Origin of the sequence: Enterobacter cloacae complex sp. P1B, assembly GCF_014982345.1 — a bacterium.
Taxonomy (GTDB): Bacteria; Pseudomonadota; Gammaproteobacteria; order Enterobacterales; family Enterobacteriaceae; genus Enterobacter; species Enterobacter bugandensis.
Map to the genome: position 1 here is coordinate 115,343 of NZ_JADCLF010000014.1, position 57,393 is coordinate 172,735.

The 57,393-nt window shown below is 56.5% G+C and carries 57 protein-coding genes (2 of these 57 only partly in view); 18 read left to right on the plus strand and 39 right to left on the minus strand.

What is annotated here, in order from left to right; genetic code table 11:
* A protein-coding gene (gene znuB, locus INF77_RS17700) for a zinc ABC transporter permease subunit ZnuB (RefSeq protein ID WP_041909449.1) crosses the window boundary here: on the plus strand, positions 1-85 show its end. Its footprint begins 701 nt before the window's first position; 85 of the gene's 786 nt are visible here — the last part of the coding sequence; its start codon lies beyond the left edge, outside the window; the stop codon is at positions 83-85.
* Positions 86-137: 52 nt separating this feature from the next.
* Here the strand turns inward: znuB and ruvB are convergent, their stop codons facing one another.
* The 6 genes from ruvB to aspS form a co-directional block, all read right to left on the minus strand.
* On the minus strand, positions 138-1,148 hold the full coding sequence (gene ruvB, locus INF77_RS17705; protein WP_193532507.1) for a Holliday junction branch migration DNA helicase RuvB: 1,011 nt from the start codon (positions 1,146-1,148) through the stop codon (positions 138-140).
* A gap of 8 nt (positions 1,149-1,156) precedes the next feature.
* On the minus strand, positions 1,157-1,771 hold the full coding sequence (ruvA, locus tag INF77_RS17710) for a Holliday junction branch migration protein RuvA (protein ID WP_028013624.1): 615 nt from the start codon (positions 1,769-1,771) through the stop codon (positions 1,157-1,159).
* An 80-nt stretch (positions 1,772-1,851) separates the two neighbouring features.
* Positions 1,852-2,373 carry a crossover junction endodeoxyribonuclease RuvC gene (gene ruvC / locus INF77_RS17715; protein ID WP_003859749.1) on the minus strand — a complete coding sequence of 174 codons (522 nt, stop codon included), beginning with the start codon at positions 2,371-2,373 and terminating at the stop codon, positions 1,852-1,854.
* 34 nt (positions 2,374-2,407) lie between these two features.
* A complete protein-coding gene (locus tag INF77_RS17720; RefSeq protein WP_003859747.1) occupies positions 2,408-3,148 on the minus strand; it encodes a YebC/PmpR family DNA-binding transcriptional regulator in 741 nt (246 codons plus the stop codon).
* Between the two features lie 27 nt (positions 3,149-3,175).
* Positions 3,176-3,619, minus strand: coding sequence for a dihydroneopterin triphosphate diphosphatase (gene nudB / locus INF77_RS17725; RefSeq protein WP_059353978.1), 444 nt, complete (start codon positions 3,617-3,619; stop codon positions 3,176-3,178).
* Between the two features lies 1 nt (position 3,620).
* Positions 3,621-5,393 (minus strand): aspartate--tRNA ligase, encoded by a 1,773-nt coding sequence (aspS, locus tag INF77_RS17730; RefSeq protein WP_028013627.1) that lies wholly within the window; start codon positions 5,391-5,393, stop codon positions 3,621-3,623.
* Positions 5,394-5,657: 264 nt separating this feature from the next.
* Here aspS and INF77_RS17735 point away from each other — a divergent pair, with 264 nt between their 5' ends.
* The 5 genes from INF77_RS17735 to cmoB are packed head-to-tail and all read left to right on the plus strand — an operon-like array spanning position 5,658 to position 9,239.
* Positions 5,658-6,224 carry a hydrolase gene (locus tag INF77_RS17735; protein WP_047367817.1) on the plus strand — a complete coding sequence of 189 codons (567 nt, stop codon included), beginning with the start codon at positions 5,658-5,660 and terminating at the stop codon, positions 6,222-6,224.
* The gene (locus INF77_RS17740; RefSeq protein WP_048956525.1) at positions 6,221-7,039 is read left to right on the plus strand and encodes a DUF72 domain-containing protein; all 819 of its coding nucleotides are present in this window, start codon (positions 6,221-6,223) and stop codon (positions 7,037-7,039) included. The genes INF77_RS17735 and INF77_RS17740 overlap by 4 nt, the downstream gene beginning before the upstream one ends.
* 52 nt (positions 7,040-7,091) lie before the next feature.
* A complete protein-coding gene (locus INF77_RS17745) occupies positions 7,092-7,487 on the plus strand; it encodes an MAPEG family protein (RefSeq protein ID WP_063942293.1) in 396 nt (131 codons plus the stop codon).
* A gap of 40 nt (positions 7,488-7,527) precedes the next feature.
* The gene (gene cmoA, locus INF77_RS17750; protein ID WP_045260318.1) at positions 7,528-8,271 is read left to right on the plus strand and encodes a carboxy-S-adenosyl-L-methionine synthase CmoA; all 744 of its coding nucleotides are present in this window, start codon (positions 7,528-7,530) and stop codon (positions 8,269-8,271) included.
* A complete protein-coding gene (gene cmoB, locus INF77_RS17755) occupies positions 8,268-9,239 on the plus strand; it encodes a tRNA 5-methoxyuridine(34)/uridine 5-oxyacetic acid(34) synthase CmoB (protein ID WP_193532508.1) in 972 nt (323 codons plus the stop codon). Before cmoA ends, cmoB begins: the two co-directional genes overlap by 4 nt.
* Positions 9,240-9,359: 120 nt before the next feature.
* Here the strand turns inward: cmoB and cutC are convergent, their stop codons facing one another.
* Both cutC and INF77_RS17765 read right to left on the minus strand, forming a co-directional pair.
* Positions 9,360-10,103: a copper homeostasis protein CutC gene (gene cutC / locus INF77_RS17760; protein WP_100170079.1), complete on the minus strand. Its 744-nt coding sequence runs from the start codon at positions 10,101-10,103 to the stop codon at positions 9,360-9,362.
* Between the two features lie 78 nt (positions 10,104-10,181).
* On the minus strand, positions 10,182-10,742 hold the full coding sequence (locus INF77_RS17765; protein WP_045631220.1) for a VOC family protein: 561 nt from the start codon (positions 10,740-10,742) through the stop codon (positions 10,182-10,184).
* A gap of 239 nt (positions 10,743-10,981) precedes the next feature.
* On the opposite strand from INF77_RS17765, the gene argS reads away from it, so the two are divergent.
* Entirely contained in the window at positions 10,982-12,715 is a 1,734-nt protein-coding gene (gene argS, locus INF77_RS17770; protein ID WP_028013635.1) for an arginine--tRNA ligase, read from the plus strand.
* Between the two features lie 34 nt (positions 12,716-12,749).
* Here argS and INF77_RS17775 read toward each other — a convergent pair whose 3' ends face one another.
* The 16 genes from INF77_RS17775 to INF77_RS17850 form a co-directional block, all read right to left on the minus strand.
* Entirely contained in the window at positions 12,750-13,889 is a 1,140-nt protein-coding gene (locus INF77_RS17775) for a glycoside hydrolase family 105 protein (protein WP_041911995.1), read from the minus strand.
* A gap of 4 nt (positions 13,890-13,893) precedes the next feature.
* A complete protein-coding gene (locus INF77_RS17780) occupies positions 13,894-15,477 on the minus strand; it encodes an MFS transporter (RefSeq protein ID WP_063437713.1) in 1,584 nt (527 codons plus the stop codon).
* Between the two features lie 263 nt (positions 15,478-15,740).
* On the minus strand, positions 15,741-16,133 hold the full coding sequence (locus tag INF77_RS17785) for a flagellar protein FlhE (protein WP_028013640.1): 393 nt from the start codon (positions 16,131-16,133) through the stop codon (positions 15,741-15,743).
* Positions 16,130-18,208 carry a flagellar biosynthesis protein FlhA gene (gene flhA / locus INF77_RS17790; protein ID WP_193532509.1) on the minus strand — a complete coding sequence of 693 codons (2,079 nt, stop codon included), beginning with the start codon at positions 18,206-18,208 and terminating at the stop codon, positions 16,130-16,132. The genes INF77_RS17785 and flhA overlap by 4 nt, the downstream gene beginning before the upstream one ends.
* Positions 18,201-19,349 (minus strand): flagellar biosynthesis protein FlhB, encoded by a 1,149-nt coding sequence (gene flhB / locus INF77_RS17795; RefSeq protein WP_193532510.1) that lies wholly within the window; start codon positions 19,347-19,349, stop codon positions 18,201-18,203. The genes flhA and flhB overlap by 8 nt, the downstream gene beginning before the upstream one ends.
* Positions 19,350-19,497: 148 nt before the next feature.
* Positions 19,498-20,142 carry a protein phosphatase CheZ gene (cheZ, locus tag INF77_RS17800; protein WP_028013643.1) on the minus strand — a complete coding sequence of 215 codons (645 nt, stop codon included), beginning with the start codon at positions 20,140-20,142 and terminating at the stop codon, positions 19,498-19,500.
* Between the two features lie 10 nt (positions 20,143-20,152).
* Positions 20,153-20,542 (minus strand): chemotaxis response regulator CheY, encoded by a 390-nt coding sequence (cheY, locus tag INF77_RS17805; RefSeq protein ID WP_008500431.1) that lies wholly within the window; start codon positions 20,540-20,542, stop codon positions 20,153-20,155.
* 17 nt (positions 20,543-20,559) lie between these two features.
* Positions 20,560-21,609 carry a chemotaxis response regulator protein-glutamate methylesterase gene (locus INF77_RS17810; RefSeq protein WP_014884341.1) on the minus strand — a complete coding sequence of 350 codons (1,050 nt, stop codon included), beginning with the start codon at positions 21,607-21,609 and terminating at the stop codon, positions 20,560-20,562.
* Positions 21,606-22,472, minus strand: a complete 867-nt coding sequence (cheR, locus tag INF77_RS17815; RefSeq protein ID WP_014884342.1) for a protein-glutamate O-methyltransferase CheR — start codon at positions 22,470-22,472, stop codon at positions 21,606-21,608. The genes INF77_RS17810 and cheR overlap by 4 nt, the downstream gene beginning before the upstream one ends.
* Before the next feature lie 19 nt (positions 22,473-22,491).
* Complete coding sequence (gene tap, locus INF77_RS17820) at positions 22,492-24,093, minus strand: methyl-accepting chemotaxis protein IV (protein ID WP_193532511.1); 1,602 nt, start codon at positions 24,091-24,093, stop codon at positions 22,492-22,494.
* A gap of 44 nt (positions 24,094-24,137) precedes the next feature.
* Positions 24,138-25,805, minus strand: coding sequence for a methyl-accepting chemotaxis protein II (gene tar, locus INF77_RS17825; RefSeq protein WP_193532512.1), 1,668 nt, complete (start codon positions 25,803-25,805; stop codon positions 24,138-24,140).
* An 84-nt stretch (positions 25,806-25,889) separates the two neighbouring features.
* Positions 25,890-26,852, minus strand: coding sequence for a spore coat U domain-containing protein (locus INF77_RS17830; protein WP_045260325.1), 963 nt, complete (start codon positions 26,850-26,852; stop codon positions 25,890-25,892).
* Positions 26,849-29,233 carry a fimbria/pilus outer membrane usher protein gene (locus INF77_RS17835; RefSeq protein ID WP_045260326.1) on the minus strand — a complete coding sequence of 795 codons (2,385 nt, stop codon included), beginning with the start codon at positions 29,231-29,233 and terminating at the stop codon, positions 26,849-26,851. Before INF77_RS17835 ends, INF77_RS17830 begins: the two co-directional genes overlap by 4 nt.
* Entirely contained in the window at positions 29,209-29,970 is a 762-nt protein-coding gene (locus INF77_RS17840; RefSeq protein ID WP_045260435.1) for a molecular chaperone, read from the minus strand. The genes INF77_RS17835 and INF77_RS17840 overlap by 25 nt, the downstream gene beginning before the upstream one ends.
* A 17-nt stretch (positions 29,971-29,987) precedes the next feature.
* Entirely contained in the window at positions 29,988-30,536 is a 549-nt protein-coding gene (locus tag INF77_RS17845; protein ID WP_028013649.1) for a spore coat U domain-containing protein, read from the minus strand.
* A gap of 8 nt (positions 30,537-30,544) precedes the next feature.
* On the minus strand, positions 30,545-31,117 hold the full coding sequence (locus tag INF77_RS17850; protein ID WP_028013650.1) for a spore coat protein U domain-containing protein: 573 nt from the start codon (positions 31,115-31,117) through the stop codon (positions 30,545-30,547).
* Between the two features lie 431 nt (positions 31,118-31,548).
* Here INF77_RS17850 and INF77_RS17855 point away from each other — a divergent pair, with 431 nt between their 5' ends.
* Positions 31,549-32,808, plus strand: a complete 1,260-nt coding sequence (locus INF77_RS17855; RefSeq protein WP_028013651.1) for a dicarboxylate/amino acid:cation symporter — start codon at positions 31,549-31,551, stop codon at positions 32,806-32,808.
* Between the two features lie 105 nt (positions 32,809-32,913).
* Here INF77_RS17855 and cheW read toward each other — a convergent pair whose 3' ends face one another.
* The 6 genes from cheW to flhD form a co-directional block, all read right to left on the minus strand.
* The gene (cheW, locus tag INF77_RS17860) at positions 32,914-33,417 is read right to left on the minus strand and encodes a chemotaxis protein CheW (RefSeq protein WP_014884351.1); all 504 of its coding nucleotides are present in this window, start codon (positions 33,415-33,417) and stop codon (positions 32,914-32,916) included.
* Between the two features lie 19 nt (positions 33,418-33,436).
* Complete coding sequence (gene cheA / locus INF77_RS17865; RefSeq protein WP_028013652.1) at positions 33,437-35,473, minus strand: chemotaxis protein CheA; 2,037 nt, start codon at positions 35,471-35,473, stop codon at positions 33,437-33,439.
* 4 nt (positions 35,474-35,477) lie between these two features.
* Positions 35,478-36,407 (minus strand): flagellar motor protein MotB, encoded by a 930-nt coding sequence (gene motB, locus INF77_RS17870; protein WP_028013653.1) that lies wholly within the window; start codon positions 36,405-36,407, stop codon positions 35,478-35,480.
* Complete coding sequence (gene motA, locus INF77_RS17875; RefSeq protein WP_008500417.1) at positions 36,404-37,291, minus strand: flagellar motor stator protein MotA; 888 nt, start codon at positions 37,289-37,291, stop codon at positions 36,404-36,406. Before motA ends, motB begins: the two co-directional genes overlap by 4 nt.
* 123 nt (positions 37,292-37,414) lie before the next feature.
* Positions 37,415-37,993, minus strand: a complete 579-nt coding sequence (flhC, locus tag INF77_RS17880) for a flagellar transcriptional regulator FlhC (RefSeq protein WP_013096051.1) — start codon at positions 37,991-37,993, stop codon at positions 37,415-37,417.
* A gap of 2 nt (positions 37,994-37,995) precedes the next feature.
* On the minus strand, positions 37,996-38,346 hold the full coding sequence (gene flhD / locus INF77_RS17885; RefSeq protein ID WP_028013654.1) for a flagellar transcriptional regulator FlhD: 351 nt from the start codon (positions 38,344-38,346) through the stop codon (positions 37,996-37,998).
* Positions 38,347-39,141: 795 nt separating this feature from the next.
* Here flhD and uspC point away from each other — a divergent pair.
* Entirely contained in the window at positions 39,142-39,570 is a 429-nt protein-coding gene (gene uspC, locus INF77_RS17890; protein ID WP_150144178.1) for a universal stress protein UspC, read from the plus strand.
* 16 nt (positions 39,571-39,586) lie between these two features.
* On the opposite strand, the gene otsA is transcribed toward uspC, so the two are convergent.
* The 5 genes from otsA to araF all read right to left on the minus strand — a co-directional run bounded on the left by otsA (position 39,587) and on the right by araF (position 45,536).
* Positions 39,587-41,011: an alpha,alpha-trehalose-phosphate synthase gene (otsA, locus tag INF77_RS17895; protein WP_028013656.1), complete on the minus strand. Its 1,425-nt coding sequence runs from the start codon at positions 41,009-41,011 to the stop codon at positions 39,587-39,589.
* Positions 40,986-41,789 carry a trehalose-phosphatase gene (gene otsB, locus INF77_RS17900; protein WP_028013657.1) on the minus strand — a complete coding sequence of 268 codons (804 nt, stop codon included), beginning with the start codon at positions 41,787-41,789 and terminating at the stop codon, positions 40,986-40,988. The genes otsA and otsB overlap by 26 nt, the downstream gene beginning before the upstream one ends.
* A 176-nt stretch (positions 41,790-41,965) precedes the next feature.
* Entirely contained in the window at positions 41,966-42,946 is a 981-nt protein-coding gene (gene araH, locus INF77_RS17905; RefSeq protein ID WP_032644894.1) for an arabinose ABC transporter permease AraH, read from the minus strand.
* Positions 42,947-42,960: 14 nt separating this feature from the next.
* Entirely contained in the window at positions 42,961-44,475 is a 1,515-nt protein-coding gene (gene araG / locus INF77_RS17910; protein ID WP_028013659.1) for an L-arabinose ABC transporter ATP-binding protein AraG, read from the minus strand.
* A 71-nt stretch (positions 44,476-44,546) separates the two neighbouring features.
* The gene (gene araF / locus INF77_RS17915; protein ID WP_008500409.1) at positions 44,547-45,536 is read right to left on the minus strand and encodes an arabinose ABC transporter substrate-binding protein AraF; all 990 of its coding nucleotides are present in this window, start codon (positions 45,534-45,536) and stop codon (positions 44,547-44,549) included.
* 787 nt (positions 45,537-46,323) lie between these two features.
* Between araF and INF77_RS17920 the strand changes: the two genes are divergently transcribed.
* Positions 46,324-46,827: a non-heme ferritin-like protein gene (locus INF77_RS17920; RefSeq protein WP_028013660.1), complete on the plus strand. Its 504-nt coding sequence runs from the start codon at positions 46,324-46,326 to the stop codon at positions 46,825-46,827.
* Between the two features lie 163 nt (positions 46,828-46,990).
* Positions 46,991-48,334 (plus strand): anaerobic C4-dicarboxylate transporter, encoded by a 1,344-nt coding sequence (locus INF77_RS17925; RefSeq protein ID WP_047367826.1) that lies wholly within the window; start codon positions 46,991-46,993, stop codon positions 48,332-48,334.
* 40 nt (positions 48,335-48,374) lie between these two features.
* Here INF77_RS17925 and INF77_RS17930 read toward each other — a convergent pair whose 3' ends face one another.
* The 3 genes from INF77_RS17930 to INF77_RS17940 all read right to left on the minus strand — a co-directional run bounded on the left by INF77_RS17930 (position 48,375) and on the right by INF77_RS17940 (position 49,576).
* Positions 48,375-48,626, minus strand: coding sequence for a DUF2766 family protein (locus INF77_RS17930; RefSeq protein ID WP_008500405.1), 252 nt, complete (start codon positions 48,624-48,626; stop codon positions 48,375-48,377).
* 109 nt (positions 48,627-48,735) lie between these two features.
* On the minus strand, positions 48,736-48,819 hold the full coding sequence (gene azuC, locus INF77_RS17935; protein ID WP_014884364.1) for a stress response protein AzuC: 84 nt from the start codon (positions 48,817-48,819) through the stop codon (positions 48,736-48,738).
* Positions 48,820-48,937: 118 nt separating this feature from the next.
* The gene (locus INF77_RS17940) at positions 48,938-49,576 is read right to left on the minus strand and encodes an RpiB/LacA/LacB family sugar-phosphate isomerase (RefSeq protein ID WP_028013662.1); all 639 of its coding nucleotides are present in this window, start codon (positions 49,574-49,576) and stop codon (positions 48,938-48,940) included.
* Between the two features lie 254 nt (positions 49,577-49,830).
* Here INF77_RS17940 and yecR point away from each other — a divergent pair, with 254 nt between their 5' ends.
* The 3 genes from yecR to tyrP all read left to right on the plus strand — a co-directional run bounded on the left by yecR (position 49,831) and on the right by tyrP (position 52,326).
* Entirely contained in the window at positions 49,831-50,169 is a 339-nt protein-coding gene (gene yecR, locus INF77_RS17945) for a YecR family lipoprotein (protein WP_041909409.1), read from the plus strand.
* Positions 50,170-50,372: 203 nt separating this feature from the next.
* Positions 50,373-50,870, plus strand: a complete 498-nt coding sequence (gene ftnA, locus INF77_RS17950; protein ID WP_069733036.1) for a non-heme ferritin — start codon at positions 50,373-50,375, stop codon at positions 50,868-50,870.
* A gap of 244 nt (positions 50,871-51,114) precedes the next feature.
* Positions 51,115-52,326 (plus strand): tyrosine transporter TyrP, encoded by a 1,212-nt coding sequence (gene tyrP, locus INF77_RS17955; RefSeq protein WP_193532513.1) that lies wholly within the window; start codon positions 51,115-51,117, stop codon positions 52,324-52,326.
* A gap of 34 nt (positions 52,327-52,360) precedes the next feature.
* Here tyrP and INF77_RS17960 read toward each other — a convergent pair whose 3' ends face one another.
* On the minus strand, positions 52,361-53,029 hold the full coding sequence (locus tag INF77_RS17960; protein WP_028013666.1) for a YecA family protein: 669 nt from the start codon (positions 53,027-53,029) through the stop codon (positions 52,361-52,363).
* A 415-nt stretch (positions 53,030-53,444) separates the two neighbouring features.
* On the opposite strand from INF77_RS17960, the gene INF77_RS17965 reads away from it, so the two are divergent.
* From INF77_RS17965 to INF77_RS17980, 4 genes are all read left to right on the plus strand, one after another.
* Positions 53,445-54,566, plus strand: a complete 1,122-nt coding sequence (locus tag INF77_RS17965) for a branched-chain amino acid ABC transporter substrate-binding protein (protein WP_193532514.1) — start codon at positions 53,445-53,447, stop codon at positions 54,564-54,566.
* 99 nt (positions 54,567-54,665) lie between these two features.
* Complete coding sequence (locus INF77_RS17970; RefSeq protein WP_028013668.1) at positions 54,666-55,580, plus strand: branched-chain amino acid ABC transporter permease; 915 nt, start codon at positions 54,666-54,668, stop codon at positions 55,578-55,580.
* An 11-nt stretch (positions 55,581-55,591) separates the two neighbouring features.
* The gene (gene livM, locus INF77_RS17975; RefSeq protein WP_193532533.1) at positions 55,592-56,866 is read left to right on the plus strand and encodes a high-affinity branched-chain amino acid ABC transporter permease LivM; all 1,275 of its coding nucleotides are present in this window, start codon (positions 55,592-55,594) and stop codon (positions 56,864-56,866) included.
* On the plus strand, positions 56,863-57,393 hold the 5' portion of the coding sequence (locus tag INF77_RS17980; RefSeq protein WP_193532515.1) for an ATP-binding cassette domain-containing protein. It continues 345 nt past the right edge of the window; 531 of the gene's 876 nt are visible here — the first part of the coding sequence; it begins with the start codon at positions 56,863-56,865; its stop codon lies beyond the right edge, outside the window. Before livM ends, INF77_RS17980 begins: the two co-directional genes overlap by 4 nt.

Genomic DNA, 57,393 nt, shown 5'->3' on the forward strand with positions numbered 1-57,393 from the left:
TTATGACACGCCAGCCGGACCGTCGGTGGTCTTGAGCGCGGCGGTGTTGTTTGTTTTCAGTATGATGAAAAAGACCGCGCAGTAGTGAGCATGTCCCCGGTGGCGCTTCGCTTACCGGGGCTACAATTTATCGCTACTTACGGCATCGCGGGCGGCGTAATACCGAAATGATTCCACGCCCGCACCGTCGCCATACGACCACGTGGGGTACGCTGTAAGAAGCCCTGCTGGATCAGATACGGCTCCAGCACATCTTCAATCGTCTCACGCTCTTCGCCAATTGCCGCCGCCAGGTTATCCAGCCCAACCGGGCCACCAAAGAACTTGTCCAGCACCGCCAGCAGCAGTTTACGGTCCATATAGTCAAAGCCTTCAGCATCGACGTTCAGCATATCCAGCGCCTGAGCGGCGATCTCGGCGGAAATCGAACCATCGTGCTTCACTTCAGCAAAGTCACGCACGCGGCGCAGCAGGCGGTTGGCAATACGCGGCGTACCGCGAGAACGTTTCGCCACTTCATATGCCCCCTCTTCGCTCATATCCAGCCCCATGTAGCGCGCGCTGCGCCCCACAATGTGCTGAAGATCGGGCACCTGATAAAATTCCAGACGCTGAACGATGCCAAAGCGGTCGCGCAGCGGAGAGGTCAACGACCCGGCGCGCGTCGTGGCGCCAATCAGGGTAAACGGCGGCAGCTCGATTTTGATGGAGCGCGCGGCCGGGCCTTCGCCGATCATGATATCCAGCTGGTAATCTTCCATCGCCGGATAGAGCACTTCCTCCACCACCGGTGACAGGCGGTGGATCTCATCGATAAACAGCACGTCATGCGGTTCAAGGTTGGTCAGCATCGCCGCCAGATCGCCCGCTTTCTCCAGCACCGGGCCGGAGGTGGTACGCAGGTTGACGCCCATTTCATTGGCGACGATATTCGCCAGGGTAGTTTTCCCTAACCCCGGCGGGCCAAAAATCAGCAGGTGATCGAGCGCATCGCCGCGCAGCTTTGCCGCCTGGATGAAAATCTCCATCTGGGAACGTACCTGCGGCTGGCCGATGTACTCATCAAGCAGCTTCGGGCGGATCGCACGATCCACCACGTCTTCTGCCTGAAGGGTGCCTGCCGATACCAGGCGGTCTGCTTCAATCATCCTTTACCTCACAATGCAGCGCGCAGCGCTTCACGAATCAGAGTTTCACTGCTGGCGTCCGGTTTGGCAATTTTGCTCACCATCCGGCTGGCCTCCTGAGGTTTATAGCCCAGCGCCACCAGCGCGGCAACCGCTTCCTGCTCGGCGTCATCATCAGAGGCAGGCGCACCCGGAGCAGTCAGAACCAAATCGGCAGCCGGAGTGAACAGATCGCCGTGCAGACCTTTAAAGCGGTCTTTCATCTCAACTATCAGACGCTCTGCGGTTTTCTTACCAATGCCCGGAAGCTTAACCAGCGCCGCGGGATCTTCGCGCTCAACGGCATTCACAAACTGCGGAGCGGACATGCCGGACAAAATCGCCAGCGCCAGCTTAGGCCCCACACCGTTGGTTTTAATCAGCTCGCGAAACAGGGTGCGTTCCTGCTTGTTGTTAAAGCCGTACAGCAGCTGAGCGTCTTCACGCACCACAAACTGGGTAAAGACAATCGCCTCTTTGCCCGCGTCCGGCAGCTCGTAGAAGCAGGTCATCGGCATATGGACTTCATAGCCCACGCCACCCACTTCCAGCAGCACTAACGGGGGTTGTTTTTCAATGATGATGCCTCTGAGTCTGCCTATCACGTGACGCTCCTGCGTTCTGGGAGAAATTAACTGCCGACATAATAAAAAAAGGCTGGATGTTTATCCAGCCTGATTTCTGATTATCGTAACCTGCCTCGCGCCAGATTGAGCCGCGACTCGCTCATTTGCATCGCGTTCTGGCTGACGTGGCAGTGGGTAATTGCAATCGCCAGCGCATCGGCGGCGTCGGCCTGCGGGTTCGCGGGAAGCTTCAGCAGGGTGCGCACCATGTGCTGCACCTGGCTCTTCTCCGCGCTACCGATGCCCACCACCGTCTGCTTGACCTGCCTTGCCGCGTATTCGAATACCGGCAAATCCTGGTTCACCGCAGCCACGATGGCCACCCCACGCGCCTGACCGAGCTTCAGCGCCGAATCCGCGTTCTTCGCCATAAAGACCTGCTCAATGGCGAAATAGTCTGGCTGAAACTGGGTGATGATCTCCGATACGCCCGCATAAATAAGCTTGAGGCGCGACGGCAGATCGTCCACTTTGGTGCGAATGCATCCACTGCCGAGGTAGGTTAGCTGGCGTCCCACCTGACGGATAACGCCATACCCGGTGACGCGTGAGCCGGGGTCAATCCCGAGGATAATCGACATCACGCGTCTCCCGTAAACGGTTTACAGGCTCTCATCAGAGAGTCGCTGCAACCTCATCAGAGATTTCACCGTTGTGGTACACTTCCTGCACGTCGTCGCAGTCTTCGAGCATGTCGATCAGACGCAGCAGTTTCGGTGCGGTTTCTGCATCCATATCCGCTTTGGTGGACGGGATCATGGAGACTTCTGCGTTGTCCGCTTTCAGGCCCGCCGCTTCCAGCGCATCGCGCACGGCACCCATCTCTTCCCACGCGGTGTAGACGTCAATGGCACCATCATCGTAGGTCACCACGTCTTCCGCACCCGCTTCTAACGCCGCTTCCATGATCGCATCTTCGTCGCCTTTCTCGAAAGAGATGACGCCTTTTTTGCTGAACAGGTAAGCTACGGAGCCGTCAGTGCCCAGGTTGCCGCCGGTTTTGGTGAACGCGTGGCGCACTTCCGCAACGGTACGGTTACGGTTGTCAGACAGGCATTCAACCATCACCGCAGTACCGCCAGGGCCGTAACCTTCATAAATGATGGTTTCCATGTTCGCGTCTTCATCACCGCCCACGCCGCGTGCGATAGCACGGTTCAGGGTGTCACGCGTCATGTTGTTAGACAGCGCTTTATCTACCGCCGCGCGCAGGCGTGGGTTAGAAGCCGGATCGCCGCCGCCCAGACGCGCTGCTGTCACCAGCTCGCGAATGATTTTGGTAAAGATCTTACCGCGCTTGGCATCCTGTGCCGCTTTACGGTGTTTGGTGTTGGCCCACTTACTATGACCTGCCATAAAAAGTTCTCCAAAAATCGCGCCTTCTCAGGCCGCGTTAATTACAAATTCTTCAATCGCCTGCCGGTTGCTCCACGACTTGGTCAGTGCGGCGGCATCCGCCGCGTTCACCCAGCGGTAGTTCAGGTGTTCGGTAAACACGATCTCCCGCTCATGGGGGAGCGCGAGACAGAACCACGACTCTGTGTTGCGCTCAATGCCCGGCGCATAGCGATGACGTAAATGGCTAAAAATTTCAAACTCCACCGTGCGCTGACAGTCCTTCAGGGTCAGTTGCTCATGAGCAACGTCAATGGTGACCTCTTCCTTTACTTCACGCGCGGCGGCCTGCGGCGCGGTCTCCCCCTCTTCCAGGCTGCCGGTAACCGACTGCCAGAAATCAGGATCGTCGCGCCGCTGCAACATCAGCACCCGCTTCGTGTCTTCTGCATAAATGACCACCAGGACAGAAACGGGAAGCTTATATGCCATATCAGTTTTTCTCTTCCTTCTTCACCACTTCAATGCCCAGCTCGGCCAGCGCTGCCGGGTTGGCAAAGCTTGGCGCTTCGGTCATCAGACACGCTGCGGCAGTGGTTTTCGGGAAGGCGATAACGTCACGAATGTTATCGGTGCCGGTCAGCAGCATGGTCAGACGGTCGAGACCGAAGGCCAGACCCGCATGCGGCGGCGTGCCGTACTTCAGGGCGTCCAGCAGGAAGCCAAACTTCTCGCGCTGTTCCTGCTCGTTAATACCCAGAATGCCGAACACGGTCTGCTGCATTTCACCGCTGTGAATACGCACCGAGCCGCCGCCCACTTCATAGCCGTTGATAACCATGTCATAAGCGTTTGCCACTGCCTCTTCCGGCGCCGCTTTCAGCTCTGCCGCCGTCATCTCTTTTGGCGAGGTGAACGGGTGGTGCATCGCGGTCAGGCCGCCTTCACCGTCGTCTTCAAACATCGGGAAGTCGATAACCCACAGCGGCGCCCATTTGCTTTCGTCGGTCAGGTTCAGGTCTTTGCCGAGCTTCAGACGCAGCGCGCCCATCGCATCCGCAACGACTTTCTTGTTGTCTGCGCCGAAGAAGATCATGTCGCCGTCCTGCGCACCGGTGCGCTCAAGGATCGCTTCCACGATGTCCGCGTTCAGGAACTTCGCCACCGGGCTGGTGATCCCTTCCAGACCTTTCGCACGCTCGGTCACTTTAATATAGGCCAGACCTTTCGCGCCGTAGATCTTAATAAAGTTGCCGTAGTCATCAATCTGCTTACGGCTCAGCGCCGCGCCGCCCGGTACGCGCAGGGCAGCCACGCGGCCTTTCGGATCGTTAGCCGGTCCCGCGAATACCGCGAACTCAACGGATTTCACCAGGTCTGCTACGTCCACCAGCTCCATCGGGTTACGCAGGTCTGGTTTGTCGGAGCCGTAGCGACGTTCCGCTTCGGCGAAGGTCATGATCGGGAAATCGCCAAGCTCAACGCCCTTCACGTCGTTCCACAGGCTACGCACCAGCGCTTCCATCACTTCACGCACCTGTTCGGCGGTCATGAAGGAAGTTTCCACATCGATCTGGGTAAATTCTGGCTGACGGTCAGCGCGCAGGTCTTCGTCGCGGAAGCACTTAACGATTTGATAATAGCGGTCGAAGCCGGACATCATCAGCAGCTGTTTGAACAGCTGCGGTGACTGCGGCAGCGCGTAGAATTTGCCTTTATGAACGCGGGATGGCACCAGGTAATCGCGCGCGCCTTCCGGCGTCGCTTTGGTCAGCATCGGGGTTTCAATATCGAGGAAACCGTGGTCATCCATAAAGCGACGGACCAGGCTGGTGATTTTCGCACGGGTTTTCAGGCGCTGAGCCATTTCCGGACGACGCAGATCCAAGTAGCGGTATTTCAGACGCGCTTCTTCAGTGTTGACGTGGTTGGAGTCCAGCGGCAGCGCTTCGGCACGGTTGATGATAACCAGATCGGACGCCAGCACTTCGATAGCGCCCGTCGCCATGTCTGCGTTAACGTTTTTCTCGTCACGCGCACGCACGGTGCCGGTGACCTGAATGCAGAACTCATTACGCAGCTCAGAGGCCAGCTTCAGCGCATCTGCGCGATCCGGGTCGAAGAACACCTGAACGATACCTTCACGGTCGCGCATATCGATGAAGATAAGGCTACCAAGATCACGACGACGGTTGACCCAACCACACAGGGTGACCTGCTGTCCGACGTGGGACTGACGCAGCTGCCCGCAATATTCTGTACGCATGAGATATCCCTTAATTAGCCGCAGGCTAAATGTCGCCTGGTATGCAGGCTACTATGTCGCAGCTTTCTGTATGTCACAACTGGATGAAAAAAGGCGGCTATTATACTGGAAATTCCGCCGGACGATAAGAGCGAACCACCGCCAGACGGTCGTTTGCTGCACTCTTATTGCGCATTCTCACAAAAATTAACAAAATTATCCGACCGATAACAGGTCATCACGTCGTAAGGTGTTACGGAAGTGATTAATTTACCTGGAGTGACGATGTTAACACTTGATGCCCGCAAAACCGCGCTTGTTGTGATTGATTTACAGGAAGGGATCCTGCCCTTCGCCGGTGGCCCACACGCAGCGGATGAAGTCGTCAGCCGCGCCGCTCGCCTGGCCGAGAAGTGCCGCGCCAGCGGTGCCCCTGTGGTCATGGTGCGCGTCGGCTGGTCCGCTGATTTCGCCGAGGCGTTAAAACAGCCCGTTGATGCCCAGGCGCCCGCGCATGCCCTGCCGGAAAACTGGTGGACGTACCCGGTGTCGCTGGGCAAACGCGACAGCGATATCGAAGTGACTAAACGCCAGTGGGGCGCGTTCTACGGGACCGACCTTGAGCTGCAGCTTCGCCGCCGCGGTATCGACACCATTATTCTGTGCGGCATTTCCACCAACATCGGCGTGGAATCGACAGCCCGTAACGCCTGGGAGCTGGGCTTTAATCTGGTGATTGCTGAAGATGCCTGCAGCGCGGCTTCCGCCGAACAGCATCAGGGCAGCATGACCCATATCTTCCCGCGCATCGGACGCGTGCGCAGCACGGATGAGATTTTAAGCGCGCTATGATGTACGTGGGCCTGCCCCAGTGGTCGCACCCGAAATGGGTGCGCCTGGGCATTACCAGCCTTGAAGAGTATGCCCGACACTTTAACTGCGTCGAGGGTAACACCACGCTGTATGCGCTGCCCAAAGCCGAGATAGTCGAACGCTGGCGGGAGCAAACAACGGACGATTTCCGTTTCTGCTTTAAGTTTCCGGCGACCATTTCCCACCAGGCCGCGCTGCGCAACTGCGGGGACTTAACGGAAGAATTTTTCACGCGCATGTCGCCGCTGGCGAACCGAATTGGACAATACTGGCTCCAGCTTCCCGCCACGTTTGGCCCGCGCGATCTGCCCGCCCTGTGGCAGTTCCTGGATGCCCTGCCCCGCGAATTCACCTACGGCGTGGAAGTCCGACACCAGGACTTCTTTGCGAAAGGCGAAGCCGAAAAAGCGCTCAACCGGGGCCTGCTGGATCGTTCCGTTAACCGGGTGATCCTCGACAGTCGTCCGGTGCACAGCGCGGTACCGCATAACGAGGCCATCGTTGATGCTCAGCGTAAAAAACCTAAAGTGCCGGTCCACGCCATCGTGACCGCACAGAACCCGATGGTCAGGTTCATCGGCAGCGACAATATGCAGCAAAATCAGGCGATGTTCGCCGTCTGGCTGCAAAAACTCGCGAGCTGGGAGCACACCACCACGCCGTACCTCTTTTTGCACACGCCGGATATTGCTCAGGCGCCCGAACTGGTCGATGCTCTGTGGCAGGCCTTGCAGGCCGCGGTGCCGTCCGTGGGCAGCGTCCCTTCCATCCCACAACAATCTTCTCTTTTCTGATATCACCCCCTATCATAGTGAAGTGCCATCTGCCAAAAAACAGGGAGTTAGTATGGTCAGCGCGCTGTATGCGGTGTTAGGTGCATTACTGCTGATTAAATTTTCGTTTGATGTTGTGCGCCTCAGGATGCAGTACCGCGTCTCTTACGGCGACGGCGGTTTCTCCGAACTGCAAAGCGCTATTCGCATTCACGGTAATGCGGTGGAATACATTCCCGTTGCTCTCATCCTGCTGCTGTTTATGGAGATGAATGGCGCGGAAACCTGGATGGTGCATATTTGTGGCCTGATGCTTATTGCCGGCCGGTTAATGCATTATTACGGCTTTTACCACCGTTTATTCCGCTGGCGTCGTTCCGGCATGAGTGCGACCTGGTGTTCGCTTTTGCTGATGGTGCTGGCTAACCTGTGGTATATGCCGTGGGAGTTGGTTTTCTCCCTCCATTAGCGCACAATACGCCACTTTATTTTTCCCGGATTTTTACGTTATGTCAGATCGCGACACGCTTTTTTCCGCGCCTATCGCCAGCCTGGGCGACTGGACCTTCGATGAACGGGTAGCCGAAGTCTTCCCGGATATGATCCAGCGCTCTGTTCCCGGTTATTCCAATATTATCTCTATGATCGGTATGCTGGCTGAGCGCTTCGTTCAACCCGGTACGCAGGTCTATGACCTGGGCTGCTCGCTCGGCGCGGCAACGCTGTCGGTACGTCGTAACATTCATCACGATGGCTGCCGAATCATTGCCGTCGATAACTCTCCGGCCATGGTGGAACGCTGCCGTCGCCATATTGACGCGTACAAAGCCCCCGTTCCGGTGGACGTGGTGGAAGGCGATATCCGCGAGATCGAGATTAACAACGCCTCGATGGTAGTGCTGAATTTTACCCTGCAGTTCCTGGTGCCTGAAGACCGCCAGCTGCTGCTGGACAAAATTTACCAGGGGCTGAATCCCGGCGGCGCGCTGGTGCTTTCTGAAAAATTCAGCTTTGAGGATGCCAAAGTAGGCGAGCTGCTGTTCAACATGCACCACGATTTCAAACGGGCGAACGGCTACAGCGAGCTGGAGATCAGCCAGAAGCGCAGCATGCTGGAAAACGTGATGCTGACGGACTCCGTGGAAACCCATAAAGCGCGCCTGCACAAAGCCGGTTTTGAGCACAGCGAACTGTGGTTCCAGTGCTTTAACTTTGGCTCTCTGGTGGCGCTAAAAGCCGGGGATGCCGCATGATTGAATTCAGCAACTTTTATCAGCTGATTGCTAAAAACCATCTTTCCCACTGGCTGGAGACCCTGCCGGCGCAGATTGCCGCCTGGCAGCGCGATCAGCAGCACGGCCTGTTAAAGCAGTGGTCAAATGCCGTGGAGTATCTGCCGGAGCTGACGCCGCATCGTCTGGATTTACTGCACAGCGTGACGGCGGAAAGCGCAGAGCCGCTCCCTGCCGGGCAGATCAACCGCATCGAAACGCTGATGCGTAATTTAATGCCGTGGCGCAAAGGGCCGTTCTCGCTGTACGGCGTGAACATCAATACCGAGTGGCACTCAGACTGGAAGTGGGATCGCGTACTGCCGCACCTTTCCGACCTGACCGGGCGCACCATTCTGGACGTAGGCTGCGGCAGCGGTTACCACATGTGGCGCATGATTGGCGCGGGAGCCCATCTGGCGGTCGGCATCGACCCGATGCAGCTCTTCCTGTGCCAGTTTGAGGCAGTGCGAAAACTGCTCGGCAACGACCAGCGCGCGCACCTGCTGCCGCTGGGCATAGAGCAGCTCCCTGCCCTGAAAGCGTTCGATACCGTCTTCTCAATGGGCGTGCTGTATCATCGTCGTTCCCCGCTTGAACACCTGTGGCAGCTCAAAGATCAGCTGGTCAGCGGCGGCGAGCTGGTGCTGGAAACGCTGGTGATTGAAGGAGATGAACATGCGGTTCTGGTGCCGGGCGATCGCTACGCGCAGATGCGCAACGTTTACTTCATCCCGTCCGCGCTGGCGCTGAAAAACTGGCTGGAGAAATGCGGATTTGTGGATGTGCGCATTGCCGACGTTTGCGTAACGTCTATCGAAGAGCAGCGCCGCACCGACTGGATGATCACCGAATCGCTGGAGCAGTTCCTCGACCCGGCCGACCACAGCAAAACCGTTGAAGGCTATCCTGCACCGATGCGTGCGGTGTTGATTGCGACCAAGCCGTAGTTTTTCCCTCTCCCCTGTGGGGTGAGGGGATAAAAAAAGGCCCCTGTTGAAATTGCAGGGGCCTGGTACAAGCAAGCATCATATTGGGCGACATGATGCGCGGTAAAAATCGGTACGTTGCTACACGTGATGACGCTCAATCAGCGACTTCATTTCCGCAACCGACTCTCCCTCTACGCCGTAGCGAGAATATTCATCCGCTTCAGCATCCGTCGACATTGACAGCCCTGTATTGCGATAACGCATGGGTGAAGGTATCCATTTCCCCGCAGAGCTGTGAAGCTCTTCCACCCCGGCGTTTAAAAACCGTTCCAGATTGCTGGCACGGACTCCCGCACCCGCCATTATTATTGGAACACCGGAATGTGCTTTTAGTTCCGTAATTAATTGCAGACCTTTTTCCGCCGAAGACTGCTGTCCCGATGTCAGGACGCGCGCCACGCCAAGTTCGGCAAGCGTATCAAACGCTTGCAGGGGATCTTTGCACATATCAAACGCACGATGAAACGTGACGGCCATTCCTTTTGCGGCGTCCATTACCTTACGCATCCGCGGCAGGTCGACGTGACCATCCTCGTCAAGCAGGCCGGTCACCAGCCCCAGGAAACCCAGGTCACGAACCAGCGCGATATCTTCAAGCATGGCACTGAACTCGCCCGCCGTGTAACAAAAATCGCCGCCGCGAGGGCGAATAATCGGGTGGACCGGGATGGTGACGGCCTGGCGGGCAGACTTCAACACGCCGTATGAAGGCGTTAACCCCCCTTCTTTCGGGGCGGCGCATAGCTCAATACGGTCAGCCCCCATCTGTTGCGCCGTTACGGCACACGCCACGCTGTAACAACAAATCTCCAGCAGCGCCATCTGCTTCTCCTTAAAATCAGCTTAACGCGCCATCATGGCACGCCTCTCGTTTCGTGTCTCAGCGACGAATCACAACTCTCAGGCTTCGCTGGCAACGATCTGCTCAATGGTCCAGGGATGAAATTTCACGGTCACCTGCCCGTCCGTCACGGCCAGCGTCGGGTTAGGCAGACGCTCGCGCTCGCCTTTGGGTGAACTCGTCTTCACAAAAATCCCCGGCTTGCTTAACCCGTCGTCTGACAGCAGGGCCAGGGCGCGCGCGTTCAACGTTTCCGGCTCACCCGGCAGTACGATTTCGATATGCTCCCAGCCTTCGTGCGGATAGCGTTTCTCGCCCGGCCACGGCAGTTCAACCACGGTGAACTGCCAATGCGCCACGTTCACCGGCTCATGCAGTTTGAACAGACAAATGGGGCGTCCATTGATGATGTTCTCAGAGAGCAACTCGCCGCACTGTTCAAACCCGCGACGCCAGCGCTCGGCGGTGGCATTCTGGTGGCAGCGCAAGGAAATGTGATCCGCCGCAAGCGGCACGATATCCAGACCAAGACGGGTGGCAAGTTCTGTGAACGCCTTTGTGAAGCGCGGTAAATCTGCGGAAATATCATGCAGTTCGTCAATGGATTGCCAGTTCGCCATAAGTCAGTCTCTTTTCGTGTCGCAAAGCCGCTAATTTACTCCGTTGCCCCGTTTTGACCAACCGCAGAATCCGGCTTTTTATGACTGCATGGTTATGCACGCTTTCTTAGCCTGGATTCTGAGCAATCTTCGGGCCCCGCAATGCTGACGCCAGAAGGCATTTGCAGTATACTCCCGCCCTAAATTCTTTAACTGGCGCGGGCGGTTGTAAGCCCGCATCAAAAACGTAAGGTATCCAGGTGAATATTCAGGCTCTTCTCTCCGAAAAAGTCAGTCAGGCACTGATTGCCGCAGGCGCACCTGCGGATTGCGAACCGCAGGTTCGTCAGTCAGCAAAAGTACAGTTTGGCGACTATCAGGCTAATGGCGTGATGGCAGTGGCTAAAAAACTGGGCATGCCGCCGCGACAGCTCGCTGAGCAGGTACTGACGCATCTGGATCTTTCCGGCATTGCCAGCAAAACCGAAATTGCTGGTCCGGGCTTTATCAATATTTTCCTTGAGCCTGCGTTCCTGGCGAGCCACGTTGACGCGGCGCTGAAGTCTGACCGTCTGGGCGTTTCCCAGCCGGAAGCGCAGACAGTGGTGGTCGACTACTCTGCCCCGAACGTGGCGAAGGAGATGCACGTAGGCCACCTGCGCTCCACCATCATCGGTGACGCCGCGGTACGCACCCTTGAGTTCCTCGGTCACAAGGTGATCCGCGCGAACCACGTGGGCGACTGGGGCACCCAGTTCGGCATGCTGATTGCTTACCTGGAAAAACAGCAGCAGGAAAACGCGGGTGAAATGGCGCTGGCGGACCTGGAAGGGTTCTACCGCGAAGCCAAAAAGCACTATGACGAAGACGAAGCCTTTGCCGAGCGCGCACGCAGCTACGTGGTGAAGCTGCAGGGCGGGGATCAATACTTCCTCGAGATGTGGCGCAAGCTGGTTGACATCACCATGTCCCAGAACCAGCTTACCTATAACCGTCTGAACGTGACCCTGACTCGCGACGACGTGATGGGTGAAAGCCTGTACAACCCGATGCTGCCAGGCATTGTGGCGGACCTGAAGGCCAAAAACCTGGCGGTGGAGAGCGAAGGCGCAACGGTAGTGTTCCTTGATGAGTACAAAAACAAGGAAGGCGAACCGATGGGCGTGATTATCCAGAAAAAGGATGGCGGCTATCTCTACACCACCACGGACATCGCGTGTGCGAAATACCGTTACGAAACCCTGCACGCCGACCGCGTGCTGTATTACATCGACTCCCGTCAGCACCAGCACCTGATGCAGGCGTGGACTATCGTGCGTAAAGCCGGTTACGTGCCGGACTGCGTGCCGCTGGAACACCACATGTTCGGCATGATGCTGGGTAAAGACGGCAAGCCGTTCAAAACCCGCGCGGGCGGTACCGTGAAGCTTTCCGATCTGCTGGACGAAGCGCTGGAGCGCGCCCGTCGCCTGGTGGCAGAGAAGAACCCGGACATGCCTGCTGACGAACTGGAAAAACTGGCCAACGCCGTGGGTATCGGTGCGGTGAAATACGCGGATCTTTCCAAGAACCGCACCACCGACTACATCTTCGACTGGGACAACATGCTGGCGTTTGAAGGCAACACAGCGCCGTACATGCAGTACGCCTATACCCGCGTGCTCTCCGTGTTCCGCAAGGCGAACATTGATGAAAGCGTGCTGGCGAATGCGACAGTGACCATCACGGAAGATCGTGAAGCACAGCTGGCGGCGCGTCTGCTGCAGTTCGAAGAGACGCTGACGGTTGTCGCGCGTGACGGCACGCCGCACGTGATGTGTGCTTACCTGTACGATCTGGCGGGTCTTTTCTCCGGCTTCTACGAGCACTGCCCTATTCTGTCTGCAGAAAATGAATCGGTGCGTAACAGCCGCCTGAAGCTGGCTCAGCTGACGGCGAAGACCCTGAAGCTGGGTCTGGATACCCTGGGTATCGAAACCGTAGAACGTATGTAAAAAAGAAACCCGGCAAACGCCGGGTTTTTTATTATCAGAAGTATTTCCGCAAATACTCTGTCAGACAGAGAATCGCCATCGCCTGGCCATACGGCATCGACGTCAGCGGGATCTGGCGATAAAACTCAAGATCGCTGCCCATGCCCGTACCGAACGATGTTTGCAGCAACTCCCCTTCCGGCGAGATATTTTTCACGATGCCGCGAATCGCTTTTTCAGCAACGTCAGCATATTCAGGCTCAACATAGCGCTTCCGCACCGCTTTCAGGATCCCGTAGGCAAACCCTGCCGTGGCGGATGCCTCCAGGTACGAGTTCGGATCGTCCAGCAACGTATGCCACAACCCGCTTTCGTCCTGACATTTTGCCAGCGCGGCAACCTGCGCCTTCAGCACCTGCACCAGGTAACGGCGCACGGCGTTGTTTTCCGGCAGATCCACCAGTTCGAGGAAGTCGGGGATCACGATGGTGAGCCAGCTGTTGCCGCGCGCCCAGCGGGCCCGGGCAAAGTTATGATTGCCGTCGTAGCTCCAGCCGTGGAACCACAGCCCCGTCTCCCGGTCCATCAGGTTCTGCACGTGGAGCAGGAACTGATAGATCGCCTCCTCTACGTACTCCGGCTTATTCAGCAGCCTGCCGATTTTCGCCAGCGGCAGCACCGTCATCATCAGCGTGTCGTCCCACATCTGTTGATGATTCTCTTCCGCCAGCGTGATGTGCTGCATGCCCCCATGTTCGGTGCGTGGCATCTCATTCATCGCCCACTCCGCCCAGCTTTCCAGCCACGGCAGCCAGGCCGGGTTTTTGCTCTCTTCGTAGCGATAGGCCAGCGTCAGAAACGGCGACATCGTATTGACGTTTTTGGTGGTGGCGCCTTCCGCAAAGCGGTCGGCAAACCAGCTGTCGATAATGTTGCGCATCCCTTCGTCACCGGTCTGGCAGTAGTACTGCCAGATGCCATACAGGCCGACGCCGTGCGTCCACTCCCATCCGGCCCAGCCTTTGGTGTCGATCACGCGCCCGTCGTCCAGCCGCAGCAAAAATTCACCCGTTTTGTCGTGGATATTGACCAGGTTGTGCGTCACTTTTTGAATCAGCGATTTCAGCTCGTCCCGGGCGATAAAGCGCTCTGGCTGACGCAATAGCGGGCTATGTTTGACAGGCCAAACTTTCATCATCTTAACCTCTGTTGTATGTCGAATTGAGTACCGCGCGATCCTTCAGCGAAGATGCCGCTGGCTTATTGCGATTCAGATAACCGATGTTGTTATTGCCCCACAGTGACTCATAAGGCATACCGGCCAGCATCTCGACGGTGGCGCGGGCGTGTGGCGTCGCTGACTCCGGCATCGCATGACCACACTCACGCATTTTCGCGGTCTCCTCACGCAGCGTGCTGTGGGTCTGCAAATTAAGCCTGAAGCGCAGGGAAACGAGGAAACCGCAGAACAGCACCAGGATGGTGCCCACGCTCAGGATCAGCAGAATGGTGTGGCTCACTTCCGCAGGCTGTACCTTCTGACCGCTGACAAAGCCGGACATTTGCATCACGATGCCCACCAGCATCACCGCACCGGCCTGTGACGCTTTACGGGTCAGGGTCATGATGCCGGCGAAAATCCCTTCCCGGCGCTGGCCGGTGATCGCTTCATCCACGTCAGCAATGTAGGTATAGGTATTCCATGGCACGTAGTTAATACCGCCGCGACCCAGCCCAGCCACCGCAGAGATCAGCAACAGCAGAGCGTAGACGTCGCTCAGACCGGCGTAATAGAGCATGGCGTAAGAGAGAGACGCCAGGCCAAACAGCACCACCACCATGCGGTAGGACGGCGCAGGTCCGAAGCGAATACACAGCGGGATCATCCCGATCACGGCGAGGAACTGGAAGATAGCCATCGTGCCCAGCAGGTTGGACGCCATTGACGCTTCCTGCATCAGCACAAACACCACGTAGTAGGTGAAGACTGCGTTAAATACGTCCTGTGCGATGTAGCCGCCGAGGTACATGCCAAGATGCTGGCGGAAAATCTTGATGCGCAGCGTAGAGCTTAATTCGACAAACAGACGATTGATGCTTTGCCCCAGCGTCAGTTTCTTCTTCTCTTCTTCGGCACGCAGCGCCGCTTCAGACCACTCCTCACGCGGGCGCTCCCAGGTAAAGAACCAGACAAAGGTCAGCATCAGGGCGCACAGCACGGAGAAAACCAGGCTTGCGTAAAAGAATGAGATGGCGTTGTCTTTACCGAAGTGGGTGAGCAGGATCCCCGGCAGGAAGGAGGCCAGAATCGCTGACATCTGCGCCATAGAAATACGCGCCCCGGAGAACTTGGTTTTCTGTTTGAAGTCGTCGGTCATTTCCGGCACCAGCGTCTCGTAAGGCACCAGAATCATGGTGTAGACAATATCAAACACCAGATAGGTCAGCAGGTAGTACCAGAAATTCATGTCCCCTACCCACATCAACGAGTAGCTGAACACGCACGGAATGCCCAGCAGGATAAAGAACTTACGGCGACCAAAGCGCTTTCCAGCCCAGGTCGTACCGAAGTTATCCGTCAAAAAGCCCATTAACGGGCTGACAACAGCATCCAGCACCCTCGCAGCGGCAAAGATGAAGGTTGCTTCAATCGGTGTGAGTCCACAGAAGGTAGTATAAAAATACAAAAGCCAGGCCGCCGTCAGGGCGGTCGTACCGGCCCCGAGAAAATCGCCTGCCCCGTAAGCAAGATAATTTGCGAGTCCAATTTTACGTGTTTTCATTGCCGTCAACCCTAAGCAAATTTGGGAGACTCCCTGCAAGTAAGGCTCATCGGGGAGTTTTTACACGGCTACAGTAAATGCAACGACGTCCTGATACCTTTCTGTTTCTGCCATCACGGGCAGGGTAAATGGCAAAAATGCAAAGAGTCGCGTCACGCGTGTCACTAATTTATAAAACAGCGTTTCTTTTGCATCAAAAGGTGAGGTCAATTTTGCGAGACAGCCATCAGAATTGACTGATGGCTGGTAAAAAAGGCAGGCAGCTAGCGGTAGTTGACGATAACAGAATTGCTCTGCACCTTCAGTGCCGGGATCAAACGTCCTCCGCCCGGCACTTCCCAGATAAAACGTAAAGGTTCAATGGCCGGCACGCCGTTGAACGCCTGCGTTGTGCCATTTTCGCCGTCGATTTCCGTGCAGCGGGTCTGTGAGCAGAGGCGCACCCGCAGTCCGGCTGGCGTTGGGCCAATCAGCCTGTAGTTCCACACCACCATCCCCATCTGACCAGAAACCGTTTCAGAGGGCGACAGCGGATTAGAAGACATGGCGACACCCCGGTTGCTGAGGGTCACGCCCATGCTGCTTGCCTGCCAGGTCCCTTCCCCGGCGGCCTGAGCCGCCAGTGGGAAGAGCAAAATCCATAGCCATTTCATTATTTTCCTCCAATCGTTGCCGTCATGCGGATATGGCGGTTATCCGACAGCTCCAGATTCGACAGCACAACAAGCTGATTCAGGCTGCGGCGCAGGAAGCGCGACAGCAGCGGACGCAGCGCGTGGTTGACCAGCAGCACCGGCGGCGCGCCCAGCATCTCCTGACGCGCCAGCGCCTCCTGAGTTTGCTCCAGCAGGCGATCCGCCAGGCCAGGCTCGAGGCCGCCGCCGCCCTGCAGGGCCTGCAGCAGCAGGCGTTCAAGCGGCGTATCGAGGCCAATCACCTGGACTTCGCCGGTCCCCGGGAACCACTGCTGGGTGATCGCACGCCCCAGCGCCACGCGCACCACCGCCGTCAGCTCGTGCGGATCGCTCTGCAGCGGCGCATGCTCGGCAAGGGTTTCCAGAATGGTACGCATATCGCGGATCGGCACTTTTTCCTCAAGCAGGTTTTGCAGCACCTTGTGCAGCGTAGTTAACGTCAGCACGCCCGGCACCAGGTCTTCCGTCAGCTTCGGCATCTCTTGCGTCACGCGATCGAGAAGCTGCTGCGCTTCCTGACGGCCAAACAGCTCTGCCGAGAATTGCCCAATCAGGTGATTAAGGTGGGTTGCCACCACGGTACTGGCTTCGACAACCGTATAACCCTGAATTTGCGCCTGCTCTTTCAGCGCGCTTTCAATCCAGATTGCCGCCAGGCCAAAGGCCGGATCGACGGTCTGCTCGCCCGGCAGCGTGCCTGCTGCAGTGCCAGGGTTAATCGCCAGCCAGCGTCCCGGGTAAGCATCGCCGCTGCCAATTTCAACACCCTTCATCAGAATACGATAGCGCGCAGGCGGCAGGTCCATATTGTCCTTGATATGCACCACCGGCGGCAGGAAGCCCATGTCCTGGGCGAATTTTTTACGGATGCTGCGGATGCGGCCGAGCAGCTCGCCATCCTGCTGGAAATCCACCATCGGGATCAGGCGATACCCCACTTCCATTCCCAGGGAATCTTCCAGTTGAACGTCGTTCCAGGTCGCTTCTACGGCCTGGGTGTTCTCCGGCATTTTCACCGGAACCGGATCCACAGCGGGCCTGGTCTCACGACCACGCATCCACCAGGCCAGCCCCAGCAGCCCCGCCGTAAACAGCAGGAACACGAGGTTTGGCATCCCCGGCACCAGGCCGAGCAGCCCGAGCACTGCAGCCGCCAGCAGCATCACGCGCGGGTTACTGAAGAGCTGGCCCACCATCTGCTCGCCAACATCCTGATCGGTACTGACGCGGGTCACGATAACGCCTGCCGCAGTGGAGATAACCAGCGCCGGGATCTGTGCGACCAGACCGTCACCAATGGTCAGCAGCGTATAGCTTTCCGCCGCGTGGCCCATGTCCATCCCGTGCTGCAGTACCCCCACCAGCAGGCCGCCGACCACGTTAATCACCATGATCAGGATGCCCGCGATGGCATCCCCGCGCACAAACTTACTTGCACCGTCCATGGAGCCGTAGAAGTCCGCTTCCTGGGTCACTTCCGCGCGGCGCTTTTTCGCTTCATCTTCGGCGATAAGCCCGGCGTTCAGATCTGCGTCGATCGCCATCTGCTTGCCCGGCATCCCGTCCAGCACAAAACGCGCGCCCACTTCCGCGATACGCCCGGCACCCTTGGTGATAACCATAAAGTTGATGATCACGAGGATAACGAACACCACGATACCGATAGCGAAGTTCCCGCCCACCAGGAAGTGGCCGAAGGCCTCGACCACCTTACCCGCCGCTGCTGCGCCGGTGTGGCCCTCCATCAGGATGATACGCGTGGAGGCCACGTTCAGCGCCAGCCGCAGCAAGGTGGTAAACAGCAGAATGGTCGGGAACGCGGCGAACTCCAGCGTGCGCTGGGTGAACATCGCCACCAGCAGCACCATAATGGACAGCGCAATATTGAAGGTGAAAAGCAGATCGAGGATGAACGCCGGGAGCGGCAGTACCATCATCGACAGAATTAACAGGATAAGGATCGGCCCGGCGAGGATCTGCCATTGGGTCGATTTCAGGTTGCCGGGCAGGCGCAACATTGCCACCAGATTAGCCATCAGTGTCCTTCTCGTTCATAAAATCCAGCGCGGCAGGCACCGGAAGGTTCTCAGGTTTGACAGGCCGTTGACCGCCGGCCAGACGCCAGCGCTTCAACTGCCATACCCAGGCCAGCACTTCCGCCACCGCGGCGTAGAGCTGACCAGGGATCTGTTGTCCGATATCCGCGTGGCGGTAAAGGGCTCGCGCCAGCGGAGGCGCTTCCAGGATCGGCACGCGGTTTTCGGTACCAATTTCCCTGATACGCAATGCAATCAGCCCCGCCCCTTTTGCCACCACTTTCGGCGCGCTCATTTTGTTTTCGTCATAGCGCAGCGCCACGGAATAGTGCGTCGGGTTGGTAACGATGACGTCCGCCTTCGGCACATCTTCCATCATGCGGCGACGGGCAGCGGCACGCTGCATCTGCCGGATGCGCCCCTTCACGTGCGGGTCACCTTCCATCTGCTTATATTCGTCGCGGATGTCCTGACGTGACATTCGCAGTTTCTTGAAGTGAGAATAGAGCTGGAAGATAACGTCAAAACCCACCATCGGAATAATGCTGAGCACCACCAGCAGCGCGCAAAGCCCAACCAGGTTCAGCGCATTGCTCATCGCGGTGAGGGGCGACTCGCTGATAAGGCGCATCATTTCGGGCCAGTGGTACCAGAGGAAAAACCCTGCAGAACTGCCCATCAGCACCGATTTGAGAATAGCCTTGAGCAGCTCGGCCCCGGTCTGCGCCGAGAACATTTTCGCAATGCCCGGCAGCGGGTTCAGTTTTGAAAATTTGGGTTGCAGCGATTTTCCGCTAAAGACCAGCCCGCCCAGCATCACCGGGGAGACCAGCGCCACCAGCACCACGCCGGTAATCAGGGGCAGTAGCGCAACCAGGGCCCCTTTTATCAGCTGAATAATCTGGCTGAGGATCAGATTCGGGTCGTTGACCATGCTGTGGTCAAAACGTAAGCCGGTGGAGAGCATCCCCGCCAGCTTGCGGGCGAGCGACTCCCCACCCCACCAGATAATGCACACGCCTACGATAAGGATCAGCAGGGAGGTTAATTCTCGGGATCGGGGGATCTGCCCTTCCTCACGCGCCTTTTCTAGTCGGTGGGGTGTGGGGGCTTCCGTTTTGTCGTCGTTCTCTTCTGCCACAGTGCATGCTCAGCCCATTACGTCACGGGTATCATGCCAGCGCAGCGGAAATCCAATGGCGGGAAAAGCCCGTTTATTCGGGCTCTTTTCGGTGATTTTGTCGTAAACCGCCTCAGGCGGCGTAACCCCCCTGAGGCGGAATGGACAATCAGAAGCCGAGGCTGTCCAGCAGGTCGTCCACCTGATCCTGGCTTGCCACGACGCCCGCCTTGCTGGCGTCGAGCTGTGGGCCATTGAGCAGGCTTTCGTTCTCGCGTTTTGGACGGGCAGCCGGTTCCGGGATGTTCTCCAGCAGCACCATCAGCAGCTGGCGCTCAATCTCCTGAATCACATCCATCATGCGCTTGATGACCTGACCGGTCAGATCCTGGAAATCCTGCGCCATCATGATGTCCAGCAGCTGGGCGTTGGTGAAGCTGGTGTGGCCCGGTACATCCCCCAGGAACTGACGGGTGTCGGTCACCAGCTCGCGGGCATCCGCCAGCTCGATGGGGTTCTCAAACCACTCATCCCAGCGTTGGGTCAGGGCTTTCGCGCCCTTTTCCATCGCATCCTGATGCGGCTGTGAGGCTTCAACGCTGTTCAGCGCGCGTTCAGCTGCCTGAGCGGTCATCTGCACAACGTAGTCCAGACGGTCGCGGGCGTCCGGGATCGCTTCCGCCGCTTCGGCAATGGCCTGATCCAGCCCCAGTTCACGCAGGCTGTCACGCAGCATGCGCGTCAGGCTGCCGATGCGGACGATGATGTCGCTCGGCGAGTGTTCTTCAACGGGTTTCATTGCAGGTTGCATCATCACCAACACCTCACATGCCGAGTTTCTCGAAGATCTTACCGAGCTTCTCTTCCAGGGTCGCTGCGGTGAATGGCTTCACCACGTAGCCGCTTGCGCCCGCCTGTGCAGCGGCAATGATGTTCTCTTTTTTCGCTTCTGCAGTGACCATCAGCACCGGCATAGACGCCATGCCCGCGTCCGCACGAATGGTTTTCAGTAGCTCCAGACCGTCCATGTTCGGCATGTTCCAGTCGGAGATGACAAAACCAAACCCGCCAGCCTGCAGTTTGTTCAGCGCATCCACGCCGTCTTCTGCTTCTTCAACGTTGTTGAAGCCCAGCTCTTTCAGCAGGTTGCGCACAATGCGACGCATGGTGGAAAAGTCATCCACAACCAAAAACTTAAGCTCTTTATCCGCCATAAAATAATACTCCTGAGTCAAATACGTATTGCCTGTCCGGCACTGATTTTCGCCAGCATCTGCTGGCTTACCTGGCTAAGATCGACCACTTCGCTCACGCCACCCATATTGATGGCCTCGCGCGGCATGCCGAACACCACACAACTTGCTTCATTCTGCGCAATCGTCCAGGCGCCAGCCTGGTGCATTGCAAGCATTCCGGCGGCACCGTCGTTGCCCATCCCCGTCAGGATCACCCCAACGGCGTTGCGCCCCGCATGTTTCGCCACCGAATGAAACAGCACATCCACCGACGGACGGTGCCGGTTAACCGGCGGTCCGTCATGAATTTTGATTTGATAGTTAGCGCCGCTGCGCGCCAGCTCCATATGCTTGTCCCCCGGTGCGATATACGCATGTCCCGGCAGCACGCGCTCGCCGTCTTCTGCCTCTTTCACGCTGATCTGGCACAGCTTGTTCAGGCGTTCGGCGAAGGAGCGGGTAAAGCCAGGCGGCATATGCTGCGTGATCAGAATACCCGGACTTGAAAGCGGCAATGGCTGGAGTACATGGCGAATTGCCTCTGTTCCTCCGGTTGACGCCCCAATAACCAGCAGTTTTTCCGAGCTGAGTAACGGTCCGGCCTTCAGGGTTGCCGGCGCGGCCATCGGCTTGTGGGCCGCGAGCTTCGCGCGCGAGGCGGTGCGAATTTTCTCGGCGATCATCTCGCTGTACGCCAGCATCCCCTCGCGAATGCCGAGCTGCGGTTTGGTGACAAAATCCACCGCCCCAAGCTCCAGCGCGCGCAGAGTAATTTCCGATCCTTTCCCGGTCAGGGAGGAGACCATCACCACCGGCATGGGACGCAGGCGCATCAATTTCTCAAGGAAATCTATGCCATCCATGCGCGGCATCTCGACATCCAGCGTTAGCACGTCGGGGTTATATTTTTTAATTAAATCCCGCGCTACCAGCGGATCCGGTGCAGTGGCCACCATCTCCATATCGCTGTGGCTATTGATGATTTCAGTCATGATCTGACGCATCAGCGCTGAATCATCGACAGACAATACCCTGATTTTACTCATGCTTTTTCCTTACTCAGCGCATATACCGTTTGCCCACGCAGGCTAAACTCACGCGCGAGGTTGCTGAAGTTTTCCGAATGCCCGGCAAACAGTAAACCGTCAGGCTTGAGCAACGGAACAAACCGACGCAGAATGTCCTGTTGCGTCGTTTTATCAAAATAGATCATGACGTTACGGCAAAAAATGGCGTCGAAAGGCCCCGGCACGTTGTACTGCTTATCGAGCAGGTTAACGGGCGCGAATTCGACGCAGTTCGCCAGCTCCTGGCGTACGCGAACCAGGCCTTCATGCGGGCCCGTGCCGCGCATGAAGTAACGCTGCAGCTGCTGCGGCGACAGCGTTTTCAGCTCGTCCTGGCGATACACGCCGTTGCGCGCTTTCTCCAGCACTTCGGTATCGATATCGCTGGCGTAGACCTTCCAGCGTCCCGGCGCCATGCCCAGCGTATCGGCAAGGGTGATCGCCAGCGAGTACGGCTCTTCGCCCGTTGAGGCGGCCGCACTCCATACGCGATACTCCCCGGTGCGACGGCGCGCGTGCTCGGCCAGAACCGGAAAGTGGTGGGCTTCACGGAAAAAGGCCGTCAGGTTGGTCGTGAGTGAGTTAATAAAAGCCTGCCACTCCGCGCTGTTCTGGTTCGCTTCGAGCATGCTCAGATAGCGGCCAAAATCATCCAGCCCCAGCGTACGCAAGCGCCGCACCAGTCGGTTGTAGACCATGTCCCGCTTATGATCCGCAAGCACGATCCCCGCACGCTGGTAGATTAACTGACATATCCGACGAAAATGCGCGTCGGACAGCGCGAGGCGCTGTGTCATCTGCAACAATAATGACGTTTGCCCAGGGGGCATTGGTGATGTCATAGCGCCTTCTTAATTACATTCAGGATACAACTGGCACGGCCTGCGACCGCCCGACTTCTGTTACTGCTTCAACGTGCTCTTTCACATTAAATACCGCGACCAGCCCGGTGAGACGATCCGCCTGGCTGGCCAGCTGATCGGTTGCCGCTGCCGCTTCCTCAACTAACGAGGCATTCTGTTGCGTCACCTGATCCATCTGGCTGACGGCCTGAGCCACCTGCTCTATCCCGCGACGCTGTTCGTCCGACGCCGAGGCAATTTCGCCCATGATGTCGTTAACCCGCGTCACGGAGGTGACGATCTCGTGCATGGTATGCGCCGCCGTATCCACCAGGGCAGACCCCTGCTGGACGCGAGAGACCGACTCTTCAATGAGGGACTTAATCTCTTTCGCCGCGTTGGCGCTGCGGCTCGCCAGGTTTCGCACTTCACCTGCCACCACCGCAAACCCACGTCCCTGCTCGCCGGCGCGCGCCGCTTCCACGGCGGCGTTCAGCGCCAGGATGTTGGTCTGAAACGCAATACCGTCAATCACGCTGATGATGTCGCCGATCTTCTGCGAGCTGGCGGCAATCTCCTGCATGGTGCTGGCCACGTGAGAGGCCTGATCGCCCCCTCTCTTCGCCGTCAGCGCCGCCTGTTTTGACAGGTCAGACGCCTGGCGCGCGTTATCGGCGTTCTGGCTTACCGTCGCGGTCAGCTGTTCCATACTGGCCGCCGTCTGCGCCAGCGACGCCGCCTGCTGCTCGGTGCGGGACGAGAGATCGTTATTCCCCGCCGCAATCTCTGAGATCCCCGTATGCATGGCGTAACTGCCCTGACGCACGTCGGATACCGTTTCCCGTAGCGACCCCTGCATGGCCTTCAGGCTGGCAAAGATCGCCGAAATTTCGTTTTTGCCAAACACCGCCACCGGACGCGCCAGATCCCCCTTCGCAATACTGTCGAAGTGGCTGCTGATAATCGCCAGCGGCTGCACAATCATTCTGCGCGCCCAGAGCAGCGCCCCGCCGGTCAGCAGCCCCGCCAGAATCACAACGACGGCAAAGATAACGCCGGACATGTGATAGCTGGTGCGGCTTGCTTCACCGGCGCGCAGAACAGACTGATTGATATCCTGCTGCCATGCGTCAAAGCTGCCGTCAAACGCCGCCTGAGACGCCTGGACCGGAGCGGTGATGAAGTCCGAAAGCTGGTTGTTCTCAAGCCAGGTCGCCTGGTGGTCCAGATCGCTGTACCACTGCTCAAAGTTCTTTTTCATAGCCGCCTTCAGCGCTTTCTCTTTCTCGCCGTCGGCCGCCTGCGCCGTGAAGGCCTTAAACTGTGCGTCTGCCTGCTTCAGGCTGTCGCGCGCCGTTGCCATCAGCGCCTTAATGTCATCCGGCGGATAGCTGAGCGCGGTTAAGGTTCCTGCCTTGTTCAGCGCAGTGCTTGCCTGCAACAGCACGGCACGCGTTTGTGCCAGTGCGGAGCGCTGCTGATTACTCGCCTCAACGTCCTGCAAATTCTGATAGCCATCGCGAAACGCCCAAAAAGACAACCCGTTACTGCCAACCTGCAACACACCGCAAAGGATCAGAATCAAAAACAGTGTGGTCGAGATACGAATACGATTTAACATCCACGCTCCCATCAAGCGGCAAGCAGCCGCGGTTTAATTGTCAGTCAAAATGTTTCCCAGTTTTCATCTTGTCCGGTCGTTGCAGCACGCGTGCGGGTGACCGCCGTGTCGGCGGCTGGCGCGCGGTACGTAGCTTGCGCAGTGACCGTATTTCCAGCGAGTGAAGCGAGACGAAACGCCGAGACGGCCATCTTCAGACGGCTCGCCTGGTCTTCCAGCGCAGCGGCCGCCGCAGCGGACTCCTGCACCAGGGCGGCGTTTTGCTGTGTCACGCGGTCCATTTCCGATACCGCCAGGGCAACCTGGTCGATACCACGACTCTGCTCATCGGACGCAGAGGCGATTTCCCCCATGATGTCCGTCACGCGGGTAACGGCATTCACGATGTCATTCATGGTCTCCCCGGCACTCTCCACCAGCACGGAGCCGGTATCCACGCGGGAGACGGAGTCTTCAATCAGGGATTTAATCTCTTTTGCCGCGTTGGCGCTGCGGCTGGCAAGGTTGCGCACTTCCCCGGCCACCACCGCAAACCCGCGCCCCTGCTCGCCCGCGCGCGCCGCTTCCACGGCGGCGTTGAGCGCGAGGATGTTGGTCTGGAAGGCAATGCCGTCGATGACGCTGATGATGTCGGCGATTTTCTTCGAGCTGTCGGCGATTTCGTGCATGGTTTTCACCACGCCATCCACCACGCGACCGCCGCGCTGCGCGGTTTCGGAGGCGCTTTCCGCCAGCTGAGACGCCTGGCGGGCGTTATCGGCGTTCTGCTTCACGGTTGCGGTGAGCTGCTCCATGCTGGCGGCCGTCTCTTCCAGCGCCGACGCCTGCTGCTCGGTACGAGATGAGAGATCGTTATTCCCCATCGCGATTTCGCTGGTGCCGGTATAGATCGCCTCGGATCCGTTACGCACGTTGGCGACGGTCTCGATCAATGAACGCTGCATGTGGTCGACGCTGTTGGCCAGCTCGGTGATCTCGTTACGTCCGGAAACGGTCAGCGTTTTGGTCAGATCGCCAGAGGCAATCTCGCGAATATGGGCAATCACGCGGCCGAGAGGGTTCAGCAGGATGTGGCGAATGCCGTACCACACAGCGAACAGCACAATGACCAGCGCCAGGGCCAATACCGCCATCTGCCATTTCGCAAAGCGGTAGTCATTCTGGCTTTCAGTAAAGGCCGAGTGATACAGATCGCCGCTGGCCTTCTCGTATTCCCCCAGCGCCGCGCCGAGTGCGTTTTGCATCCCCTGCGTCGGCTGTGCGAAGTAGGCATCCATGTTGCCGCTCTCCAGGAACTGGATCAGCTCCGTCAGCCCGGCATAGTAGGCGCTGTATTTTTCATCAATGTTCTGGCTCACCTGCGCCATAGCAGGCTGCGGTGCGATTTGCCTGAAGGCGGCGTAGTGTTTAGCCGCGTCGGCCAGCGTAGCCCGGGCATTTTTTAGCAGATCGGTTTTCGCGCTGCTCTGCTGATTGTTCGGATCCATCATCATGCGCGCGGACGAGCGGCTCAGGTTGATGCGCGTTTGCAGCATCAGATCCCACGTCGACGTGAGCTCACTCTGCTGCAGGCGGAGATCGTTCGAGGCGGCGAAGCTGTCCTGGTTCTGTTTTAACGACGAGAAAAAAAGCCCGCCGGAGATAAGCTGAAGTAGTGCGAAAATGACCAGCACCATCATTAGCATTGTGACAACGCGGATACGGTTCAACATACAACACCTTCTCATAGATTTATTAACGGTGTTATCGGCACAGGCCACAGGAACTTTACATTTGCGAAAGGGAAAAGCGCGGGGTTAAAACGCGACGTCAACAATCAGCGTATCGGTGTAGGTACCGGCGGGTGGCGTGGCCTGATTCGTCAGGACTTTGGCGGTGTAGTTATAGGTACGCAGCAGGCCGTCGGCGCTGACCAGCGAGGAGGTCGCGCTGGTCCAGCGTTCGCTGCCGCTGCTGCCCCAGCGGTTAGTCGTGGCTTCTTTATAGATGTCATAACTCAGGTAGTTACTGCCGCTCACCATCCGGCGCACGTTATTCAGCGCGTTGGCACCATTGTTAATCCCGATGGTATAGGTACTGCCTTTGGTACAGGTGACGGCAATCGCCTGCGAGACCGTGGGGAAATTTTGCACCAGCGGCGCACTGCTAAAGTTGACGTCCGGCGTGGTCATGGCGCTGCAGTCGTTGGTGACGGTCAGGTTAAGCAGAATACTGGTCGTCGCGGTTCCCGTTTGATTGATGGTGCAAATACCGAGCGCCCCCACGGAACAGACGCTGTAGTTAACGCTGAAGGTTAACTGCACCTGATACGGCCCGGCAGAGACGTTTTGTCCGGCGACGGTGCGGAAATAGAGCGGAATGTTGTACTGCTTTGACCCGAGCAATCCCAGCAAGGTATTTCCGCTCCAGGTATACGATTTACTTATCTGTACCTCACTGCTGCTCGCGCAACCCGAAAGTCCACACAGCCGGGTGGGGATCACGTCCGTGATGGCGGCATTATCGGTGCGTTTCAGGGTCGCACGACTGTTGGCCGATATCGTTGCTGCGGTGTAGTTCAGCGTCACCGAGTCGTTCGTCAGCAGGTTGAGTATCGCATCACACGCCACCACCAGCGTGCCGGTGGTCTCCACCTCCCCGGAGCCGCTCAGCGCAAACGACGTGACGCTGCCGAACGACGCATTGACCGTGCTGACGGTACAGGCCGCCCAGCTGCCGCCGGAGAGCAGCAGCAGGAGCAACATCACCCAGCGCTTCATGGCCCCTCCCGGCAGACCAGCGGGCCGTAGGTTTGCAGCCTGTGGTCCGGGTTCGCGCCGATGGTCAGCGTTGCCCTGCAGCGTTTGCCTGTCGGCGTCGTGACGTCGAGCAGATTGACGTCGCTGAGGTTTTCCAGCCAGGCAATCCCGTCATATCCCACCACCGCATTGCTGCGCGAGGCGCGTCGAACCTGGCTTCCCACCGGAATGGCCTCCCCCTGCGCGTCGTGCAGGATGACGCTCGCTACCCGCTCCTGTTCCATCGGGAAATCCACCAGATAACCGCTGTGGCGGCGGATCGCCACCCGCCGCTCGGTCTCTTTCAGCCGGGTGTCGGCAGGCAGGTTCAGGGTATTAATACTGTAGCTTGCCGGGTAATAGGCCGAGACGCCGCTCACCAGCAGATACCCGTTGCGGTTGGTTTTACCAACCGGCTGGTTTTCATAGCTGACGGGGACATCCGGCTGGCCATCGGTGCTGATGACCACAAACGCATCGTTGATTTTGTTTGCCGCAAACAGTTCGCCGTCCATCAGCACCAGGGAGCCCATCGCTTCGCTCCACCAGGTCATCATGCCCTTCTCGCCGTACCCGCCCCCCTGCAGCTCGATATTGTTATTGCGCCAGCCCACCGTTCCCTGCTGGTAGTTATTCGATCGCGACTGGTTCGCCCACGCCATATTCCAGCTGAAGCCGCCGTCGGAGGGCATCGAGTGGTTGTAGTTGATGCGCTGCGTGCTGCCTGCATCCGGGGTATTTTCCACGGTGAGCGCCGCGCTGTCGCGTTCGCCCAGCGGCACCTGGAATGACATCGCGACCGTCCAGTCGCCCCGCTGCTGGTCCCGGCTGGCGGCGAGGTAAATGCTGCTGGAGCCCCACAGATTTCGGCTCCAGGAGAGGTTAAGCAGCTCGGTTTTCTGGCTGTCAAAGCTCTCCACGCCGATCCAGGCCGCCCCGATGTTGCCGTATTCCCCCAGGTTGAAGGTCAGGGAATATTGATCGGTATTGCGGCTAAAGCTGGCGATGGGGCGGTCATTTTCGTCGTACACCGTCGGCTGGTCATACAGGGCCAGGTTACCAAAGCCGCGATCGCGGCGGGTATGCTGGGTGGCGAGGCTGAACTCGCTGGTGCTGTACTGGTAGCCCCAGTTGATTTGCCCGCCGTCATCTCCGCGCATCCGGCTCTGGCTGTACGAGGTATTCACCACGCCAAAACGCCCCAGCTTGACCACCGTCCCCGCACCAGCGAGCGCCAGTTCCTCCGCGCCTTCGGCGTGCCCCTCCAGCGTCAGCCAGTCCGTCAGGCCGTAGCGATACGATCCGCTCCCCGCCGCCGGGCCGTAGTCAAAATTCTTAATGCCGTAGTTGCGCCGCAGGCTCCCCAGGGTAACGGCCCCGTCGCTCAGCCCTTCTTTCAGCAGATCGCTGGTGACGTAAAACGGCAGCGTGGTACTCACCTGGCGCCCCAGCGCATCGGTGGTGACCAGCACCGCATCCCCGGCGCCGTTAATGTAGGGCAGGTTCGTCAGGGTGAACGGTCCGGGCTGCAGCTGCGTGGACCCGGAGCGGTAGCCGTTGATGAAGAGGTCGACCGAGGTCGGCACCGCCGCTTCACCTGAAAATTCCGGCAGCGGCCAGGTCACCAGGTCCGGACGCAGGGAGAAATCACGCCCATAGCTGATCCCGCCCATGCGGACGCTGCTGCTCCAGCTCAGGGCATCGCTGATGACATCCCCGGCGGTCCAGGTGGTGGCGTCCTCCTCGTTGGTCACCAGCAGGGTGGTGTCATAGCGGACATAGCCCTCCTGCTGACCGTCGTTGCCGGTGAAATTTTCGCGGGCGTAGCCGGTGGAGGAGAATGAACCGTTTTCATTGAAGTAGCGGAATTCATGCCAGAGCGAGGCCTGCCCGCCGACGTGCTCGGTATGGTTGGTATAAAAATCGTAATTGAGCAGCGCGCCTCTGCCATAGTGAGGCTTACTCTGCGTCGGCTGGCCGCCAAACGGGGTGACGCGGGAGGTTATCCACTCACGGGGCACGGTCAGCAGCAGACGCTGGGCGGGACTGTCGTACTCCACCCGCACCGCCGGAAGCGTGCTGAGATTGACGTCGCCGTTGGGCACATGTTCAGGCGGAAGCCCGGCGCGCAGCAAATCGGCGCTGGAGATATAGTAAGCGCCGTCGCGTTGCGTCACGGGAACCACCAGCCCGGTGTCGTAGTGGTTCAGTACCAGGGCGAGCTGGAAAACCGCCTCCCCGTTTATCGCCTGCGCTTGCGGCGGCGGCGGTAAGCTGTCATCACCCGGTTCGGCCCAGGTACTGGTACTCACGCAAAGCAGGATCATCATTGCGGGCTTCAGTTGACGGGCGTCGACTGCCATTGTGCATCCCTGGCATTAATCTGCGCGCTGATCTGGCTGGGCTGGCGGATCCCGGCCGGAATCGGCCAGCTGCGGGTGCTGCCCGGCAGCACATAGCCCAGCAGGCCATCCGCAATCATGCGCTTTTGTCCCCCCTGCTCCAGCGCCACCTGGCTGAGCCTGACGTGAACATCGCCCTGATTGCGCACTTCAATGGCAGGCTGGCCCGCCACCTGCGTGACGCGCCAGCTCAGGTTACGGGTATCCACGAGGGCATGATGCGCCCCCTCTTTTATTGTCGGGATCCCCTGTCCGTAAACGAACAGCGGTATGGAATAGCGCATCTGCAGTTTAAGGCCGATGGCGGGGTCGGCCTTCGCGTCCGGCTGGGGAATTTCATCCACGATAATGCGATAGGCTTGTTCAACGCCCATCGGAACCGTACCCTGTTTGATCAGGCGGATCAGCTGTTTACTGCCTTTGCCGATGGTGACGATGGGCGGGCTGGCGACCACGTCCTGCTGGGCGGTATAGCGCTCAAAGCCCCCCTCCTGCTTCCAGCGCACAATGCGCACCTGCATCGTTGTGGCACTGTTTCCCTGATTCTGGATCCACAATTCAGTCGCTTTGCTGTCGGCCGACAGCCACGGATCGATGGGCCATAACAGAATGGTCGCCGCCGCCTGCGCCTGTCCTGCCGCCATGGCGGTCACGCCCAACATACTCACCAGGTACCAATGCCTGAATAGTGGCTTCATCGAATGTTCTCCCTTTTTCACCATGACAAGGTCACGGTGAGCTGATCGGAATAGGTGCCTGCCGGGCTAAATCCCGTCAGCAGCGCTACGCCAAAAAGTGGTAGTGCAATATTGTTGCTGTTGGTGTAGGTCACCGGGATGGCCTGGTTGACCCCAATCTCACTGTTCGCCGCCAGTGAACTGCTGCTGTAAAGCCGGTAGCCCACCACGTCGGTGCCGCCTGAACGCGTCATGCGGCGCACCGAGGCGTAGTTTTGCCCGCCGTTGATGCTCATGCTCAGCGCCACGCCCGGCGTGCAGGCGATGGACAGCGCCCCGTTGGGCACAAAGCTGGTGCTGACCGGGGCACTCTCCACGCCGGTATGGGTCCCAAAATCCAGCGTCCCGAAGATCCCGCCGGTCCCCGTCGTGACAGAACATCCCGGCACGACGGTCGCGCTCACCTTAAACGACTGCGACGTCACCGCGCCGGCCCCGGAAACCAGGGTCAGCCCCAGCGCTAGCGCAAAAAAAGGCTGCACAATCCCCTCTGCGCAAGCGCGCAGACTTAAAAAGGAGGCCTTCATGGCTGGAGCTAGTAGGTGACGCTGACGTTGATCGTGTCGGTATAAGTGCCCGGCACCACCGTGACGCTGTTACCGCCGCCGGTGATGCGCCCGTAAAGGGTGTAGCTGTTGACCCCGCCCGCCGTCGACGCGACCGGCAGCGCCGCGTTGTTGGCGATGACGTTGTTAAATCCGCTGTCGCTGTACAGACTGTAAGCCACGCCCTGCGCCGCATTGGCGGTATTGATCAGATAGCGCGCAGGCGTGCCCGGCGTGCCGACCACGGTACCGGGTGCGGTGGAGTTAGTGTTGCCGGTGATCGCCACCGTATAGCTGGCGGTGGTGCACTGAATGGTGAACGTATTCCCGCCGCTGGCGCCGGTGAGCTGGGTGGTCAGCGTGGAAAACGTGGCGGGATGGGTACCAAAATCGAGTGTCCCGAAGTTAATACCGTTTTGCGTGGGCGATCCGTTAATCAGACACCCGTTTGTGAGGGTCAGCGTCGCACCGATGGTGCCGCTGCTGGTCACGGCCAGCGCAGGATGTACCGTTGTCGCCGCCAGTAACGCGCCAGCGCAGATTAAAAGGCGTTTTCTTTTCATTTTCCACCCTCCGGAAGTCAAACGCGTTCCCTTGCCACATTTTATTTATGCTGTTCAAGATGTTAGCCCCGCTTAAGGTTCCTCTGAGAGGGGTTAATGAGAATTTAGTTTACGGATATCGCTTCCACCACCCGCCCCAAAACGCATAATCCTTGTGTCCTATTGACTTAATATTCTTATAAATAACAATGAATTACAATTATTTTGGCCGCATTTTTATTTTTTCAGAAGAGAATATATCCCTTATAATGTGATCACCATCACAATATATCGTTATGCCACCAACAACAAAATCAATAAAACTTAAAAACTTGTTGTAACCCCCTACGCTTTGCGTCAATTTATGTGCCGAATATTTTCCCGCGCAGTAATAAAAAATTTATATGTATCGGCGCGGGCGACATCTGATAGCGCATAGAGGGTCTTTTTTCGTGGCAAGTGCAAACAAACTTACACTCTTCATCGTGATATTCATGCTGGCGGGTATTCTTTCAGGGGCGGCAATTCACGAGTACGCATCTGCGGATGCCATCAAAGCCTGGTCGGATAATATTACCCTTCTGACCGATATTTTCCTCCGTCTGATCAAAATGGTTATTGCGCCGCTGGTCTTCAGCACGCTGACCGTAGGCATTATGAAGCTGGGAGAAACCTCCACCATAGGCCGGGTGGGCGGAAAAGCGATGGTATGGTTCATCAGTTCATCCGTGCTTTCTATTCTGGTCGGACTGTTTATCGTCACGCTGGAGCGTCCGGGAAGCGGCCTGAACCTGACTATTCCAACCGAGGCGGTGGATACCGGTCTGGCCGTGGGCGGGATGACGCTGAAAGCGTTCCTGTCTCACACCATTCCCACCAGCATCGCGGGGGCGATGTCGAACAATGAGATCCTGCAGATAGTGGTGTTCTCGATGTTCTTCGGCATCGGCGGCGCGTCGCTGGGGCAGAAATTCAACGCGCCGCTGGTGGCCGCACTGGATGTGGTTTCCCATATCATGCTGAAGGTAACGGGTTACGTGATGTACGTTGCGCCACTGGCCATCTTCGCGGCGATCTCCTCCGTCATTGCCACGCAGGGTCTGGGCATCCTGTTGAACTACGCCTCCTTTATTGGCGGCTACTACGTCGCCATTCTTCTCACCTGCATGGTGCTGCTGGCCGTGGGTTACATGGTGCTGAAAAAAGAGGTGTTTCGCCTGGTCAGCATGCTGAAAGATCCGGTGCTGGTCGCATTCACCACCAGCAGTTCTGAAGCGGCCTACCCTAAAACGCTGGAGCAGCTGGAGCGCTTTGGCTGCTCGCGCAATATCGCCTCTTTCGTTCTGCCGATTGGCTACTCCTTCAACCTCGTGGGGTCGATGGTGTACTGCTCGTTTGCCTCGATGTTTATTGCGCAGGCGTACAACATTCACCTGAGCTTCTCTGAGGTAACGGTGCTGATGCTGACCCTGATGCTGGCGTCAAAAGGCATTGCGGGCGTGCCGCGTTCTTCGCTGGTGGTGCTGGCCGCAACGATCCCGAGCTTTAACATTCCGGTGGCGGGGATCCTGCTGCTGATGGGGATCGACCACTTCCTGGATATGGGGCGTTCCGCGATTAACGTGCTGGGGAACGGGATTGCGACGGCGATGCTCTCGCAGAATGAAGGTGCGCGGGAAGCTGAAGCTGAACTGGTAAAGCAGGAAGCGTAATGGCATGAAAAAGGGTGAGGCCTGATGCCCTCACCCCAGCCCTCTCCCTGTGGGAGAGGGAGCAAACACTAAAAACGGCAACCTGGGTTGCCGTTTTGCATTTACCTACGCTACATGATTCGCCGCGATATCCAGCAGCGCCATCTCTTCGCTGTTCAGCAGCTTTTCGATGTTCACCAGAATCAGCATACGCTCGCCGAGCGCCCCCAGGCCGGTCAGGTATTCGGTCGACAGCGTGACCGCAAACTCCGGCGCAGGACGAATCTGGTCAGAGGTCAGGGAAAGCACGTCAGATACGCCATCCACCACGATACCCACCACGCGCTGTCCCAGGTTCAGGACGATCACCACGGTATTGTCGTTGTAGTCAACGTCGCCCTGGCTGAACTTCACGCGCAGATCCACGATTGGCACAATCACGCCGCGCAGGTTGGTGACGCCTTTAATAAACGCTGGCGTGTTAGCGATGCGGGTAACCTGGTCGTAACCACGAATTTCCTGCACTTTCAGGATATCGATGCCGTACTCCTCATCGCCCAAAGTGAATACCAGGAACTCCTGCCCTGATGGCTCGCCCGCCAGTTTCGTTACATTACTCATACCGGTCATGTTATTACCTTCTACTTAATCAGGCGGCTGTGTACGCCACACGTTGTTCACGATTTAATCCCTGAAGCGCCGACACGTCGACGATCAGCGCCACGCTACCATCCCCCAGAATGGTGGCAGCAGAAATACCCGGCACCTTGCGGTAGTTGCTTTCGAGGTTCTTCACCACCACCTGGTGCTGACCAATCAGCTGATCGACCAGCAGCGCGTAGCGACGGCCCGCGCTTTGCAGGATCACCACGATACCCTGCGTGGCCTCGGTCTTCGCCCCGTCCACTTCGAACACTTTCCACAGCTCGACCAGCGGCAGGTACTCACCGCGCACTTCGAGAACGCGCTCGCCGCCCGCCAGCGGATGCAGATCTTCTTCACGCGGCTGGAGGGATTCCATCACCGCGTTCAGCGGCAGAATGAAGACTTCGTCCGCGACTTTGACCGACATGCCGTCGAGGATCGCCAGCGTCAGCGGGAGCAGGATGCGGATGGTGGTGCCGGAGCCCTGTTTAGACTGGATCTCAACGTGGCCGCCCATCTCCTGAATGTTACGTTTCACCACGTCCATGCCGACGCCGCGTCCGGAAACGTCCGTCACCTGCTCGGCGGTCGAGAAGCCCGGCGCGAAGATCAGCATGCCCACTTCTTCGTCGGTCATGTTTTCATTCACCGCCATCCCCTGTGAAATGGCTTTCGCCAGGATGCGCTCGCGGTTAAGGCCCGCGCCGTCGTCGGTCACTTCGATGCAGATGTTCCCGCCCTGATGTTCCGCAGAGAGGATGAGATTCCCGACCGGAGATTTCCCGGCGGCAATGCGGTTTTCCGGCAGTTCAATACCGTGGTCGAGGCTGTTACGCACCAGGTGCGTTAACGGGTCGATGATGCGCTCGATCAGGCTCTTATCCAGCTCCGTTGAGCTGCCCATCAGGGTCAGTTCAATCTGCTTATTTAGCTTGCTGGCAAGGTCGCGCACCAGGCGCGGGAAGCGGCTGAAGACATATTCCATCGGCATCATGCGGATGGACATCACCGATTCCTGCAGGTCGCGGGCGTTACGCTGCAGCTGGCCCATGCTGGTGATCAGATCGCCGTGCGTGACCGGGTCCAGTTCGTTAGAACGCTGCGCCAGCATGGACTGGGTGATCACCAGTTCGCCAACCAGGTTAATCAGCTGGTCAACCTTCTCAACGGCGACACGGATGCTGGTGGACTCACTGGAGCGCGCGGCCGGTTTTTCACCACGGCCAGGCGCCGCGGCCTCTTTTGGCACCGCCTTCAGCACCGGGGCCGCTGGGGCCACAGCCGGTGCGGCGGCCTGGGCAACGACGGCAACCTCTTCTTCTGCAGCCGGAGCTGCTACCGCGGCGGCTTCCGTTTCGAAGGCGATCTGGTCGGCTTCAATGACAAAGCACAGCACCGCCACGATATCGTCCTGACTGATACCGTCATCGAGGGTCGCCGCGAGGCTGTCTTTGCCTTTCACTACGTTACTTAATTTCGCCAGGTTACCCAGCTCTTCTTCCAGCAGGTTAACTTCGCTCTCTTTCAGGCGTGACAGCACAACGCGCAGCTTGCCCGCTTGCGCGGCGGCTGGCGCGGCCTCTTCAGCAGCAACCGCATCGACAACGCTCAGCTTTGCCGCAGGGACAACGGCTGCAGCGACCTCACCTTTTGCTTCCAGGGCGAGCTGGCGCAGCGCATTGCAGATGTATTCAAAGCTGGCGGCATCAGGCTCTGCCGAACTTTTATAGGCGTCGAGCTGTTCCTGCATAATATCTTTGGTTTCCAAAAACAGGTTGATAATGTCGGTATTGAGCTGCATCTCACCGCGTCGTGCTTCATCAAGCAGGTTTTCCATTAAATGGGTCGTTTCCTGCAGGATGGTAAATCCAAACGTTCCGGCTCCGCCTTTAATAGAATGCGCCGCGCGGAAGATGGCATTGAGCTGCTCGGAGTCCGGTGCTTCGGGCACCAGATCGAGCAAATGTTGCTCCATATCCGCCAACAGTTCGTCGGCTTCATCAAAGAATGTCTGGTAAAAATCGCTAATATCCATGCTCACGCTATCACCTCGGATTGGCTGGTGGCGATGTTGGAACGGCAGCCGCAGGGACGGCCCCGGGCTGTTTTAAATCGTCCAGTGACTCATTCTGACTTTCGGCGTTTTCGTGCAGGATGGCCTGCTCCGCCTGCTGGTTCAGCACTAAAAGACTGATACGACGGTTGATGGCGTCATCCGGCCCGCGGTCGGAGACCCGCATGGTTGCTGCCATGCCGACCACGCGCAGTACCTTGCCATCATCAAGCCCACCTGCCACCAGCTCGCGACGCGAGGCGTTGGCACGATCGGCAGAAAGCTCCCAGTTGCTGTATCCCTTCTCCCCACTGGCGTACGGGAAGTCATCCGTGTGGCCCGAAAGGCTGATTCGGTTAGGAATGCCGTTCAGCACCGGCGCAATGGCGCGTAAAATATCGCGCATGTACGGCTCAACTTCCGCACTCCCGGTTTTAAACATCGGGCGGTTCTGGCTGTCGATAATCTGAATACGCAGCCCTTCCTGGACCAGATCGATTTTCAGGTGCGGCCGCAGCGCGCGCAGTTTAGGATCCGCTTCAATCAGCTGGTCGAGATCGCCACGCAGTTTTTTCAGACGCGCCTGCTCCATCTTGCGTTTCAGCTCGTCGATGTTCGGCTCTTTTTTCACCTCACCCTTCTGCTGGGTGTAATCATCGCCGCCGCCAGGGATCGGGCTTTCGCTGTTAGAGATACGCGGCCCACCGGTCACCGCCGTCGCCAGCGGGGTACGGAAATATTCGGCAATCTGGATAAGCTCCTTCGGGCTGGAGATGGAGATCAGCCACATCACCAGAAAGAACGCCATCATTGCGGTCATAAAGTCGGCGTACGCGATTTTCCAGGAACCGTGGGAACCGTGCCCGCCGCCCTTGTGCTTGCGTTTTTTGACAATGACGATCGGATGGGACTGGTTTTTCATGCGTCCTCAGTTGTCGTCTGTTGGTTTGGGTTTTTCACCGCGCGCACGTGTTCTTCAAGCTCGATAAACGACGGACGCTCGCTGGAGTAAAGCGTTTTACGGCCAAATTCAACCGCGATCGGTGGCGCGTAACCGTTGAGGTTAGAGAGCAGCGTGATCTTCACGCACTGCATCATTTTGGTGGTTTCCGCGCTTTTCTGGCGCAGCACGCTTGCCAGCGGAGAGATAAAACCATAAGCCAGCAAAATACCGAGGAAGGTACCCACCATCGCATGGGCAATTAGCGCGCCCAGTTCAGCCGCCGGGCGGTCCGCCGAGGCCAGGGCGTGTACCACCCCCATGACCGCCGCCACGATACCAAACGCCGGAAGGGAGTCGCCCACCAGCGCCAGGCTGTTGGCCGGCACTTCAGATTCGCTTTCGTGGGTTTCGATCTCTTCGTCCATCAGCGCTTCAATTTCGAAGGTATTCATATTGCCGCTGATGATGAGACGCAGGTAATCGACGATGAAATCCAGCATCATGGCGTCCGCCAGAATGCGCGGATAGCTGGCAAAAATTTCGCTCTCTTTCGGGTTTTCGATATCCCGTTCAAGCGAGAACATCCCCTGCTGACGCGACTTCGCCATCAGGCGATAGAGCAGCGCCAGCAGATCCATATACATGCTTTTGGTGTATTTCGAGCGACGGAACAGCAATGGAATTGCTTTCAACGTGCCCTTGATCGATTTACCGTTGTTGCCAACGATAAAAGCCCCTACCCCTGCGCCGCCGATGATAATAAGTTCAGCCGGTTGATAGAGTGCTCCAAGGTGCCCGCCGGTCATCATGTAACCGCCGAAAACTGTACCGAGAACTACCAGGTAACCTAATAAGATAAGCACGACATCATCCTTCCGCTAGTGACTATGGCAAGGACGTTCAGCTCGCAGCGTTTACCGTTTACGGGGTAAAAAAAAGCAGCGGTAATCGCTTACCGCTGCTGGAATCTTTCCCACACGTTCGGGTTAAACAGCTTGTTCGATCTGTTCATCCAGCAGTTGTGGAATAATATCGGCAGCATCCCGGGAAAGTTTACGTCTTTTTACTGCGCGGGATGGAGGCTGACATAAACTACAGGCGAAGCTGCCTGCAGGCTGATGAGCATGGGTAATAAAATTGCCGTCGCAGCAATTGCAGCGCGACAGTTCAAGCATTCCGCTCTCAACAAAACGCACCAGCGTCCATGCGCGGGTCAGCGCCAGCAGAGGGCCTTCTTCCTGCTGTGGGCATTGTTCAAGGTAAAGTTTGTACGCTTTGATCACGGCGTCTACGCCGCTACACAAACCGGTTTTGAGAAGATACTGCCAGGCATTACAGAACATGGAAGCGTGGATGTTCTGCTCCCAGGTCATAAACCAGTCCGTAGAAAACGGCAGCATGCCTTTCGGCGGGGGACTACCGCGTAACTCTTTATACAGTTTGATGAGGCGACCACGGCTCAGCTGAGTCTCGCTTTCCAGCATTTGTAAACGAGCACCCAGCGTAATCAGCTCCATGGCCAGCTGTATGTCACGCGCTTCCTGAACAATGCTTTTTTCGCTCATTGCTAGGCCCTTTTCTTACGGGCTGCGTCATCAGGCTGACTGATGTCGCTAAGCAAGCGAGTGGAGAGCAGGATACCGGTATGGATCTGTTGCAGATCGTCCACGCGGGATTCCTGCGTCAGACGCGTTATCGTCTGCGGATTATCAAAACGGAACTGGCACACCAGTTGATTCGTTTCCGCCAGTTTTACCATCTGCGGGAGGGTTAATCCACCCAGCATGGTTGCCATTTCTTCGTTAATACCCAGACGAAACATCGCGGACGCTTTGTCCTGACTAATTAAACGCTGCGCGAGCAGTAAATATGACAAATTGATGTCATAGATATGTTTTAGCAACTCGGATGTATGCATTGTTCCCATCCCGAATAACCAACTATTATTTTTATGCGGAAAGACCGCACCCCGTGATGTCGCCGGGAAATCACCCGGTATAAAAAAGAAAAGGCTAAATGCATAGTTGAATCTAGGTTTGTATTCATCCAAACGCGTAAGGGATGCAACGCGGTTACATCTCTTACAGGTTTTATCATTTCTTACAAATAACTAAGATTTTTCCTAATTCGACGCAAACTCTACTCGCCAGATTTGACACATACAATGCAGCCACCCTCAAATTTAAAAAAAATGTGATCCACGTCACACAATTTAAGTGAATGTTACCCATAAATCCATCAGTATGACTTCTAATTTGCTCATTTTTTAAGCAATCGGCACTGTTTTGTATTCTTAATCGACGAATACTCATGCATAAGCGTGAGAATAAGTGGCACGCAATGTGCTTTTACCCGTGCGTGCAGTATCAGCAATCGTTTACATCGCGTATGCGTCAGGGATACATTTTGATTACTTCGATAAAACATAGAGTTATGCATTTCTGGCAATAAAATTGTTTCATTGCGTGATCATTCGAAATGCGTTTATAACTTGTTAGAATGATTTAATAGTGAAAGCGAAGATTTGTGTGACTTACGTTAAGTTGTTAATTTTTTTCATTTAGGCGCATTTATCAGTTATTCTTCTTATAAGAATAATTAATGAATAATTATGATAAGCTTCACACTAATGTCGTATTCAAGTCTTGCGAAACCAGGAAATTCGCGGTAATGGTGATGAAACGCTGTCTGTCAGACATCTAAGGAGTGCGCCATGAGTTACTCCCATCTTCTTGTTTCTGTTGCCGTTTCCCCCGAAAGCCACCGGCTTGTCGCCCGGGCCGTATCCATCGCCCGGCCGCATAATGCGCGCATCAGCCTCATTACCCTCGCGGCCGAGCCCGAGATGTACAATCAGCTGGCGGCCCCGATGCTGGAAGATATTCGTGAGGTTTTGCAGGAGGAAACGCAGCAGTTTCTGCGAGAGCTTGTCGAAAAAGCAGAGTACCCCATTGATCAAACCGTTATTGCGACGGGGGAACTGAATGCCCATATTCTTGATATGTGCCGCAAGCAGAATATTGATTTAGTGATTTGCGGGAACCATAACCACAGCTTTATATCGAGGGCTACCTGCGCGGCAAAATCTATTATCGCCTCAAGCCAGGTTGACGTGCTGTTAGTGCCGCTTGGGGGGGCTTAACCCCCCCAGAGGAATATCAGGCGAGTTTAGGGAAGGTCGCGATCTTTTTTTGCAGATCGCCTTCGTGACTTTGCGGGGCTATTTCGCGTAGATCCTGAATAAAACGCGCCTGCCAGTGATTTATATCGTTATTCCGGATCGTCTCCATCATTTCGGCATGGCGGGAAATTCGCTCCGTCAGCGGCATTGTCAGCGCGCGGTTGAGGGCATTTGCCACATCATCCCGATCGTAAGGGTTAACGAGCAGCGCTGAGGTCAGTTCGTTCGCTGCCCCGGCAAACTGGGAAAGCACCAGCACGCCCGGATCCGCCGGGTCCTGAGCCGCCACGTACTCTTTTGCTACCAGGTTCATCCCGTCACGCAGCGGCGTAACCAGGCCAACGTCGGCGTAGCGGAAGACCTTCATCAGGATCTTACGGTCAAAATGCTGATTCAGATAAAAGAGCGGCGTCCAGCCCAGCTGGCCGTAGCGCCCGTTGATGCGCCCTGCTTCTGTCTCCAGCTGATGACGAATATCCTGATAGGCCTGCACTTCCCCGCGCGACGTTGGCGCGATCTGGGTATAGCGGATTTTACCGTGGTGCTGAGGGTATTTATCCAGCAGCGTTTCATACGCCAGGAAGCGTTCCGGCAACCCTTTGGAATAATCCAGACGCTCTACCGAGAAGATATTCTTCACATGCTTGAGTTCATTCTTAAGCTGGGCCAGCTTCGGCGGCAGCGGGCCCGAGGCCTGTTCCGCAATTTCGTCGGGTTCAATACCAATCGGATAGACCTCGGTGTGGAAGGTTTTTCCCCACGCCGTATGGGTTTTGCCGCCGTTGGTTACCAGGCGCGTTTTGCCTGACACGGAGTCCAGGAACGCGAGACGGTCATTTTCGGTCTGGAAGCCCAGCAGGTCATAATCACACAGCGCCTCCAGCAGTTCTTCATGCGGCGGCAGCGCGGTGAAAATTTCCGGCGTCGGGAACGGAATGTGCAGGAAGAAGCCAATCCGGTTATTGACTCCCCTTTTACGCAGCTCTCTGGCGAAGGGGAGCAGATGATAATCGTGGATCCATAAAATATCGTCTTCCTCTATTAAAGGCAGCAGTTTATCCGCCAGCAGCGCGTTCACCCGCGAGTAGCCCTCGAAGGATTCACGCTGGAATTTCACCAGGTCAAGACGATAGTGAAACGCAGGCCACAGGACCGCGTTGGAGAACTGCGAGTAATACTCGTCATAGTCTTTCTCTTTGAGCGCAAATGATGCCCACGTAATGTTCCCGCGCGTCACCTTTTTAAGCGGTTTCTCTTGTTCATTGATTTCACCGCTCCAGCCAAACCACAGCCCGCCAGCAGCTTTTAAGGCACCTAATACCCCTACCGCCAGGCCACCTGCACTGGCTTTTTTATCATCAGGCGGTGCAATTCGGTTAGAGACGACGACTAAGCGACCCATAATGGTTTCCCCCTTTGTTTTGCGCTATTTGTTGTTGTTGCTGGTTAGCGATATCAGAAATCCACTGCCAGACGGCCTCGACATTCGCCAGACGCCACTCTGCGACAGTGTCACCAGGCCCTACCTTGACGGCGATCCCTCCGGCCTGTTTCACCACGCGAAAACCGGCCTCATCGGTCAGGTCATCGCCAAAAAATACCGGTGTACGTCCCTTAAATGGCGGTTCCGCCATAAACGCCGCAATAGCGGCCCCCTTATTGATGCCCTCAGGTTTTATCTCAACGACGCACTTCCCCGGCTGCAGCGCGAGCTGCGGATGTGCATCGGCCACGCTGCGGGCAATCGCAAAGATCGCCGCTTCGTGATGCGGAGCCTGCCGATAGTGCAAGGCGAACGCCATGCCTTTCGCTTCCAGTTCCGTGCCCGGGAGCGACGCCAGCGCCGAGGAGAGTTCAGTATGTAACGCCTGAATTAAGGTATCGGGGAGTGATACAACATGCAGTTGATCATGGATATCGCGGCGCTCCGCTCCGTGTACACCGGCCAGCGGAAAGTGGTAAGGACTGGCGAGCACGTCCAGCTCGGCCATTGAGCGCCCTGAAATCAATGCCAATGCGCCCTCGTTCAGTCGAGAGAGCTGCTGCAAATTCTCTAGTACCGTATCCGGTACGACCACGTCGTCAGGATGCGGCTGGATCCCGGCGAGCGTCCCGTCGAGGTCAAAAAAGAAAGCATATTTTCCGGGCAGTACAGGCGGTGCGGTTAACAAGTCAGCCACCCTAATCCTCCTTACGGTTTACGAGAGGTAAACGCCTTTACCTCTTTCATAGCCATGTAAGTATAGACAGTGTGATGGGCCTCGCCATTTGACAACCGCCCCGCCAGCAAAACTGGCGAGGCGGTTCAGGGGTCAACTATGGTTATTAGTTGAGCAATAAAAAGTCAGCGCTGGGGTTACACGGTACGCTTCGCTTTTTGCTTGTAACGGTCGAAAATCACGGCTGCCAGCAGGATCAGGCCGCGCACGACGTACTGAGAGAACGGCGAAATATTCAACAGGTTCATGGCGTTTTCCACCGTGCCCAAAATCAGGATACCGGCCACCACATATGAGATTTTTCCGATGCCTCCCTTGAGGGAAACGCCCCCTAAAACGCACGCCGAGATGACGATCAGCTCATAACCGATAGACGTCATTGGCTGGCCGCTGGTCATACGCGACGCCAGAATAATCCCCGCCGCGGCGGAGACCAGCCCGGAGAGCACGAAGATAATAATCTTGGTGCGTACAACCGGCACCCCTGCCAGACGGGCCGCTTCTTCATTGCCGCCGATCGCCAGCGTGTTACGACCAAAGGTGGTGCGGTTCAGCAGGAAGCCGAACAGGATCAGGCAGGCCACGGTGAGCCAGATAGGCGCAGGCAGGCCCAGCCAGTTGGCGTAGCCCAGCGTAAAGAAGCGCTCGTCTTCAATCCCTACCGCTTTACCGTCGGAGATGATATAGGCCAGACCGCGGACTATCTGCATCGTTGCAAGCGTGGTAATCAGGGCATTAATCTTCAGGCGTGCGATAACAAAACCGTTCACCAGACCGCTGATCACGCCGAGCAACAGACCGGCAAAAACGCCAATCCACAGGCTTTCCGTCATGTTGATCACCACCGCCGTGGTGACGCCCGCGCAGGCGATAACCGAGGCCACCGACAGGTCGAAATCACCGGAGGCCAGACAGAAGAGCATGCCACAGGCCACCATGCCGGACATGGAAATCGCCAGTCCCAGCCCTTTCATATTAATGAAGGTGGCAAAATTAGGGACGAAGATTGCACAGGCGATGAAGAGTGCGGCAAAGACCACCAGCATGCCGTACTGATCCCAGATGCGTCCAAAACTAAAAGCCGACTTCGGCGCTCCGGATGTAGTAACAGAGGACATCATTAACTCCTTACTCAGGCGACAGCCTGGCTGACTTTAGGCATGGCGAGGTTCAACGCCTGTTGTTCATTCGCCTGTTCATGAAGTAATTCACCGGCGATTTCGCCTTCGCGCATCACTACAATGCGGTCAGCAACGCCAAGCACCTCAGGCAGATCGCTGGAGGCGAACAGCACCGCCACGCCGCGTTTTGCCAGTTCATATATCACGTTGTAAATCTCGTGTTTTGCGCCCACGTCGATACCGCGCGTCGGCTCGTCCAGCAGAATGACCTTCATGTCCTCCGACAGCCAGCGGCCTAGAATGGCCTTCTGCTGGTTTCCTCCTGACAGATTCATAATCAGCTGTTCTGGTCCCGGCGTTTTGATATTCAGCGAGCGAATATGATGGTCGGCGTTGCTCGACTCCCAGCCGTCGTTAATCAGGCAACCCGCGCGGATAAATTTACGCCGGGCGGAAATGTTGATGTTGTCGCGCACCGAATGCACCGGAATGATCCCCTCCGCCTTGCGGTCTTCCGGGCAGAGCATCATCCCGGCCCTGATTGCGTGGGCGGGTTTCTGGATATCCACCTGCTCGCCGTCAATGGAGACCTGCCCTGCGGTAATACGTGTACCGCCGAACAGCCCTTTCATCAGCTCGCTGCGCCCCGCCCCAACAAGGCCAAACAGACCGACGATCTCACCGCTGCGTACGGATAACGAAACCGGCGTTCGCACGCCCGGCGCTTTGACGTTGTCCAGACGCAGGCGCTCGGGGCCGTACTCGCGCGGTTTCCAGTGATAGATATCGCCCAGATCGCGCCCGACCATCGCCTGAACAAGCTGGTCATGGTTAACCTGCTGCATATCGGTAAAGGTGCGCACATAGCGCCCATCCTTAAATACGGTGATGGCATCGCTCAGGGCAAATATCTCCTCCATGCGGTGCGAGACGTACAAAATGGTGCGGCCTTCCTGCCGCAGCTCGCGGATCACGCGGAACAGGTTTTCGATTTCACGCGCGGAGAGCGAACTGGTGGGTTCATCAAAGGCAATAACCCTGGCGTTACGCGCCAGCGCCTTGGCAATTTCAACCATCTGCCACTGGCCGATGGAGAGGTATTTCAGCGGGGTCTGGGGATCGACGTCCAGACCAAGATGCTTAAGCTGCAGCCCCGCTTCATAATTAAGTAGCGAACGATTCACCACGCCGCTTTTGTGCGGAAGCTGGCCTAAATAGATGTTTTCGGCCACGGTCATCTCAGGGATGAGGTGCAGTTCCTGATAGATAATGGCGACACCGGCGTTTAGCGCCGCTGTGGTATCGGCAAAGGCCACCTCTTCACCGCGAATGGCCAGCGTGCCGGTTGTTGGCGCGTAGTTACCGCTGAGGATTTTTAGCAGCGTGGATTTCCCCGCTCCGTTTTCCCCCATCAGGGCATGAACCTGGCCGGCATAGCAGTCGAAGCTGATATCGGTCAGCGCGTTAACACCGGGAAACGTTTTCCCGATGCCGCGAAAAGAGAGATACGGATTAGACTGTTGCATAACGACTCCGTGATTCCTGTAGTGTGTACGTCTGGCCCCTTACGGCGAGTAAGGGGCACAATCACAGCGTATTACTTACCGCCCAGTCCCTTTTTCGCCAGCTCCTCTTTGAAGTTGTCGCGGGTAATCAGCACCACGTCGGTCACTTCGGTAAATTTCGGCGGTTCAGCCCCTTTGGTTACCCAGTTGTAGAGCATTTCACTGGATTTGTAGCCGTGAACGTCCGGGCTTGGCAGCAGAGAGCCGTAGAAGCCGGTGGCCTGCGCTTTGGACAGCTCGCTCACCGCATCCACGCCGTTGATGCCGATCCCGATAACGTCAGGCGCCTTGAAGCCCTGACCTTCCGTCGCGCGCACGCCGCCCAGCACGGTGTTGTCGTTCATGCCGACCACCAGCCAGTGCTTCACTTCCGGGTGCTGGACCAGCATAGAGTTCGCCGCGTCAAAGGCGCCCGGGATGTCGTTAGATTTGGTTGGCACTTTATAGATCTGTTTTTCAGGGAAGCCGGCCGCTTTCAGCGCGTCCATTGATCCGGTCGTACGACGACGCGCCGTGTCCAGCTCGTCTGCGGTGATGGCCATGACGGCGGTCTCTTTCACATCCCAGCCGCGTTTCTGCATCTCTTTATAAAGCTCCTGCCCCTGACGTTCACCGATTTTGGTCGCCGCCATCATGACCAGCGGAACGCTGTCCATCGGTTTGCCTTTGGCGTTAACGAACTGATCGTCAACCGCAATAACCTTCATGTCGTAACCGCGGGCTTTCGCCGCAATTGCCGATCCGAGTTTTGGATCCGGAGTGCAGATAACAAAGCCTTTCGCGCCGCTGGCCGCCAGGCTGTCGATGGCGTTCAGGGTTTTTTCACCGTCCGGCACGGCGATTTTAATCACTTCAAAACCTAAATCTTTTCCGGCTTTATCAGCGAATTTCCATTCGGTCTGGAACCAGGGTTCTTCCGGCTGTTTTACCAAAAAACCGAGTTTTAAATTCTCAGCGATAGCGGATTGTGACATAACGGCAGCCAGACCGATGGCCGCCAGCGCTTTAGTAAATTTGTGCATGGTAAACTCCAGCTTTAGCATTCTTTTCTGTAGGGAAGATTTGCGTGCTTCTTATTTAATCGGACTTAAAACAAGGCATTAGCGCTTACCTCGTCATAAGCGTTATTGCTGGTGATAGTTTTAGCGGGAAATTAATCATCCATAAGAGAGCCCCATCACACCGCAGAATTACAGTAATTGCGTACATAAATTCAGCGAAAAATGACATAAAAAAGGCAGGAATTGTCTGACAAATGAAAGCAGGGTAAGCAGAATTATCCATAAGATTAGCTAAGAAATCCCTGATGCCTTACGGCGGATGTCGCTGCAGCTCTCCCCTGACGGGGATCCATGCTTTTTATCAAAAAAACGAACGCGTCATGAAAAGGCGTTATTCCGCTAAAATTGACTTAGCGCAAATTCAGCAACGCATCATATATTTGAAATGAATAATCTGTATTTATTTTTCTTACAGAGCATTATTCCGGCTAAATGTTCACGAAAGTAAATCAGTATCCCTCGAAAGACTCTTAACTTTTAATATCAAGAGGTTAAGAAAATCCCCTTTGATGACTATATATTTGCATTTTTGTACTATATTAAACTTTGTAATGTATGGTAAACACAGCCTAATTAAGAGTTTTCTTAATCATAAGACAAAGGTATGCTTATTTATATCGAACACAGGAAGTGAATTTTCGATCGATTTTAGTCACTGCAAAAATTGCAATTCTGTTTTTCTTCGTATTTGCCTGGCTGTCAGGTTAAGCAGCGGACATCACGTCCCACAGTCTATAAGGATATGAGTATGGCTACCCAAACGATGATGCAAAAACTTAACGCGCAGATGAACCTTGAGTTCTACGCCTCGAACCTGCACCTTCACTTAAGTGCATGGTGTTCTGAAAAAAGTCTCACGGGCTCTGCCACGTTCTTTCGTTCACAGGCACAAAGCAACGTCACCCATATGATGCGCGTCTTTAACTTCCTGAAGGCCGCGGGGGCTAACCCGGTTGTTAAAGCCCTTGATGGGATCAACGAAAATTACTCTTCTCTGGAAGAACTGTTCCAGAAAACGCTGGAAGAGCATGAGCAGCGCTGTACGACGCTCAACAAGCTGGCCGATGAAGCCAGAGCACAGCATGACATCATCACTCTTAAATTTTTACGCGATATGGATAAAGAACAGCAGCAGGACGGTATGCTGCTGAAAACGCTGGCAGATGAGATCCACAATGCGCGCCAGGCCGGTTTACGCCCGGAGCAAGCCGACCGCCACCTGCTCGATCTTGTGACGGTGCAGCACCACTAAGCGTTTAACCTGCCTTGGCCCTGGTTCAGGGGGGCAGGTTCCTTCTTATTTCCCCAACCCTCTGCTTTTGCTGAAATTTAACAAATCAGATCTCGCTCTCAATGATTAACCTTACAAAATGTAATGATTTATTTAATTACATAATCATTGACGAGGGAAAAGCATGATCACCATTGAGTTTGTTGTCATTCTCCTCTGCCTGCTGACGGGAACACGTTTCGGCGGCATGGGGCTTGGGTTAATCAGCGGTATTGGCCTTTTTATTTTGTGTTTTGTCTTTGGGCTCCAGCCCGGCAAGCCTCCGGTTGACGTCATGTTAACCATTCTCGCGGTGATTGGCTGTGCCGCTACCCTGCAGACCGCGGGTGGCCTCAACGTCATGATGCAGTTTGCTGAACGCCTGCTGCGCAAACACCCGCAGCACATCACGCTTCTCGCCCCTTTTACCACCTGGATGCTGACCTTTCTGTGCGGCACCGGGCACGTGGTCTACACCATGTTCCCCATCATTGCGGATATCGCCCTGAAAAAAGGGATCCGCCCGGAACGCCCAATGGCGGTGGCATCGGTGGCATCCCAGATGGCGATCACCGCGTCTCCGGTTTCCGTCGCCGTTGTGTCGCTGGTCTCCATCCTGGCCGCACAGCATGGGATTGGGCACGCCTGGGGGATCCTGGAAATCCTCGCCGTATCGGTTCCCGCTTCGCTTTTCGGCGTCGCGATCGCGGCCCTGTGGAGTTTACGTCGGGGGAAAGATTTAGCTGATGACGGGGAGTTTCAGGAGAAACTGAAAGATCCCAAACAGCGCGAGTTTATCTATGGCGGCACGGAGACGTTAATGAACCAGCGTTTTCCGAAGCAGGCCTACTGGTCGACATGGATTTTCTTTGCCGGTATTGCGGTGGTAGTCCTGCTCGGAGCTTTCCCCGAACTGCGCCCGTCCTTCGAGCTGAAAGGTAAAATGACGGCCCTGTCGATGAACCTCGTCATTCAGATGATGATGCTCATCGCCGGTGCCGTGATGCTGATGGCCTGCAAGGTCAATGCCTCAGCCATCTCAAACGGTGCGGTATTCAAGGCCGGTATGGTGGCGATCTTCTCGGTGTTCGGGGTGGCGTGGATGAGCGATACCTTTTTCCAGGCGCATCTCGATGAGCTAAAGCTGGCGCTGGAAGGGGTGGTGAAAAGCCATCCGTGGACGTATGCCATCGTGCTTTTCCTGGTGTCGAAGCTGGTAAACAGCCAGGCGGCGGCCCTGACGGCCGTGGCGCCGATGGGATTGATGTTGGGCATCGATCCAAAAATGCTGATCGCCTTCTTCCCGGCGTCCTACGGCTATTTTGTTCTGCCGACTTACCCGAGTGATTTAGCCTGCATCGGCTTTGACCGCTCGGGAACAACCCGCATCGGCAAATTCATCATTAACCACAGCTTTATTCTGCCGGGGCTAATTGGCGTGAGCTGCGCCTGCGCGGCGAGCTACCTGCTGGTCCAGACCTTCTTTTAACGTTTTCAACGGGCGACACGCGCGGTCGCCCGTTCGCGTTTTAATGAGACTCGCCCTGCGGCGTAAAGCGCAGTTCAATCAGCGCGATGGCTTTCTGGATCGCGCGAAGCGTCACCGGGTCGGCAGCCGCGGGATGGCTGGCAAAATCGATGTTTTTCAGCTGCGTGGACATCTTCTCGCGCACTTCAACCGGTGCAATAACGTCCAGAACATCAAGTATTTGCTTGATAACCAGCTGACAGGCGACAACGTCAGAGACCAGTTCCTGATCGGCGCTCAGGTTTTGTGACATGGGGGTTTCTCCTTATTCAAAGGCCGCCATAGTATCAAAACGTGGCCCGTGACATCTGCCCTTCATTGCCGCAGGACACAAAAAAACCCGCCGAAGCAGGTTTTTTTTATCAGAACATGGCGCCAGGCGGCACGTCTTTAAAAGTGCGGCAGTAATTGGCCCACATACTTTTCAGGATTTTGCGCAGTTTCATTGTGATGCTCCATTAACTTGTTATACAACTTTATTGTCAATGTGCCTATAATATGACCATCGTCACAAAAATCAATATTTTTGTGACGCATATCACAATTTAAACTGCGCAGTGCGCATTAACCCACGATACTGCGAACAAAATCCTCGATCGCCTTATCCTGGCAATTTTCAAAGAAGCACTGCTGGAAACGCGGGCCGGAAACAGCGGTCTTCACCAGCTCAGGATCGATGGCGCGCAGCGAGTCAAGATAGTTATCTTTTACCACGGCCGCTTTTACCTGGTTCAGAATACCGGCGTTACGCACCTGCGGCTCTTTACGCTCTGGAGGATAACCCTCCCCTTTTCGGCCGGTAAACGCCTTTTCAAAGATAAAGCGAACGTTTAGCTCCGCTCCCCAGCCAAACCCTTTGGCAAAAGGCAGCGAGAGCGCATTGCCGTTATTGATTTGCGCGAAGAGAAACGCGTCTGCGGGATCGATGCAGTAGCCGCAAATCACGCCAGGGTGGATGTTTAACGACATCAGCGCCCCCTGCCCGGTGCCGCAACCGGTGACCACAAAATCCACCGCTTTCGCATTCAGCAAAATGCTCGCCATAATGCCCAGGTGGATGTAGGTCAGGTGATGATCGTTTTCGTCGCTCATACCTACGTTGTAAACCGGGAACCCTTTTTCATCGGCTACCGTTTTCAGCTCTTTTAATATGACTGGGTTTTTAGCCGCTTGGCTGTTTTCCATCATCAGTGCAATTTTCATCGTGTCTCTCCAGAATGCGCTGCGGGCACTCCCCGCCATGGATACCTGTTCCCGTTCATTCTGGCATCAAATAAACAGACTTTCAAAGTAAATGAAATGCAGTTTTAAAAACCAAATGCACGCTCACAATTTTGTGAAGGGGAGGATCTACGTCGTCCGTTGCAAAGAGTGAGGGTAGATCGTCCGGCTATTCCTGGCATTGCAGCGGGCATCTGCGGGTACGATAACGTATTTCCATCCACTCAGAGCGAACCATGAAAAGAGCCATCGTAGCCGCTACAGTCCTGCTGCTCGCGGGATGCAGCGTTAAACGCCAGGCGGAAATCAGCAGCCTCGACGCGCCGAACGGCATTGTCCGCCTCGACTATGGCCAGGCCGTGCTGCAAAACGCCTGGTCCGATGAATATGTTAATAACGGTACCGCGGTAAAAGCCTGTCAGAACATGGGCTATGCCACCGCCTCTGCCTACGGGCAGCCGGTCAAAACCTGTACCCTGACAAGCGGCTCTTTGTGCCTGAACGAGAGCGTTACTATCCAGTATAAGTGCATGGGGTATGCCGTTAACCCTAAGGCAAATAATCCCTGGTATTAATCAAAGCTGCCAGCGTTTGCTGGCGCTTTATTTAACTAAGAACAAAAATAATTCGCATTAATAAAAATAAATATCGCCAATGCGTTTTATTCCCATTCGTATTTTAAACGAACAAATATTTAATTTTACGTTTTGCAAATAATTAAATAACAAATTATAGTGTCGCTCATTATGAACCCGTAATAATAATCCGGAGCGCCACCATGCTGAAAACTGAAATGATCGACAAGCTCAATGCACAAATGAACCTTGAGCTCTATTCATCCCTTCTCTACCAGCAGATGAGCGCCTGGTGCAGCTATCACAGCTTTGAAGGTGCGGCCGCGTTTCTGCGTCGTCACGCCCAGGAAGAGATGACCCACATGCAGCGCCTGTTTGATTATCTGACCGATACGGGCAGCCTGCCGTGCATCGAGAACGTGGCATCGCCTTTTGCTGAATATAATTCTCTCGACGAACTGTTCCGCGCCACCTACGAGCACGAACAGCTGATCACCCAGAAAATTAACGAACTGGTTCATGCGGCAATGATCGGCCAGGATTATCCAACCTTTAATTTCCTGCAGTGGTACGTTGCGGAACAACACGAAGAAGAGAAGCTGTTTAAATCCGTGCTGGATAAATTATCCCTGGTGGGTAAATCCGGCGAAGGACTTTACTTTATTGATAAAGAACTGTCGACTCTCGATACGCAGAATTAATATCAGTGCGGTGCCGGTTTCCGGCGCCGCGTTAATTTACCTTCCCCTGCATTAAAACACGCATTTTATTCCCCGTACGCCCTATTTACGTCACGCCTGACCGTCGCCCCACTCAGGATGGGCAGTAGTGCAATGCGTAAACCTTTCATTACACGCCTTGTAACGGTGGTTTGACGAATTACCGCTTTTGCCTTACTCTGCGCCGCAGATTTTGTTGCGGTTAAGCGTCGTTGTAGAGGAAAGCGTGAAGAACAGAACCCTGGGAAGTATTTTTATCGTCGCCGGAACGACGATTGGCGCAGGAATGCTGGCAATGCCTCTGGCTGCCGCGGGAGTGGGATTTGGGATGACCCTGCTGCTGCTTGGCACGCTCTGGGCATTAATGTGCTATACCGCACTGCTGCTGCTTGAGGTTTACCAGCATGTGCCCGCCGATACCGGGCTGGGTTCGCTGGCGGCGCGCTATCTGGGACGCTACGGCCAGTGGATCACCGGCTTTAGCATGATGTTCCTGATGTACGCCCTCACGGCCGCGTATATCAGCGGTGCCGGAGAGCTTATCGCCTCCAGCGTCAACGACTGGTTTGGCTCTAACATTACCCCTGCAACGGGGGCCATCTTCTTTGCGCTTATTGGCGGCGGCGTGGTCTGCGTGGGCACATCGCTGGTCGATCTCTTTAACCGTTTTCTCTTCAGCGCCAAAATTCTGTTTCTGGTTGTCATGCTGGCGCTGCTGGCACCGCACGTGCACAAGGTGAACCTGCTGACGCTGCCGCTGGAGCAAGGGCTGGCGCTTTCCGCCATCCCGGTCATTTTCACCTCGTTTGGCTTCCACGGCAGCGTGCCGAGCATCGTCAGCTATATGAACGGCGATGTCCGCAAGCTGCGTCGTGTGTTTGTTATCGGCAGCGCCATTCCGCTGATCGCCTACATTTTCTGGCAGCTGGTGACGCTGGGTAGCATTGACTCTTCAACCTTCGTCGGGCTGATGGCGCAGCACGCTGGCCTGAACGGTTTTCTGCTGTCGCTGCGCGAGGTGGTCACCTCGCCGCACGTGGAGCTGGCGGTTCACCTGTTTGCCGACCTGGCGCTCGCGACCTCGTTCCTGGGCGTAGCGCTCGGCCTGTTCGATTACCTGGCCGACCTGTTCCAGCGTCGCAATACTGCCGCCGGACGGTTACAGACCGGAGCCATTACCTTCCTGCCGCCGCTGGCGTTTGCGCTGTTTTACCCTCGCGGGTTTGTGATGGCGCTGGGCTACGCGGGGGTGGCGCTCTCTGTCCTGGCCCTGCTGCTCCCTTCCCTGCTGGCGTGGAAAAGCCGTCAGCAGCATCCTCAGCAAGGATATCGCGTCGCGGGGGGAAAACCGCTGCTGTGCGTTGTGTTTGGCTGCGGGGTAATGATTATTCTGGTGCAGGTGCTGATTGCCGCCGGGATGCTGCCGGAAGTGGGTTAAAGATAATAGGGGCTATCATCAGCCCCTTTTTTTATCAGTGCAGGCAGCAGCTCTTAAACTTCTTCCCGCTGCCGCAAGGACACGGATCGTTACGCCCCACTTTCGTGCCGTTCACGACAGGCTTCTTCGCTTCCGGCTGCTGCGGGTTCTCCACCCAGTAGTTGTATAAGCGCAGGGCCGCAGGCTGGATGCTCTCGATGCTGGCGATATACTCCTCTTCGGACAGTTCATCCAGCTTCTCGCTGTTCTCTTCCGTTCCGTGCAGGGCAATCACGTCGAGATCGGCCTTCAGGGCTTCCGGCAAGGCTGACCAGTCCGTCAGCGCCACGCCGCGCATGTAGCCATAGCACCACTCTTCGACCACGGTGTAACTCTCACCGTCAACGTCGTTATAGCCGAACAGCGGCTCAAACTGATCCGGATATTCGCTCAGGCGCTCGGCAATGTCGTTCATATGCTTAAAGCAGAGATCGATAAAACGGTTCATCTCGCGATCGTTTTTCCAGCGCGGGATGTACTTCTCCCCGCCCCACACCGCCACCAGCCAGGCATCTGGCTCAACGACAACAGGGCCGGAAAGCACTGCAGTAAGCATGCCGTCCAGTTCGGACACGTCAATCACGGACGCATCGTCATGACCGTAAGACATTAATGTCTCTTCCAGCCACGCCATTTCGCTTTCATTTAATGGACCTTCCGTCATCGCGGACACTCCTGATAAAAAAGGAAAGGATCCTACCACAGATCGCACGCCTGCCCTGGCTGAAGTTTAGGTCTTTATTGCTGCAAAAGTGTGCAAATCGTGACCGTTGCACAACTTATGGGCTTTATTGTTAACGATGTGTGATCTCCGCTGTAAATTCTTCTCCTGGCGCAGGGCGGGATAACGCGGCGCTCTATACTCAAACATGTCATAACCCCGTCAAGGGGTTAACCATTCTGGCAACGTTTTTGCTTGCTGTTCTTCGCGCGACGCTGCGCATGGAAACCTCGCCGTATCACGCAGGATGCCGTTCGTTTAGTGCATTTTGTTCTTGCTCGTGTTTTTGGATTGGCTGCGCCCTGGGCGTTCAGGCTTACGCCGTGGTGCAAAAACCTCTTTGCTAAGGAACATAATAATGTCGCTGAAATTTATCAAAACGCCTGTTTCTCTTGTGCTGGCCGGTTGTCTGGTAACGGCATTTTCCGCCCGGGCAGATATCGTGATCGGTGTCGCCGGACCGTTCACGGGCCCTAATGCCACCTACGGCGATCAGTACTGGCACGGCGCAACGCAGGCCGCCGAAGACATTAACGCCGCAGGCGGTATTAACGGTGAGAAGATCAAACTGGTTCAGGGGGATGACGCCTGCGAGCCTAAGCAGGCGGTGGCCGTCGCCAACCGCTTAGTCGACCAGGATAAGGTCAACGCCGTGGTCGGCCATTTCTGCTCCTCTTCCACCATGCCCGCCTCCGAGGTGTATAGCGACGCGGGCATCATCGCGATTACTCCCGGCTCAACTAACCCGCAGATCACCGAACGCGGCATGAGCGACATGTTCCGCATGTGTGGCCGCGACGACCAGCAGGGTCAGGTCGCCAGCGACTTCATTATCGACAAGCTGAAAGCCAAACGCGTGGTCATCATTCACGATAAAGACACCTATGGACAGGGGCTGGCAGACGCCACCAAAGCGGCGCTGGCGAAGCGCGGGGTGAAGGATGTGATGTATGAAGGTTTATCCCGCGGTGAAAAAGACTTTAACGCGCTGGTGACGAAGATCGGCGCGCAAAAACCGGACGTGGTGTTCTTCGGCGGCTGTCACCCGGAAGCTGGCCCGCTGGTTCGCCAGATGCGTGAACAGGGGGTGCAGGCGAAATTCTTCTCCGGCGACTGCATTGTCAACGAAGAGATGGTGACGGCAGCGGGCGGCCCGCAATATACCAACGGCATTTACATGACCTTTGGTAAAGATCCGCGCCTGATCCCGGACGGTAAAGCGGTTATCGACAAATTCCGCGCCGGTAAATTCGAGCCGGAAGGTTATACCCTCTACTCCTATGCCTCCGTACAGGCCATTGCCGCAGCCTTCAAGGCCACCGGCGGCAAGGATTCCGCGAAAGCCAGCGAGTGGCTGAAAGCCAATTCCGTCGACACGGTGATGGGCAAAAAAGCCTGGGACAGCAAAGGCGACCTGGAAGTGTCTGACTACGTGGTTTACCAGTGGGACGACAAGGGAAAATATAAGGAAGTGCAGTAACGGGACGGAGTCACGCTCAACGTCGGCGGGCTTGCCCGTCGGCGCGTAATAAACATCAGGCTGCGCGCCTCGCGCAGCCTATAAAACGAGCGCGCTAAGATGAGTACATTCTTCCTGCAGCAGTTAGTCAATGGCTTAACGCTGGGCTCCGTCTACGGCCTGATCGCCATCGGCTACACCATGGTGTACGGCATTATCGGGATGATCAATTTCGCCCACGGCGAAGTGTATATGATTTCCGCCTACCTCTGCGCCATTGGTCTGGCGCTGCTCTCTTTCTTCGGGCTTGAGTCCTTCCCCCTGCTGATTCTGGGTACGCTGGTGTTCACCATCGCGGTAACTGGCGTGTACGGCTGGACTATCGAGCGTATCGCCTACAGGCCGCTGCGCAACTCCACGCGCCTGGCGCCGCTTATCTCCGCCATCGGGATGTCGCTTATCCTGCAAAACTACGCCCAGCTGAGCCAGGGCCCGCGCCAGCAAGGGGTGCCGACCATGCTCGACGGCGTGATTCGACTGCATCTTGGCGACGGGTTCGTGCAGATAACCTACACCAAAGTGTTTATTCTGCTCGCCTCGTTTGCCGGCATGCTGGTGCTTACGTGGATAATCAACCATACCCGGCTGGGGCGGATGTGCCGCGCGGTACAGCAGGATCGCAAAATGGCCTCTATTCTGGGGATCAACACCGACCGGATTATCTCCCTGGTCTTTGTTATCGGCGCGGCGATGGCCGGCCTGGCGGGCGTACTCATCACCATGAATTACGGCACCTTTGATTTCTACGTCGGGTTTGTGATTGGCATTAAGGCCTTTACGGCGGCAGTGCTCGGCGGTATCGGTTCCCTGCCCGGCGCCATGCTCGGTGGCCTTATCCTTGGCGTCGCGGAAGCCCAGTTCTCGGGCATGGTGAACTCGGATTATAAAGATGTCTTCTCGTTTGGCCTGCTGGTCATGATCCTGATTTTCCGGCCCCAGGGTCTGCTCGGGCGCCCGGTTGTGGCCAAAGTGTGAGGAAGAGAATGATGACATCGCACGGTTTTTCTCTAAAGCGCTGCGTTCTGGACGCGATTTTTTCCGGGCTGATTGCCCTGATTATCTTCGGCCCGATTGCTGGCGTGGTGCTGGACGGGTACAGCTTTAACTTTGCCGGACAACGGCTGGCCTTGATGGTCGGCATTGTAATGCTGGGGCGTTTTCTCTTGAGCGCTTTTTTGGGTATCGCCGCGGGCGCTCGTTTCCAGGCGCGCTTCGAAGCCGATAACGCGGGCGTCTATGTTAGGCCACCGGACTACAAAAGCCGCATGCGCTGGATTATTCCTCTGGTGATTGCGCTTGCGGTTTGCTTCCCGTTTGTCGCCACCAAATATGTACTGACCGTCGCCATTCTCGGGCTGATCTACGTGCTTCTCGGTCTGGGGCTGAACATCGTCGTGGGGCTGGCCGGCCTGCTGGACCTGGGGTACGTCGCCTTCTACGCGATTGGCGCGTACGGTCTGGCGCTGGGATACCAGTATCTGGGGTTAGGCTTCTGGAGCATGCTGCCGCTGGCGGCAATCATGGCCGCCGCCGCCGGTGCCCTGCTCGGTTTCCCGGTACTGCGCATGCACGGCGACTATCTGGCGATCGTCACCCTCGGGTTCGGGGAGATCATTCGCCTGATCCTGAACAACTGGCTGACCTTCACGGGGGGGCCAAACGGCGTGTCAGCCCCTCCCCCCACCTTTTTCGGCCTGGAATTTGGACGACGCGCGAAAGAAGGTGGCGTGCCTTTTCACGAGTTTTTCCACCTGACCTACAACCCGAACATGAAGTTTATTTTTATCTACGCGGTACTGTTTCTGGTGGTGATGCTGGTGCTCTACGTCAAACACCGCCTGACGCGGATGCCGATTGGCCGGGCGTGGGAAGCCCTGCGAGAAGACGAAATTGCCTGCCGCTCGATGGGGTTGAATCACGTCCTGGTGAAGCTTTCCGCCTTTACGCTGGGCGCGTCGACCGCAGGGATTGCCGGGGTGTTCTTCGCAACCTATCAGGGGTTTGTGAATCCGACCTCCTTTACCTTCTTTGAATCCGCGCTGATCCTCGCCATCGTGGTGCTGGGCGGCATGGGCTCTACCCTTGGCGTGGTGCTGGCCGCCTTCGTGCTGACGGTAACGCCGGAGCTGCTGCGCAGTTTTGCGGAGTACCGCGTCCTGCTGTTTGGCATGCTGATGGTGGTGATGATGATCTGGCGTCCACGCGGCCTGATCCGCATTAACCGCAGCGGGTTTGCCGTGCGTAAGGGCGTGGCGCCATGAACGGGACGATATTGCGCGTGGAACATCTGATGATGCACTTCGGTGGGATTAAGGCGCTTAACGATGTAAATCTGGACGTGCAGCGCGGCTCCATTACCGCCCTTATCGGGCCAAACGGAGCGGGAAAAACAACCGTGTTTAACTGCCTGACGGGTTTCTATAAGGCCTCCGGCGGCAATATTTTATTTTCTACCCGCACTAAAACGACCAACGTTATTCAGGTCCTCGGACAAAAATTCCAGCCGGGCGACTGGATTAACCCCGCGCAGTTCGGGCAGCGCCTGTTCTACAAAATGTTTGGCGGAACGCACCTGGTGAACCGCGCCGGGCTGGCGCGCACCTTTCAGAACATCCGCCTTTTTCGCGAGATGTCTGTCGTGGAAAACCTGCTGGTCGCGCAGCATATGCGCGTTAACCGCAATCTGCTTGCCGGGATCTTAAACACGCCGGCATATCGGCGGGCGGAAAGCGATGCCCTGGACAGGGCCTTCTACTGGCTGGAGGTGGTGGACCTGGTGGAGTGCGCC

Bases quoted from the DNA above. Each gene is read 5' to 3' on its own strand.
- ruvB (WP_193532507.1), bottom strand. From the start codon at position 1,148: ATGATTGAAGCAGACCGCCTGGTATCGGCAGGCACCCTTCAGGCAGAA.
- ruvC (WP_003859749.1), bottom strand. From the start codon at position 2,373: ATGTCGATTATCCTCGGGATTGACCCCGGCTCACGCGTCACCGGGTAT.
- INF77_RS17720 (WP_003859747.1), bottom strand. From the start codon at position 3,148: ATGGCAGGTCATAGTAAGTGGGCCAACACCAAACACCGTAAAGCGGCA.
- nudB (WP_059353978.1), bottom strand. From the start codon at position 3,619: ATGGCATATAAGCTTCCCGTTTCTGTCCTGGTGGTCATTTATGCAGAA.
- aspS (WP_028013627.1), bottom strand. From the start codon at position 5,393: ATGCGTACAGAATATTGCGGGCAGCTGCGTCAGTCCCACGTCGGACAG.
- INF77_RS17735 (WP_047367817.1), top strand. From the start codon at position 5,658: ATGTTAACACTTGATGCCCGCAAAACCGCGCTTGTTGTGATTGATTTA.
- INF77_RS17740 (WP_048956525.1), top strand. From the start codon at position 6,221: ATGATGTACGTGGGCCTGCCCCAGTGGTCGCACCCGAAATGGGTGCGC.
- INF77_RS17745 (WP_063942293.1), top strand. From the start codon at position 7,092: ATGGTCAGCGCGCTGTATGCGGTGTTAGGTGCATTACTGCTGATTAAA.
- cmoA (WP_045260318.1), top strand. From the start codon at position 7,528: ATGTCAGATCGCGACACGCTTTTTTCCGCGCCTATCGCCAGCCTGGGC.
- cmoB (WP_193532508.1), top strand. From the start codon at position 8,268: ATGATTGAATTCAGCAACTTTTATCAGCTGATTGCTAAAAACCATCTT.
- cutC (WP_100170079.1), bottom strand. From the start codon at position 10,103: ATGGCGCTGCTGGAGATTTGTTGTTACAGCGTGGCGTGTGCCGTAACG.
- INF77_RS17765 (WP_045631220.1), bottom strand. From the start codon at position 10,742: ATGGCGAACTGGCAATCCATTGACGAACTGCATGATATTTCCGCAGAT.
- INF77_RS17775 (WP_041911995.1), bottom strand. From the start codon at position 13,889: ATGAAAGTTTGGCCTGTCAAACATAGCCCGCTATTGCGTCAGCCAGAG.
- INF77_RS17780 (WP_063437713.1), bottom strand. From the start codon at position 15,477: ATGAAAACACGTAAAATTGGACTCGCAAATTATCTTGCTTACGGGGCA.
- flhA (WP_193532509.1), bottom strand. From the start codon at position 18,208: ATGGCTAATCTGGTGGCAATGTTGCGCCTGCCCGGCAACCTGAAATCG.
- cheZ (WP_028013643.1), bottom strand. From the start codon at position 20,142: ATGATGCAACCTGCAATGAAACCCGTTGAAGAACACTCGCCGAGCGAC.
- cheY (WP_008500431.1), bottom strand. From the start codon at position 20,542: ATGGCGGATAAAGAGCTTAAGTTTTTGGTTGTGGATGACTTTTCCACC.
- INF77_RS17810 (WP_014884341.1), bottom strand. From the start codon at position 21,609: ATGAGTAAAATCAGGGTATTGTCTGTCGATGATTCAGCGCTGATGCGT.
- cheR (WP_014884342.1), bottom strand. From the start codon at position 22,472: ATGACATCACCAATGCCCCCTGGGCAAACGTCATTATTGTTGCAGATG.
- tap (WP_193532511.1), bottom strand. From the start codon at position 24,093: ATGTTAAATCGTATTCGTATCTCGACCACACTGTTTTTGATTCTGATC.
- tar (WP_193532512.1), bottom strand. From the start codon at position 25,805: ATGTTGAACCGTATCCGCGTTGTCACAATGCTAATGATGGTGCTGGTC.
- INF77_RS17830 (WP_045260325.1), bottom strand. From the start codon at position 26,852: ATGAAGCGCTGGGTGATGTTGCTCCTGCTGCTGCTCTCCGGCGGCAGC.
- INF77_RS17835 (WP_045260326.1), bottom strand. From the start codon at position 29,233: ATGGCAGTCGACGCCCGTCAACTGAAGCCCGCAATGATGATCCTGCTT.
- INF77_RS17840 (WP_045260435.1), bottom strand. From the start codon at position 29,970: ATGAAGCCACTATTCAGGCATTGGTACCTGGTGAGTATGTTGGGCGTG.
- INF77_RS17845 (WP_028013649.1), bottom strand. From the start codon at position 30,536: ATGAAGGCCTCCTTTTTAAGTCTGCGCGCTTGCGCAGAGGGGATTGTG.
- INF77_RS17850 (WP_028013650.1), bottom strand. From the start codon at position 31,117: ATGAAAAGAAAACGCCTTTTAATCTGCGCTGGCGCGTTACTGGCGGCG.
- cheW (WP_014884351.1), bottom strand. From the start codon at position 33,417: ATGACCGGTATGAGTAATGTAACGAAACTGGCGGGCGAGCCATCAGGG.
- motB (WP_028013653.1), bottom strand. From the start codon at position 36,407: ATGAAAAACCAGTCCCATCCGATCGTCATTGTCAAAAAACGCAAGCAC.
- flhC (WP_013096051.1), bottom strand. From the start codon at position 37,993: ATGAGCGAAAAAAGCATTGTTCAGGAAGCGCGTGACATACAGCTGGCC.
- flhD (WP_028013654.1), bottom strand. From the start codon at position 38,346: ATGCATACATCCGAGTTGCTAAAACATATCTATGACATCAATTTGTCA.
- uspC (WP_150144178.1), top strand. From the start codon at position 39,142: ATGAGTTACTCCCATCTTCTTGTTTCTGTTGCCGTTTCCCCCGAAAGC.
- otsA (WP_028013656.1), bottom strand. From the start codon at position 41,011: ATGGGTCGCTTAGTCGTCGTCTCTAACCGAATTGCACCGCCTGATGAT.
- araH (WP_032644894.1), bottom strand. From the start codon at position 42,946: ATGTCCTCTGTTACTACATCCGGAGCGCCGAAGTCGGCTTTTAGTTTT.
- araG (WP_028013659.1), bottom strand. From the start codon at position 44,475: ATGCAACAGTCTAATCCGTATCTCTCTTTTCGCGGCATCGGGAAAACG.
- araF (WP_008500409.1), bottom strand. From the start codon at position 45,536: ATGCACAAATTTACTAAAGCGCTGGCGGCCATCGGTCTGGCTGCCGTT.
- INF77_RS17920 (WP_028013660.1), top strand. From the start codon at position 46,324: ATGGCTACCCAAACGATGATGCAAAAACTTAACGCGCAGATGAACCTT.
- INF77_RS17925 (WP_047367826.1), top strand. From the start codon at position 46,991: ATGATCACCATTGAGTTTGTTGTCATTCTCCTCTGCCTGCTGACGGGA.
- INF77_RS17930 (WP_008500405.1), bottom strand. From the start codon at position 48,626: ATGTCACAAAACCTGAGCGCCGATCAGGAACTGGTCTCTGACGTTGTC.
- azuC (WP_014884364.1), bottom strand. From the start codon at position 48,819: ATGAAACTGCGCAAAATCCTGAAAAGTATGTGGGCCAATTACTGCCGC.
- INF77_RS17940 (WP_028013662.1), bottom strand. From the start codon at position 49,576: ATGAAAATTGCACTGATGATGGAAAACAGCCAAGCGGCTAAAAACCCA.
- yecR (WP_041909409.1), top strand. From the start codon at position 49,831: ATGAAAAGAGCCATCGTAGCCGCTACAGTCCTGCTGCTCGCGGGATGC.
- ftnA (WP_069733036.1), top strand. From the start codon at position 50,373: ATGCTGAAAACTGAAATGATCGACAAGCTCAATGCACAAATGAACCTT.
- INF77_RS17960 (WP_028013666.1), bottom strand. From the start codon at position 53,029: ATGACGGAAGGTCCATTAAATGAAAGCGAAATGGCGTGGCTGGAAGAG.
- INF77_RS17965 (WP_193532514.1), top strand. From the start codon at position 53,445: ATGTCGCTGAAATTTATCAAAACGCCTGTTTCTCTTGTGCTGGCCGGT.
- INF77_RS17970 (WP_028013668.1), top strand. From the start codon at position 54,666: ATGAGTACATTCTTCCTGCAGCAGTTAGTCAATGGCTTAACGCTGGGC.
- livM (WP_193532533.1), top strand. From the start codon at position 55,592: ATGACATCGCACGGTTTTTCTCTAAAGCGCTGCGTTCTGGACGCGATT.